Below are 43,633 nucleotides of genomic sequence, written 5' to 3' on the forward strand. Positions count from 1 at the left end.
TCCGTCGGTTCGACGCCCGCCCGCAGCAGGCCGTAGGTGTAGGCGTCCTCCAGGGCCTGCCAGGACGCGGCGATGATGTTGTCCGCGACGCCGACGGTGGACCACTCGCCGGCGCCGTCGCCGGTCGTGATCAGCACACGGGTGGTCGAGCCGGTGCCGTGGCGGCCCTCGAGGATACGGACCTTGTAGTCGATCAGCTCCAGCTTCGCGAGCTGCGGGTAGATCTTCTCCAGCCCTACCCGCATCGCGCGGTCAAGGGCGTTGACCGGGCCGTTGCCCTCCGCGGTCGCGACGATCCGCTCGCCCTTCGCCCACAGCTTCACCGTGGCCTCGTTGGCGTGCGTGCCGTCGGGGCGGTCCTCGACGATCGCCCGCCAGGACTCGGTGCGGTAGTAGTGGCGGGCCCTGCCCTCCGCCTCCTCGCGCAGCAGCAACTCGAAGGAGGCGTCGGCGGCCTCGTACGTGTAGCCCTGGAGCTCGCGCTCCTTGACCCGCTCGACGACCCGGCCCACCAGCTCGCGGTCGCCGCCGAGGTCGATACCGAGCTCCTTGCCCTTCAACTCGATCGAGGCGCGGCCGGCCATGTCGGACACGAGCATCCGCATCGTGTTGCCGACGAGTTCGGGGTCGATGTGCTGGTACAGGTCCGGGTCGACCTTGATCGCGGAGGCGTGAAGCCCGGCCTTGTGCGCGAAGGCCGAGACTCCCACATAGGGCTGGTGGGTCGAGGGCGTCAGGTTGACGACCTCGGCGATCGCGTGCGAGACGCGGGTCATGTCCGCGAGCGCGCCGTCGGGCAGGACCTTCTTGCCGTACTTCAGCTCCAGCGCGGCGACGACCGGGAACAGGTTGGCGTTGCCGACGCGCTCGCCGTAGCCGTTCGCCGTGCACTGGACGTGCGTGGCGCCGGCGTCGACTGCGGCCAGCGTGTTGGCGACCGCGCAGCCGGTGTCGTCCTGGGCGTGGATGCCGAGGCGGGCGCCGGTGTCGGCGAGAACGGTCGAGACCACGGCCTGGACCTGGGCGGGGAGCATGCCGCCGTTGGTGTCGCACAGGATGACGACGTCGGCACCGGCCTCGTGCGCCGTCCGTACGACGGCCTTGGCGTACTCGGGATCGGCACGGTAGCCGTCGAAGAAGTGCTCGCAGTCGACGAACACCCGGCGGCCCTGCTCACGCAGGTACGAGACGGTGTCGCGGACCATCTCCAGGTTCTCGTCGAGCGTGGTACGCAGGGCGAGCTCGACATGGCGGTCGTGCGACTTGGCGACCAGCGTGATCACCGGGGCACCGGAGTCGAGAAGCGCCTTGACCTGCGGGTCCTCACTCGCCCTGGCGCCCGCGCGGCGGGTCGCGCCGAAGGCGACCAGCTGGGCGTTCCGGAAGGTGATCTCCTGCTGGGCGCGGGCGAAGAACTCGGTGTCCCTCGGGTTCGCGCCCGGCCAGCCGCCCTCGATGAAGCCCACGCCGAAGTCGTCGAGGTGCCGGGCGATGGTCAGCTTGTCCGCGACCGTGAGGTTGATGCCCTCACGCTGGGCGCCGTCGCGCAGGGTCGTGTCGAAGACATGGAAACTGTCGTCGACCTGCTGATCGTGGTCGCCTGCGGTGGTGGTCATGCTGTCCTGACTCCTGTCGGATGAGTGGCTCCGGAATGTCTGGCTCCACTTGCCCCCATCATCGCGCGCCGCTCGCCTTCGGCCGAGGGTGAGGCCGTAAAACGAAAAAACCCCTCGCGGGTGCGAGAGGTCTGCGCGCGGGTCTGGGGCACGGTGCCGCCTGCCGCGGGATTACTGTCCACGGGTCAGCGGTCACTGCGGACCGGCGCGCTGCTGCCGATAATCATGGCGAACGAGAGCACGGGGGCAGTCTGCCACAGCTTTATGGGGAGCTGGACGGGGATCTCACTATGTGGGCGATTGCGCCCGGGGGTTGGGGTTTGGCCTGCGGCGGGCCTGTTCCCCACCCCGCCCTCCCCCTGGCCCGGCGGCGTGGGAGGCCACCCACCAGCGGGCGCCGGGCCGCAGGGCGAGTTCGAGCACTGCCCGACGGGTCCCGGGCTTGCCCCCAGCAACGACCGAAGCACGGTACAGGCCCCGGACTTGCCCGGAGCACCGCTCTAAGGGCGCTCCGGGGCCCGGGGTTTGCCCCGGTTCGGGGAGGGCGGGGTGGGAACGGCCCGCCGCAGGCGCCGCTACCGCAGCAGCCCCTCCCGAAGGAATTCGCCCACGTGCATCAGCACCTGCTCGCGCCCCACCCCCGGTATGCCCACGGCGACATGCACGCTGAAGCCGTCCAGCAACGCTCGCAGCCTCGCCGCGAAGCGGTCGGGGTCCACCGCACGGAACTCGCCGCGGGAGACACCCTCGGCGAGGAGGGCGACCAGGTCGCGGTGCCAGGCGCCCTCGATCGCGGCCTGACGGCCGCGCATGTCGGCGTCGGCGTCCTGTGAGCGGTTCCAGACCTCGAGCCAGAGCGTCCAGTGGGGGTCACGCGGGCCGTCGGGGAGGTACAGGGCGACATACGCGTCGAGCCGTTCGCGGGCCGGCGCCTGCCGGGAGAGCAGCCCACCGCGCTCCAGGCCGAGGCGCCCCTCGCTCCACTCCAGGGTCTGCAGCAGCAGCTCGTCCTTGCTGCCGAAGTAGTAGAGGAGGTGCCCGCTGCTCATCCCGACCTGCCGGCCGAGACCGGCCATGGTCAGCCCGTCGAGCCCGCGCTCGGCGATGGTGGCCATGGCGGCGGCGAGCAGGGCCTCTCTCGGCGGTGCGGGCTGGTTGCGGCGTCGGGGGCCGGCGGGGCTGGTGCTGGTCACGTGTACGTTCTACCCGATCCCCCGTCGCCGGCGGCCCGTAGTTGTGAGGGTCGGACCCGCGGCTGCTGCTGCGTGATGCAGTGGATGCCGCCGCCGCCCGCGAAGATCGCCCGCGCGTCGACCAGTGTCACGGTCCGCTCGGGGAAGAGCCGTCGGAAGATGCCGGCCGCGATCTCGTCCCGGGGGTCGTCGAAGCCGCACAGCACCACGCCGCCGTTGCAGATGTAGTGGTTGATGTACGAGTAGTCGACCCATTCGCCCTCGTCGTCGACGAGGACCGTGGGGGCGGGGACCTCGACGACCTCCAGACGGCGGCCCTTGGCGTCCGTCTGGGCCGAGAGCAGGGCCACGTTGGCCTTGCACAGTTCGTGATCCGGGTGGGACGGGTCGGGCTGGGTGTGGACGACGACCACGCCCGGCCGGGCGAAGGCGGCGACGATGTCGACATGGCCGCGGGTCCCGTACGTCCCGTAGTCGCCGCTCAGGCCCCGCGGCAGCCAGATCGCCCTTCTCGTGCCGAGCCGTGCGTGGATCTCCGCCTCGACCTCGGCGCGGGTCCATTCGGGGTTGCGCTCGGGGCCGAGCTGGACCGTGTCGGTGAGCAGGACGGTGCCCTCGCCGTCGACGTGGACGGCACCGCCCTCGTTGACCAGCGGGGACGGGTGCACGGGGACGCCCGCGAGGTCCGCGACATGGCGGGCGATCTTGGAGTCGTGCTCCCAGCGAGCCCAGTCCGCGGCGCCCCAGCCGTTGAACACCCAGTCGACCGCGGCCAGTCGGGAGCCGTCGGTGACGAAGGTGGGGCCGATGTCGCGCATCCAGGCGTCGTCCAGGTCCCGTTCGACGATGTCGATGTCCGGGCCGAGGAGTTCGCGGGCGGAGCGTGACTGGCCCGGTCCGGCGATGACGGTCACCGGCTCGAAGCGCCGTACGGCGCGCGCCACCGAGGCCCAGGCGGCGCGGGCCTCGGTGAGTTCGGCGTCGTTGGTGAAGGTCGGGTTGGGGCCCGGCCAGGCCATCCAGGTGCGCTCGTGCGGGGCCCATTCGGGGGGCATCCGGAAGGTCATCGCAGGCATCCTCAGAGGAAGTAGAGGCGGTTCAGGGAGATCGACTCGGCGGGCTCGGAGCGGATCGGGTCACCGTCGAGCGTGACCAGACCCGTACGGCCGTCCACAAGGACGTCCCCGAGGCGGGAGTTGAGGAGCAGGTCGCGTGGGCCGATGCCGCGCGTGTCGCGTACGCCGACCCGGCGGCGCCGTGTCGGCATCAGGTCGGAGCCGAGGTCCACCGCGGCCTGTGCCACGAAGGCGACGGAGATGTCGGCCGGGGTCGCCCCGTACGCGCCGAACTGGGGGCCGAGGACGAGTGGTTCGCAGGTGTCCGTCGCCGCGTTCGGGTCGCCGACGACTCCGTACGCGGGGAAGCCGGACTTCAGCACCAGCTGCGGCTTGGCGCCGAAGAACTCCGGCCGCCACAGCACGATGTCGGCCATCTTGCCGACCTCGATCGAGCCGATCTCATGCGCGAGGCCATGGGCGAGGGCCGGGTTGATGGTCAGCTTCGCCATGTAGCGCAGGACACGTGCGTTGTCGTCGTGGGTGCCGTCGCCGTCCATCGGGCCGAGCTCTGCCTTCATCTTCCCGGCCATGGCGAAGGTGCGCCGTACCGTCTCACCCGCGCGTCCCATGCCCTGCGCGTCGGAGGAGGTGATGCCGATCGCGCCGAGGTCGTGCAGCACGTCCTCCGCGCCCATCGTCCCGGACCGGATCCGGTCACGGGCCATGGCGGCGTCACCGGGGAGGTCGGTCTTCAGGTCGTGGACGGAGACGATCATGCCGTAGTGCTCGGCGACGGCGTCCCGGCCGAAGGGCAGGGTGGGGTTGGTGGAGGAACCGATGACGTTCGGCACGCCCGCCATCTTGAGGACGTTCGGTACGTGCCCGCCGCCGCAGCCCTCGATGTGGAAGGCGTGGATCGTCCGGCCGTCGAGGACGCGCAGGGTGTCCTCGACCGACAGGCATTCGTTGAGGCCGTCGCTGTGCAGGGCGACCTGGACGTCGTGCTCCTCGGCGACCCTCAGCGCGGTGTCGAGGGCACGGGTGTGCGCGCCCATGTCCTCGTGCACCTTGAAGCCGGACGCGCCGCCCTCCGCGAGCGCCTCGACGAGCGGTGCGGGATCGGAGGACGAACCGCGGGCGAGGAAGCCGATGTTGACGGGCCAGGCGTCGAAGGCGTTGAAGGCGTGCTTCAGCGCCCAGGGAGAGTTGACGCCGACGCCCCACACGGGGCCGAACTCCTGGCCGATGACGGTGGTGACGCCGGAAGCGAGCGAGGCCTCCATGATCCGCGGGGAGAGCAGATGCACATGGGTGTCGACGGCGCCCGCGGTGGCGATCAGCCCCTCGCCGGAGACGATCGAGGTGCCGGTGCCGACGACGACGTCCACACCGTCGAGGGTGTCCGGGTTCCCGGCCCGACCGATGGCGTGGATGCGGCCCTCGCGGATCCCTACGGAGACCTTGCGGATGCCCTGGACGGCATCGATCACCAGCACGTTGCTGATGACGACGTCGCAGGTCTCGCGGACGGCGGCGGCCTTGAGGTGGAGGCCGTCGCGGGCGGTCTTGCCGAAGCCGGCCAGGAACTCGTCGCCGGGCTTCTGCGCGTCGGACTCGACCCTGACGACGAGGCCGGAGTCGCCGAGGACGACCCGGTCCCCGGCCCGGGGTCCGTGCACGGATGCGTACTCGTACGGGTCCATCAGTTCTCCTCCGCTCCGAGATAGCCGCAGGCCGCGGCCCTGCGCAGGGCTTCTTCCTTGGCTCCGGGTGCGTCCAGCGGGCCGTCCACCAGGCCGGCGAAGCCGATGGCGATCCGGTCGCCGCCGATGGGCAGCAGCCCGACCTCAACGTCACCGCCCGGGTCGAAGCGGACCGAGGCGCCGGCCGGGACGGCGAGCCGCATGCCGTACGCCACGGCGCGGTCGAACCGCAGCCGCGGGTTGGCCTCGAAGAAGTGGAAGTGCGAGGCGACGCTGACCGGCACGGTCGCGGTATTGCGCACGGTCAGCCGCGGCGCGGGCTCGGTGTCGGCGTAGCCGGGGCCGGGCAGCAGGGCTCCGGGGGCCGCACCGGGGGCGGCGGCGACGCCGCGGATGGGGTCGCAGACCACGGCAAGACGTGAGCCGTCGTCGAAGACCGCCTCCACATGGACCTCCGTCACCACCTCCGCGACGCCCGGGAGGACGTCGTCCGGTCCGAGGACCGAGCGGGCGGCCTCGATGGCCTCGGCGAGTCTGCGGCCGTCGCGGGCGGCCTCGCAGACGGTGTCCGCTATGAGTGCTGTCGCCTCGGGGACATTGAGCCGCAGGCCCCTGGTTCTGCGCGCCCGCGCCAGCTCGGCGGCGCCGAAGAGCAGCAGCCGGTCGCGCTCGGTCGGGGTCAGTCGCACGTCACACACCTCCACATTTGAGTGCCACTCTAACAATGGCCGACCTGGAACGAAACCATTGACTTCGCCGGGGGTATGACGCGCATTGAGCAGCGTTCAATTAGATCGCCACTCAAACTGCGAAGGCAGGGGCAGCCCATGCCGGTGGAACAGCGCGGAGTCGACACCGTCCCCGAAGCGGAGCGCACCAGCACTCCGCGCGATCTCATCGCCATCCTGCTGGGATCGAACCCCCCAGCTCTTCGGTACGTACACGGCGCTGGCGGCCCGCGCCGGACTCGACTACGCCGGGCCCCTGGTCGCCGCGTCCCCCGCCTGGTACCTCGTCCCGTTTGCTGGTCGCCGCCGCGGCCGGCTCGGTGGGCAACGCGGGGCTGATGCTCTACTCGATGGGCCTCGACCTCGACGCCATCCTGCCGCGCGCCACCCGCACCCGCGCCACCCTGGTGGTGGCCGTGGTGGCGACCGCTTTCGTCTTCGTCGGGCACTTCGCATGGGACGCACAGTCGGCCATGACCTCGTTCGTACTGCTGCTCACCGCGGTCGGCACGCCCTGGGCGGTGATCACGCTCATGGCGCACGTCCGCTGTGGCGGCACGTACGACGCGGAGGCACTGCAGGTCTACAACCGCCGTGCGCGGGGCGGCGCCTACTGGTTCCGGGCCGGCCGGCACCCGATGGCCACGCTCTCGTGGGCGCTCGGCGCCGCAGTGGGACTGGCGTCCGTCGCCACCCCGCTCCACGAGGGGCCGCTGCTCGCCCTGGCCGGCGGGGTGGACTGCAGCTTCGTACTGTCGGGCCTGGTGGGCGGTGTCGCGTACGCGGCGCTCCGCGAGCGGGCGGCACGGACGACCGCGCCGGAGGGTCCGGTGACCGAGCCCGCGGTGCCGTGACCACGGTCGCGTGGCCGCTGGGCCGGGCCTGTACCGCCGGCGATCGAGGCGCCGGGCTCGGGCGGAGCCCGTGCACGGGTCCTGTGGCCCCTGCCGCCGGCGCGTTGGGAAGGGAGCCCGGTTCGGGAAGGCGGGAGACAGCTCCGCGCAGCGGCCCGGCCGTCAAGGCGTGCGCGGCGCGGCCGGACACGGCGCGGCCCGCCCGGGACGGGCCGCGCAACCGTTCGCCGAGGCCGTCAGGCCAGTTCGTGCATCCAGCCGTGGATGTCCTCGCCGGTGCCCGTCTGGATGTCGAGGAGCGCCTTGCGCAGCCTCATGGTGACCTCACCCGGCTGCCCGCCGGACTGCGTCCACTCGCCGCGCGCCGACTTCACCAGGCCGACCGGGGTGATCACCGCGGCCGTGCCACAGGCGAAGACCTCCTTGAGCGTGCCGTTCTCGGTGTCGGCCTGCCACTGGTCGATGGAGACGCGGCCCTCCTCCGACCCGTAGCCGAGGTCCTTGGCCAGGGTGAGGAGCGAGTCACGGGTGATGCCCGCGAGCAGCGAGCCGGTGAGCTCGGGAGTGACGATCTTGAGGTCTCCGCCGGGGCCGGTCTCGTAGACGAAGTACAGGTTCATGCCGCCCAGTTCCTCGACCCACTTGTGCTCGACGGCGTCGAGGTAGGCGACCTGGTCGCAGCCCTTCTGCGCGGCCTCGGCCTGGGCGAGGAGGGACGCGGCGTAGTTGCCACCGGTCTTGGCGTCGCCCATGCCGCCGGGGACGGCGCGGACGCGGTCCTCGGAGAGCCAGATCGAGACGGGCTTGACGCCGCCCGGGAAGTAGGCGCCGGCCGGGGAGGCGATGACGAGGAAGAGGTACTCGTTGGCCGGCTTCACACCGAGGCCGACCTCGGTCGCGATCATGAACGGACGGAGGTAGAGGGACGCTTCGCCGCCGTGGGCCGGAACCCACGCCTTGTCCTGCTGGACCAGCGCGTCACAGGCGGCGATGAAGGTGTCGACCGGCAGCTCGGGCATCGCGAGACGGCGGGCGGACCGCTGGAAGCGCTCGGCGTTGGCCTCGGGACGGAAGGTTGCGACGGAACCGTCGGGGCGGCGGTACGCCTTGAGGCCCTCGAAGATCTCCTGCGCGTAGTGCAGGGTCATGTTGGCCGGGTCGATGGACAGCGGCCCGTACGGAACGAGCTGGCCGTCGTGCCAGCCACGCCCCTCCGTCCACTTGATCGTCACCATGTGGTCGGTGAAGTGGCGGCCGAATCCCGGATTGGCCAGGATCGCCTCGCGCTCCGCGTCGGACAGCGGGTGCGAGGAGGGCTTGAGCTCGATCGTGGGCGTCGTCATGAGTGCAGTGTCCTTCACCGGTTGTTGTGACGGACCGCGCTCACGCCGACTGCTTGGACGTCCGAGCATCGCCGTGTGCCACGGCCCACGCACGATTATCGCCCGTGGGTGACCGTGCAGAAAACGGCGTGAATTGCGGCCCAGGATTCGATGGTGGCACCCGGGGGCCGCACAGGAAAAGCCGCCGGGCGCGGTGGGAGATGCGACCCGGCGGCTTCTGGGGGTGTCCGGGGACGCCCCCGGAATGGTTCTTCCGGCGGGTCAGCTCGCTACTCGTACCGCGAGCGCGTCGCCGATCTCGTCCGTCGTGCGGACTGCCTCGGGAGTGCGGCCCGCCAGGTCGGCGGCGACCACGTCCTCGATCCGGACGGCCTCGCTCTCGTACCCCAGGTGCCGCAGCAGGAGGGCGACGGAGAGGATGGTCGCGGTGGGGTCGGCCTTGCCGGTGCCCGCGATGTCGGGCGCGGAGCCGTGCACAGGCTCGAACATCGACGGGAACTCGCCCGTCGGGTTGATGTTGCCGGACGCCGCGAGGCCGATGCCGCCGGTCACGGCAGCGGCGAGGTCGGTGAGGATGTCGCCGAAGAGGTTGTCGGTGACGATGACGTCGAAGCGCTCCGGCTGGGTGACGAAGAAGATCGTCGCGGCGTCGACGTGCAGGTAGTCGGTGGTGACCTCGGGGTACTCCTGGCCGACCTTGTCGAAGATGTTCTTCCACATGTGGCCCGCGTACACGAGGACATTGTTCTTGTGGACGAGCGTCAGCTTCTTACGGGGGCGGGAGTTGGCCCGCTCGTACGCGTCGCGGACGACGCGCTCCACACCGTAGGCCGTGTTGAGGCTGACCTCGGTGGCGACCTCGGCGGGCGTGCCGGTGCGCAGGGAGCCGCCGTTGCCCGTGTACGGGCCCTCGGTGCCCTCACGGACGACGACGAAGTCGATGTCCGGGCGGCCGGCCAGCGGGGTGGCCGTGTTCGGGAACAGCTTCGACGGACGCAGGTTGACGTAGTGGTCGAAGGCGAACCGCAGTTTCAGCAGCAGACCGCGCTCCAGCACACCGGACGGCACCGACGGGTCGCCGATGGCGCCGAGGAGGATCGCGTCGTGCTTCTTGAGGGAGTCGAGCTCCGCGTCGGGGAGAGTCTCTCCGGTGCGGTGCCAGCGCTGGGCGCCGAGGTCGTACTCCTTGGTCTCCAGCTTCACATCCTGAGGCAGGACCGCGGCAAGGACCTTCAGGCCCTGCGCCACGACCTCCTGGCCGATGCCGTCACCGGGGACAACTGCGAGATTGATGCTGCGAGACATGTCGGCACCCTACTCCCCGTCCCAGCCATTGACATGACACGTCCACCATGTGGACCACTCGACGGGGCGGCGTCCGGGGCCCAGCGGACTCAGTGCCCGGTGGAACCGCCGTTGTCACGGCGGTCGAGGGCACGCTGCAGGGCCGCGGCGGCGTTCCTGCGGTCGGACTCGCTGGTGCGGGAGGCGTGGCGGACCCGGCGGACGGTCACAGCGGTCATGATGATCGACTCCTTGAGATCAGAAGAGATTTCGAGGCGCCGGAAGGGGCGGGGAGCAGTGCCGCAGGGGTTGCCTGCCAAGCGCACGGGCTCACGACCGCCATTCGCTGGATCGAGCGAGACGTTCGGCTCCTACAAAGTTAGGACAGCTCGGTCTGTCTGTCTCCACAATTACTCGGACTTCCTACTATCTGAGACGCGATCACCGCGGCCCGGTGAGGGCTGGGTAGTTCAGCCAACTAGATTGCATTCCTACCTAGCTGGTGGTGCAATACAGCCATGGCCGCAGACCGCAGATCCAGCTGGCTCAAGGGTGTACTCGACCTGCTCGTCCTGTCCTGTCTCACCGCCGGTGAGAGCTACGGCTACGAGATCTCCAGGGCACTCGCCGAAGCGGGACTGGGGCAGATCAAGGGCGGGACTCTGTACCCGGTGCTCAACCGGCTCGAGCAAGCCGGGCTCGTGGTGGGCGAGTTCAGGGCCGCCGAGCGCGGGCCCGGGCGCCGCTACTACCGCCTCACCGACAAGGGGCGGGAGCATCTGGGCGCCGAGAGCGGGGCCTGGCTCGACTTCCACACGGCCGTCAGGAACAAGCTGTCCGCAGGGGGAACACCATGACCACCGACGACACCGGCTACTTCGAGGAACTCGCCTCCGCGCTGCGCGCGGCCCAGGTCCCCGAGGAGCAGACCGCCGCGACCGTCGCGGACCTGACCGCCTATCTGGCGGAGACGGGCACCGCGCCCGAGGAGGAGTTCGGTCCGGCAGCCGCCTTCGCCGCACAACTGGGCGCCGCCGCCCCCGCGGTGACCGGGCCACCCGGCGAGGCGGAGACCTGGACGTGGACGGCCGACATCTACAACGACCGCCGACTGCTCGCGGTCCACGGCGACCACGGCTGGGAGGTGGAACGCCTGGACGCACTCGGCCGGTTCGTGTGCCGGCGCACCCCCCGCACCGCGCTCCGCTGGGAGTACCGCCGTGAGATCGTCGGCGGCCGGCGCGAGGAGGTACTCGGCCGACTCGTCCCCGAGGGCTGGGAGCCGTGCGGCGAGTGGTTCTTCTACGCGTATTTCAAACGCCCCAAGGCGGCGAGCGCGGGCCCGGCCGCACTCGACACACTGCCGGCGCGGCCGGTGCGGTCGTGGTACATCGGCGTCAAGGGGTGGACCGTCAGTGCGGGGTGGCTGGTGGCCGTGGTGCTGATCCTGGTCGCGTACTACAGCCGCCACGTGGACTTCGCGATCGCGTTCCCGGTGTTGCTGGCGGGGACGTTCGGCATGACGTACTGGGTCAGGCGCACGGTGGCCAGGAGCAGCGACCCGGCGACCTGACGGGCGTTTTCCCTTCCCCGCCGCTTTCCGGACCGGGCTGGAGGACACCGCGCGAAGCTCGGTACGGGTCCTGGTGCCACCCCCACGCCGCCAGGCGCAGGAGTCCGAGGTTCGGGAAGGGGGCGGGAAAGGGGCGGGCTCCGCGCAGCGGCCCCGCCGCCCCCCTCCACGGCGCGGACGCTCAGAACCTGCCGCCGGTGAGGCGGGAGAGAGGGCCGCGCCGGCGCAGGCCGGCCCTGCGGCCCAGCGCGTACGAGCCGGCCACCGCGGTGGCGACACCCGTACCCGCCCCGGCCACCATGGCCTTGCGCGCCTTGACGAGGGTCCACACCGTCCCGGCCTTGCCGACGGTCGCGCCCGCCACGGCGGAGGCTGCGTGCTGGACGGTCCGGGCCGCCGATGCGGCCTTCTCGGTGGCCGCCCCGCCGATGCCCTGGGCGACTTCCCCGGTACGGCGAGCGGCGTCCTGCGCCTTGGCGGACGTCTTGGCCGGCGCGTCGGCAGCGGCCCGGGCCCCTGTCTGCGCGGCGGCGGTCGCCTTCTTCGTCGTACGTGCCTGTGTCGTCTTCTTCTCGGTCTCAGCCATGCCGTTCGGGTATCCGCCCTCGCCGTCCGCAAACTGAGTCCCTGTCACGGCGCGTCGACGGCCCACTCCCGTTTTCACCGTGACCCCCCGGGCATCCGCGTACCGGAGGTGGCCCATGAACGCACGTACGATGACGCTCCGCGGCCGGGCGGGTGCCCGGCGGGTGGCGAATGGCTCCGTCGTCGAATCGGCCGCGCGCTGGGGGTTCGCGGCGCGGGGAGTGATCTACCTGCTCGTCGGGGTGCTCGCCCTGCACATCGCCTTCGGCGACGGCGGCCGGCAGGCCGACCGGGGCGGTGCTCTCGCCGAACTGTCCGAGCAGCCGTTCGGCTCCCTGCTGCTGTGGACGCTGGGGGCCGGACTGGTCGGCATGGCGCTGTGGCGACTGTCGGAGGCGCTGTTCGAACCGGGCGGAGCCGATGACCACAAGATGGGCAAGCGCCTGCTGTCGGTGGGGCGTTGCCTCTTCTACGCGTTCGTCGCCTACTCGGTCCTGGCGTTCGCCGCGGGCGAGAGCGGGAGCGGCTCGAGCGACAAGCAGTCCCAGGACGTGACGGCCCGGGCGCTGGAACTGCCGGCCGGGCAGTGGATCGTCGGCGTGGCCGGTGCCGGCGTGGTCGTCGCCGGTGGCTGGGTGGCCGTGCGCGCGGCGCTGCGCAAGTACGGCAAGCATCTCAAGCGGGGCGCCATGTCCCGCCGGGCACGGCGGTTCGTCGACGTGACCGGTGTCGGCGGCGGCGTGGCGCGTGGCTTGCTGTTCGCGGCTGTCGGCGTGTTCGTGGTGCGTGCCGCGATCTCCTACGAGCCGGACCGGGTGAAGGGCTTCGACGACACGCTGCGCTCGTTCGCCGGGACCCCGGCCGGTCCGTGGCTGCTGGTGCTGGTCGCCGCCGGTCTGGTGCTGTTCGGCTTCTTCTCGTTCTGCATGGCCCGCTGGCGCCGGGTTTGAACGAGGCAGCGCGCCGGCGCCGGGGCCGAGCGGGGCAGGAGGAGTGCGCGAGGCGCCGCAGTGCGGCGGTCACACGGAAGCCGCCCCCGTTCCGGCGTGGGGGCCGGGACGGGGGCGGAGCCTTGGGGCGACTGGTCGGTCAGCCCATGTGCGGGTACGTGTAGTCCGTCGGCGGGACCAGCGTCTCCTTGATGGCGCGGGTCAGCGTCCAGCGCATCAGGTTCTGCGGGGCGCCCGCCTTGTCGTTGGTGCCGGAGGCACGGCCGCCGCCGAAGGGCTGCTGGCCGACGACGGCGCCGGTCGACTTGTCGTTGATGTAGAAGTTGCCCGCCGCGTAGCGGAGCTTGTCCATCGCGTCGGACGCGGCGGCCCGGTCGCCGGCGATGATCGAGCCGGTCAGGGCGTACGCCGACACCGACTCCATCTGCTCCAGCATCTCCTCGTACTTGTCGTCCTCGTAGACGTGGACGGCGAGGATCGGGCCGAAGTACTCGGTGGTGAACACCTCGTTGTCGGCGTCGGAGCACTCGATGACGGTCGGGCGGACGAAGTAGCCCGTCGAGTCGTCGTAGCTGCCGCCCGCGACGATCGTGCAGGTGGGGTCGTCCTTCGCCCGGTCGATGGCGGCCTTGTTCTTGGCGAAGGCGCGCTCGTCGATCACGGCGCCGATGAAGTTCGTCAGGTCGGTGACGTCACCCATCCTGATGGCGTCGACCTCGGCGGCGAACTCCTCCTTGAAGCCGGAGTTCCAGATCGAGGCGGGGACGTACGCGCGCGAGGACGCGGAGCACTTCTGGCCCTGGAACTCGAACGAGCCACGGGTCAGCGCGGTCTTGAGCACACCGCGCTCGGCGCTCGGGTGGGCGACGACGAAGTCCTTGCCGCCCGTCTCGCCGACGATCCGCGGGTAGGAGCGGTACTTCTCGATGTTGTTGCCGACCGTCTTCCACAGGTGCTGGAAGGTCTTGGTGGAGCCGGTGAAGTGGATGCCGGCGAGCATCGGGTGCTCGAGGGCGACCTCGGAGACGGCGATGCCGTCACCGGTCACCAGGTTGATGACGCCCTTGGGGAGACCGGCCTCCTCCAGGAGCTGCATCAGCAGCACGGCGGCGTGGGTCTGCGTCGGGGACGGCTTCCAGACGACGACGTTGCCCATGAGCGCGGGCGCCGTCGGCAGGTTGCCGGCGATGGCGGTGAAGTTGAACGGGGTGATCGCGTAGACGAAGCCCTCGAGCGGGCGGTGGTCGAGGCGGTTCCACACGCCCGGCGAGTTGGCCGGGGGCTGCTCGGCGAGCAGGTCGCGGGCGTACTTGACGTTGAAGCGCCAGAAGTCGACGAGCTCGCACGGGGTGTCGATCTCGGCCTGCTGGACGGTTTTCGACTGGCCGAGCATGGTGGAGGCGGCCAACGTCTCGCGCCACGGGCCGGCCAGCAGTTCGGCGGCGCGCAGGATGATCGCGGCCCGGTCGTCGAAGGACATCGCGCGCCAGGCCGGCGCGGCGGCGAGGGCGGCGTCGATCGCGTCCTGGGCGTCCTGCTGGGTGGCGGCGGCGAAGGTGCCGATCACGGCCTTGTGGTTGTGCGGCTGTACGACGTCGAAGCGCTCGCCGCCACCCATCCGCTTCACTCCGCCGATCGTCATCGGCAGCTCGATCGGGTTCTCGGCCAGCTCCTTGAGCTTGGCCTCGAGGCGGGCGCGCTCGGGCGAACCGGGGGCGTAGCCGTGCACCGGCTCGTTGAGCGGGGCGGGGACCTGGGTCACGGCGTCCATGAGATACCTCTTCCGAGTGAATCGCTGACTTCAGTCGGGAGGAACTGAAGTACTGGCATATGTGGGGTCGCGGTCAGGGCTTCACCGTCACGAGCGCGCTTCGGCGGGTGAGTGAGAAGCCTCAAGGGGCAAAGTCACGGATTCCGTTCCTCCTTCGGGGGGACAGAGCGAACGGTCCGGCACAGCCGGTCGGAGAGCGGTGGTCTCGCCACCAGGATGCGCCTGGGTGGCGACAGCCACCGTTCACCCCCTCGTCAGGATCGACCGGGCGAAGAAGCGCAGGTTGGCCGGCTTCTCTGCGAGGCGGCGCATGAAGTAGCCGTACCAGTCGGTGCCGTAGGCGGTGTAGACGCGCATCCGGTGACCCTCGGCCGCGAGCCGGAGCTGCTCGTCGCTCCGGATGCCGTACAGCATCTGGAACTCGTACTCGTCGAGCTTCCGGCCGGCCCGGTGGGCCAGGTCCTGGGTGATGGCGATCAGACGCGGGTCGTGCGACCCGATCATCGGGTAGCCGTCGCCCTCCATCAGGATCTTGAGGATGCGGACGAACGCCTTGTCGATCTCGGCCTTGTCCTGGTACGCGACGGAGGCGGGCTCCTTGTACGCGCCCTTCACGATACGGACGCGGCTGCCGGCCTCGGACAGGCGTCGGGCGTCGTCCTCGGTGCGGAAGAGGTAGGCCTGGATCACGCAGCCGGTTCGCGGGAAGTCCTTGCGGAGCTCCTCGTGGATGGCAAACATCGAATCGAGGGTGGTGTGGTCCTCGGCATCCAGCGTAACCGTCGTACCGATGGCCGCAGCGGCCTCGACGACCGGGCGGACGTTGGCGAGGGCCAGTTCGTGGCCCCCCTCGAGCGCCTGGCCGAACATGGAGAGCTTGACCGACATCTCGGCCTTCGTGCCGAGGCGGAGGTCCGCCAGGTGCTGGATCAGCTCGAGGTAGGCGTCGCGGGCGGCGGTGGCCTGCTCGGGGGTGGTGATGTCCTCGCCGACGACGTCGAGGGTGACCTCGAGGCCCTTGGCCGCGGCGTCCTTGACGATGGGGACGACCTGCTCGACCGTCTCACCGGCGATGAACCGGGCGACGACCTGCTTGGTCCCCGGGGCCGCCGACACGAAACGGCGCATCTTGTCGCTGCGCGAAGCGGCGAGGATCACGGGACCCAGCACGGGCACCTCCACGGGACAGATGTTGGAGTGGCCGAACCGAAAGCTGACGGAAACGGCACGGAGAACCACCCTGAACCTAAGGATCGCGCCGGGCCGCTGCTATCGACAGCTGTCACGCATCAGTGGCCCGGATCTCAGACATATGTCTGAAGGGTGCGAGAATGGGGGCGTGAAGGGCGACTACCAGGATCTGGTCGACGAGATCTCCGCGCTGCTGGCCACGCCGGCGACGCTGGAGAACCGCGACTTCGGTCTGATCGCGTTCGGCGCGCACGACAGCGACGACGACGCCGCGATGGACCCCGTCCGCACCCGTTCGATCCTGACCCGGAAGTCCACTCCGGCGGTGCGCGCCTGGTTCGAGGGCTTCGGCATCACCCGTGCGACCGGCCCGGTCCGCATCCCCGCGGCCCCGGAGGCGGGCGTCTTCCGCGACCGGATCTGTCTGCCCGTGCGGCACCGGGGCGTCGCCCTCGGGTACGTATGGCTGCTCGACGCGGACCCGGGACCGTCCGCCGCCCAGCTGGCGGCCGCGATGGAGGTCGCCGACCGGATCGGCATCCTGCTCGCGGACGAGGAACGGGCCGGCGCCGATCTCTCGCGGGAGCTGCGGGCGGTGCTGACGGCCGAGCGGGGCTGGCAGTACGACATGGCGGTGACGGAGCTGGGCACCGAACTGGGTGCGGACGCGGAGGGCGTACACCTCCTGGTGTGTGTGACCCCCTGGACCGCCGAGGACGCTCCCTCGATGCGCGCACTGCCGGGGACCGCGGCGCTGTGCACGGTGCCGCTGCCGTCACCGGGGCCCGAGGGTGCGGGCACACCGCCCGGCTCCGTCGGCGCCGTGCCCGCGGAGGCCGCCGCGCCGCCGACCGGGCCGATCGCCGTGGCCGCGCTGGTCCGGCTGCGTTCCGCCGGCAACCCGGCTCCCGCGGAGACGGTCGCCGCCCGACTGCGGTTTGCCGCCGCGGGCGGAATGTCCGACGTGCCGGACCCGGGGGCGGCCGGGCCGTGGGCCGGTGCCGCCGCGGGTCTGGCCACGCCCCGGCGCGGCCTCGGTGCGCTCGGCAGCGCCTGGCGGGAAGCGGTGTCGGCCGCGCGGGCAGCGCGGGCGGAGGCGCGGCTCGGGCCGGTCGCCCACTGGGCGGACCTCGGGCCGTACCGCCTGCTGACTGCTCTGCCCGCACAGGCCGCCGACGACCCCGCGGTGCGGGAGCTGCTGGCCCCCTCCCACACGGAACTGGCCCGTACCGCCGAGGTGTTCCTCGACTGCGCGGGCCAGGCGGGCCGCACGGCCGCGACGCTGGGCATCCACCGCCAGACGCTGTACTACCGGCTCTCGCGCGTCGAACAGCTCACCGGCCTGGACCTCGGCGACGGCGAGCACCGGCTGCTGCTGCACATGGCCCTCAAGAGCATCCGGTTGTGACGACCGCCCGGCTATGACCCCTCGCCGGCCGCCTTCAAGACCCGCCGCAGCCCCTCGGCGAGCTCGTCCCCGCGCGTCGCGGTCGCCGGGTCGAAGGTCCACTGCGCGATGAGGCCCATCATCAGCGTCATGTAGAACTTGCCGAGCGTGTTGACGTCCTCGTCGGGTACGTCGGCCTCCTCGCCCCCCATGAGCATGGGGATGATGCCGCGCGCGCCTTCTCGCTGGGCCTTGGCCAGGTGATCGCGCACGGCGGGAAGCTGGTCGCCCATGGCCACGATCTCCATGCTCAGGCGCCACAGGGAATCCGGCCCGGACATGGTGCCGATGATGTTCGTCCACACCTCCTGGAAGCGCTCCAGCGAACCGGGCCGCGTGCCCGTCGTCGCCCGTTCCGTGGCATCGAACTCGTCGGAGACGCCTTCGACCATTGCGACGTAGGCCTCGGCGAGCAGGGCGTCCTTCGAGCCGTAGTGGTAGCCGATCGACGCCAGGTTCGTCCCCGACTCATTGACGATGTCCCGTGCCGTGGTGCGCACGAAGCCCTTGTCCAGCAGGCAGCGCTTCGCACCCTCGAGCAGATCCTCGCGATGTCCCATGTCAGCAGCGTACCGGCCGGCCATACGACCGTCCCATACTGTCGTTTAATACAGTTGTCATAGACAGACGTCCTATACGGCCGTACATTGCTCTGCATGACACATCCCACCTCCGTGCCGCTCGCCGGACGCCGTGAATGGACCGCCTTCGTCGTCCTGCTGCTGCCGCTCCTGCTGGTCTCCATGGACGTCTCCGTCCTCTACTTCGCGATCCCCTCGATCAGCCGGGAGCTGGACCCGAGCAGTACCCAGCAACTGTGGATCTTCGACATCTACGCCTTCGCCCTCGCGGGCCTGCTCATCACCATGGGCTCGCTCGGCGACCGCATCGGCCGCCGCAGGCTGCTGCTCCTCGGGGCCGCCGCGTTCGGGACGGCCTCCGCCTGCGCCGCATACGCGCAGAGCGCCGAAATGCTCATCGCGGCGCGGGCGTTGCTCGGTATCGGCGGGGCCACCCTGATGCCCTCGACGATGGCCCTCGTCCGCAACATGTTCCGCAACGACGCCCAGCGCACCAAGGCGATCGGTATCTGGTCCGGAGCCATGGCGGGTGGCATCGCGCTCGGGTCGGTGCTCGGCGGCGTGCTGCTGGAGCACTTCTGGTGGGGCTCGGTCTTCCTGATCAACGTGCCCGCGATGGTGCTTCTGCTGGCGTTGGCGCCCGTGCTCGTGCCGGAGTTCAAGGACCCCGCACCGGGCCGGTTCGACCTGCTGAGCGTGCCGCTGTCGATGGGCGCGGTGCTCCCCGTCGTCTACGGCCTCAAGGAGATCGCCGCCGAGGGTTATGGCACGCTCCCTGCCCTGTGCGTGACGGGCGGCCTGGCCGTCGGCCACGTCTTCGTACGACGGCAGCGGACGCGAGACGACGCGATGATCAGCCGTGAGCTGTTCCGCGGGCGCGGCTTCGGGGCGGGTGTCGCGCTCAACAGCGTCGCGATGTTCGCGATGATGGGCTCCGCGTACTTCACGACGCAGTATCTGCAGTCGGTCCTCGGCCTGGGGGCCATGGAGGCCGCGCTGTGGAGCGTCGTCCCCTCGGTGGCCGTGGGCGCCGCCGCGCCCGCCGCCGGTGCGGCCGCGCTGCGGCTGGGCCGGGCGCCGGTGATCACGGCCGGGTTCCTCGTGGGAGCGGGCGGGTACGGGGTGCTGGCCATGACCGGCACCGACTCGATGGCCGTCCTGCTGACCGGTGCCGCCGTCATCGGCTGCGGCATCGTGGCAGTGGCGGCCACGGTCTCCGACATGGCGCTCGCCGCCGCGCCCCCGGAGAAGGCGGGCTCTGCGGCGTCGGTGCTGGAGACGGGGCAGGAGTTCGGCGGCGCGCTGGGGATGGCCTTCCTCGGCAGCCTCGGCACGGCGGTCTACCGCCGGGAGGTCACCGACGGCGCCCCCTCCGGCCTGCCGGACCTCGCCCTGGACACGGCGCGCGAGACGCTCGGCGGCGCGGGCGTGGTCGCCGGCCGCCTGCCGGACGCGGCAGGCGAATCACTGCTGGCGGCTGCGCGCGACGCCTTCGTGAGCGGCATGCACGCGGCCGCGGTGGGGGGCGCGGCGGTCCTCGTCGTTGCAGCGGTGGTGGCAGTGGTCGGGCTGCGTGGGCCGTCGGGGCGGCGGGCGGCGGGCGCTCCGGCGGGGTGCAAGCGGGAGCGGGAGTCGGTGGGGGCACGGTAGGTGGGGCGGGGCGGGAACAGGCCCGCCGCAGGCGTACCGCCCCCGCACACGGCGAAGGGCCCGGGGGAACCGGGCCCTTCGCGGTGCGTTGGAGGTGGGACGTCAGTCAGTCAGGTTCACGGAGCGGGCCGACGTCGCGCCGATCTCCTCCGCGATCTCGTTCAGCACCGCCGGCGGCACGGTGTCGTCCACCGTCAGGACGACGAGCGCCTCGCCGCCCTCCTCCGCGCGCGACACCTGCATGCCCGCGATGTTGAGACCGGCCTCGCCGAGGATGCGGCCGACGGTGCCGACGACACCCGGACGGTCCTCGTAGCGGAGCACGACCATGTGGTCGGCGAGCGCCAGGTCGACGTCGTGCTCGCCGATGCCAACGATCTTCTGGAGGTGCTTGGGTCCGGCCAGCGTGCCGGAGACCGCGACCTCCTCCCCGTCGGAGAGCGTGCCGCGCACGGTGACGACGTTCCGGTGGTCCGGGGACTCGGAGCTGGTGGTGAGGCGGACCTCGACGCCGCGCTCCTGTGCGAACAGCGGCGCGTTGACGTACGAGACCGTCTCGTCGACGACGTCCTCGAAAACGCCCTTGAGCGCGGACAGTTCGAGCACCTTGACATCGTGCTGGGTGATCTCGCCGTAGACCTCGACGTCGAGGCGGACGGCGACCTCGCCCGTGAGCGCGGTGAAGATGCGGCCGAGCTTCTCGGCGAGCGGCAGACCGGGCCGCACGTCCTCGGCGATGACACCGCCCTGGACGTTGACCGCGTCGGGGACCAGCTCGCCGGCGAGGGCGAGGCGGACCGAGCGGGCGACGGCGATACCGGCCTTCTCCTGGGCCTCGTCCGTGGACGCGCCGAGGTGCGGGGTGCAGACGACCTGGTCGAGCTCGAAGAGCGGGGAGTCGGTGCAGGGCTCCTTCGCGTACACGTCGAGGCCCGCGCCGGCGACCCGGCCCTCCTTGAGCGCCGAGTACAGGGCCTCCTCGTCGACGATCCCGCCGCGGGCGGCGTTGACGATGCGCACGGCCGGCTTGACCTTGTGCAGCGCCTCGTCGCCGATCAGGCCCAGCGTCTCCGGCGTCTTCGGCAGGTGGACGGTGATGAAGTCGGAGACCTCGAGCAGTTCGTCGAGCGAGAGCAGCTTGACGCCCATCTGCGCGGCGCGCGCGGGCTGCACATAGGGGTCGTACGCGACGATCTTCATGCCGAAGGCGGACATGCGCTGCGCGACCAGGACGCCGATGCGCCCGAGGCCGACGACACCGAGGGTCTTCTCGCTGAGCTCGACGCCCGTGTACTTGGAGCGCTTCCACTCGCCGTTCTTGAGGGCGGTGTTGGCCTGGGGGATGTTGCGCGCGGTGGCGACGAGCAGGCCGCAGGCGAGCTCGGCGGCGGTGACGATGTTGGACGTCGGGGCGTTGACGACCATCACGCCGGCCTTGGTGGCGGCGGACACGTCCACGTTGTCCAGGCCCACACCGGCGCGCGCGACGACGCGCAGCTTCTTGGCGGCGGCGACGGCCTCGGCGTCGACCTTGGTGGCCGAGCGGACCAGGATCGCGTCGACGTCGGCGATCGCAGGAATGAGCTCCGCACGGTCGGCGCCGTTGCAGTGCCGGATCTCGAAGTCCGGGCCCAGCGCGTCGACGGTGGCGGGCGACAGCTCTTCAGCGATGAGTACGACAGGTTTCGAGCTCACGTGAGTCCTCACATGTCCGGTGCAGACGGCCGTCCCGACGGCCGCAGCGGTGGAGGGGGCTAGCCGCGTGGAAGACGCACGACACTGTGGGCCTGACGCGTGTATTGATGAGTGTAGTGGTGTCGCACGGTGCGTCTTGCGCCTCCGTGGCAGGATCACTCGTCCGTGGCTGGACGAAGTGGAGAAGCGGTCCGGCATACGGGTGAGGGGGCCGCGGACCGGCCCCCTCACCCCGAGGATCACGCCTCGTCGTTGTCGACCCAGCTCATGAGCTTGCGCAGCTCCTTGCCGGTGGTCTCGAGCAGGTGCTCGGAGTCCTGGGTCTTGTACTCGTTGTACTTCTTCAGACCGCCGTGGTACTCGTCCATCCAGTTCTTGGCGAAGGTGCCGTCCTGGATCTCGGCGAGGACCTTCTTCATCTCGGCCTTGGTGGCGTCGGTGATGATCCGCGGGCCGGTGACGTAGTCGCCCCACTCGGCGGTCTCGGAGACCGACCAGCGCATCTTCTCCAGGCCGCCCTCGTACATGAGGTCCACGATCAGCTTCAGCTCGTGGAGGCACTCGAAGTAGGCGATCTCCGGCTGGTAGCCGGCCTCGGTCAGGGTCTCGAAGCCCGCCTTGACCAGCGCCGCGGTGCCGCCGCAGAGCACGGCCTGCTCGCCGAACAGGTCGGTCTCGGTCTCTTCCTTGAACGTCGTCTTGATGACGCCCGCGCGGGTGCCGCCGATGCCCTTGGCGTACGACAGCGCCAGGTCGAAGGCCTTGCCGGTGGCGTCCTGCTCGACGGCCGCGATGCACGGGACGCCGCGGCCCTCCTCGTACTGGCGGCGGACCAGGTGGCCCGGGCCCTTCGGGGCGACCATGGCGACGTCGACACCGGCCGGCGGCTTGATGAAGCCGTAGCGGACGTTGAGGCCGTGGCCGAAGAACAGGGCGTCGCCGTCCTTCAGGTTGTCCTTGACGGACTCCTCGTAGACCTGGGCCTGGATCGGGTCCGGGACCAGGATCATGATGACGTCGGCCTCGGCGGCGGCCTCGGCGGGCGTCACCACGCGCAGGCCCTGCTCCTCGGCCTTTGCCTTGGACTTGGAGCCCTCGTGCAGACCGACGCGGACGTCGACACCCGAGTCACGCAGCGACAGCGCATGGGCGTGGCCCTGGCTGCCGTAGCCGATGACCGCGACCTTGCGGTTCTGGATGATGGACAGGTCGGCGTCGTCGTCGTAGAACAGCTCGGCCACTGGGATTCTCCTTGGAATGCTGATGTTGCGTCCCACCGTACGGCGGGAATGGGCGGTGAAGTCTCGGGGTCTCGCCAGGCGAGAAGGCCCGCTATGCGGAACGGTCCAGGGCGCGCAGCGACCGGTCCGTGATGGAGCGGGCGCCACGCCCTATGGCGATCGTGCCGGACTGGACGAGCTCCTTGATGCCGAACTGCTCGAGCATCTTCAGCATCGCCTCGAGCTTGTCACTCGATCCGGTGGCCTCGATGGTGACGGCCTCGGGCGAGACGTCGACGGTCTTGGCGCGGAACAGCTGGACGATCTCGACGATCTGGGAGCGTGTCTCGTTGTCGGCGCGGACCTTCACCAGCACGAGCTCGCGCTGGATCGCGGCACCGGGCTCGAGCTCGACGATCTTCAGAACGTTGACCAGCTTGTTGAGTTGCTTGGTCACCTGCTCGAGCGGCAGGTCCTCGACACCCACCACGATGGTGATGCGCGAGATGTCGGGGTGCTCGGTGACACCGACCGCGAGCGAGTCGATGTTGAAGCCGCGGCGGGAGAACAGCGCGGCGATCCGGGCCAGGATGCCGGGGGTGTTCTCGACCAGGACCGAGAGCGTGTGCTTGGACATGTTTCTTATCGCTCTCTCTCAGTCGTCTTCGTTGTCGCCGAAGTCGGGGCGGACGCCGCGGGCGGCCATGACCTCGTCGTTGGAGGTGCCGGCGGCGACCATGGGCCAGACCATGGCGTCCTCGTGGACGATGAAGTCGATGACTACCGGCCGGTCGTTGATCGCGTTGGCCTCGGCGATGACCTTGTCGAGGTCGTCCGGGGACTCGCAGCGGATCGCGTGGCAGCCCATGGCCTCCGACAGCTTGACGAAGTCGGGGACCCGGGTGCCGGCGCTCTTTTCCATGCCGGTGGCCTCCGGGCCGGAGTGCAGCACGGTGTTGGAGTAGCGCTGGTTGTAGAAGAGGGTCTGCCACTGGCGGACCATGCCGAGGGCGCCGTTGTTGATGATGGCGACCTTGATCGGGATGTTGTTCAGGGCGCAGGTGACCAGTTCCTGGTTGGTCATCTGGAAGCAGCCGTCGCCGTCGATCGCCCAGACCGTGCGGTCCGGCGCACCGGCCTTCGCGCCCATCGCGGCGGGGACCGCGTAACCCATCGTTCCGGCGCCGCCGGAGTTCAGCCAGGTGGCCGGCTTCTCGTAGTCGATGAAGTGGGCGGCCCACATCTGGTGCTGGCCGACGCCCGCCGCGAAGATCGTGCCCTCCGGAGCGAGTTGTCCGATGCGCTGGATGACCTGCTGCGGGGCGAGGCTGCCGTCGTCGGGCTGCTCGTAGCCGAGCGGGTAGGTCTCGCGCCAGCGGTTGAGGTCCTTCCACCAGGCGCTGTAGTCGCCGGTGTTGCCGTCGTTGTGCTCGGCCTGGACGGCCTGGACCAGGTCGGCGATGACCTCGCGGGCGTCACCGACGATCGGGACGTCGGCGGTGCGGTTCTTGCCGATCTCCGCCGGGTCGATGTCGGCGTGGACGACCTTGGCGTACGGCGCGAAGCTGTCCAGCCTGCCGGTGACGCGGTCGTCGAAGCGGGCTCCGAGGGCGACGATCAGGTCGGCCTTCTGCAGCGCGGTGACGGCGGTGACCGCACCGTGCATGCCCGGCATTCCCACGTGCAGCGGGTGGCTGTCGGGGAACGCGCCCAGCGCCATCAGGGTGGTGGTGACGGGGGCTCCGGTGAGCTCGGCGAGCACCTTCAGCTCGGCGGTGGCGCCGGCCTTGAGAACGCCGCCCCCGACGTACAGGACCGGGCGCTTGGCGCCGGTGATCAGCTTGGCTGCCTCGCGGATCTGCTTGGCGTGCGGCTTGGTGACCGGCCGGTAGCCGGGCAGGTCGGTCTGCGGCGGCCAGCTGAAGGTGGTCTTCGCCTGGAGGGCGTCCTTGGCGATGTCGACCAGGACAGGGCCCGGGCGGCCGGTCGAGGCGATGTGGAACGCCTCGGCGATGGTGCGCGGGATGTCCTCGGCCTTGGTCACCAGGAAGTTGTGCTTGGTGATCGGCATCGTGATGCCGCAGATGTCCGCCTCCTGGAAGGCGTCCGTACCGATCGCCTTGGAGGCGACCTGGCCGGTGATCGCGACGAGCGGCACGGAGTCCATGTGCGCGTCGGCGATGGGGGTGACCAGGTTGGTGGCGCCGGGACCGGAGGTGGCCATGCAGACGCCGACCTTCCCGGTGGCCTGCGCGTAACCGGTGGCGGCGTGACCGGCGCCCTGCTCGTGGCGGACGAGGACGTGGCGGACCTTCGAGGAGTCCATCATCGGGTCGTACGCCGGGAGGATCGCGCCGCCCGGAATGCCGAACACCGTGTCGGCCCCTACTTCCTCGAGAGAGCGAATCAGGGACTGCGCACCCGTGACATGTTCGACGGTGGCGGACGGCTGTCCGCCGCTACGGGCCCGCGGATGCGGATGGTGGGCCCCGGAGGCCTGCTCGGTCATCGGCGTTCTCTTCTCGAAGCTGAGGGTTTCGCGAGGGTTTGGTACGGATTCGACTCGTGCCGGTGCAACAAAAAACCCCTCGTGCCGTGAGGCAAGCGAGGGGAGCGCGTCGGGGGTGTTCGCAGAGCTGACGGTGCGGCTCTGCTAGCCGACGCGCTTTCCAAGTACGAGAATTCGGGTGCGCATGGGATTGACCCTCTCCCCGGCACGCCGTCACTGTCAAGTGGGTGGGACGCGAGTCTCACTATTTGAGCCATTGCGAGCAGGGGGAATCCCTGACGCGAGCACCGGCAGGGTGAGGGCCGCAGGCACCGGGTACTCGCCCCTGAGCAGGGCCCGGCGCAGCCGGTACTCGTCCAGCGGTCCCGAGAAGGCCATGCCCTGGCCGTGCGTGCACCCCATGGCGCGCAGTGCCAGCACCTGCTCCGGCGCGTCCACACCGTCCGCGACCGACTGCAGGCCGAGGTCGCCGGCGATGCGGAGCAGCCCGCTGGTGATCTTGTGGAGCCTGGCCGACTCGACGACGCCCTCGACGAGGCCTCTGTCGAGTTTCAGCACGTCCACCGGGAGCCTCCGTAGCGCGTTGATCGCCGCGTAACCGCTGCCGAAGCCGTCCAGCGCGATCCGTACGCCCATCCTGCGCAGGGTGGTCAGCCGCTGCTCCAGTTCGTCGAAGGAGATCCGCGGATCGCTGTCCGCGAGCTCGATGACGAGGGCGCCGGACGCCAGGCCGTGCCGGGTGAGCAGGGCCTCGATGGAGCCGAGCGGCAGGGACCTGTCCAGGAGCAGCCGGGCCGACAGCCGTACCGACACCGTTGTCCGGTGGCCCAGGCGGCCCCGCTCGGCGGCCTGGCCGACGGCCTCCTCGAGCAGCCGACGGCCGGGCTCGGCGCTGCGGTCGCCCTCTTCCGAGACGCGCAGGAACTCGGACGGCGTGAAGAGGATGCCCTGGGCGGAGCGCCAGCGGGCCTGTGCGGAAACCGCCTCGATCCGGCCGGTGGCCAGGCTCACCACCGGCTGGTGCAGCAGCGCGAACTCGCCCTCGTGCAGAGCACTGCGGAGCCGGGCGGCCAGCTCGGTGCGGCGGACCACCTCTGCCTGCATCTGGGGCGCGTACATCTCGACACGGTCCTTGCCCGCGGCCTTGGCCCGGTACATGGCGAGGTCGGCGTTGCGCATGAGGTCGGTGGGACTCATGGCCGGCTCGGCGAATGCGACGCCGATCGAGGCGGCCACCCGCACTTCGCCGCCGTCGATGCGGTACGGCTGGGAGAGCATGAGCCGCAGCCGGTCGGCGATCTCCTGGACCTGGGACTCGCGGGCCGCCCTGTCCCCCGAGCCGTCACCGACGATCAGGGCCGCGAACTCGTCGCCGCCGAGCCTGGCGGCCGTGTCCCCTGCCCGTACGGACTCGGCCAGCCGCCGTGCCGCCTGGATCAGCAGCTCGTCGCCCGCCTGGTGGCCGAGCCGGTCGTTGACGCCCTTGAAGCCGTCGAGGTCGATGAAGAGCACGGCGGTGCCCTCGTCGCCCGCCCTGCGGCCGGTGAGGGCGCCTCTGACCCGCTCGGTGAACAGGGCGCGGTTGGGCAGGTCGGTGAGCGGGTCGTGCTCCGCGTTGTGCTGCAGCTGGGCCTGGAGCCGCACCCGTTCCGTGACGTCGCGGCTGTTGAGGATCAGACCCCCCTGGTGGCGACTGACGGTCGACTCCACGTTGAGCCAGTCACCGGAGCCGGACCGGAAGCGGCACTCCATGCGGGTGGTCGGCTCCTGTGCCGGGTCGGCGGCCAGGAACCGGCGCAGCTCGTGGACCACACGCCCGAGGTCGTCCGGGTGGATGAGCGCGGCCAGCTCCGAGCCGACCAGCTCCTCCGCGTCGCGCCCGTAGACACCGGCGGCGGCGGGTGAGACGTACCGCAGCACTCCGGAGGGCGCGGCGATCATGATGACGTCGCTGGAGCCCTGCACGAGGGAGCGGAAGTGGTTCTCCTTCTGGGCCAGCTCGTTGGTGAGGGCGATGTTGTCGAGGAGCATGATGCCCTGCCGTACGACGAGGGCGAGGACGACGGTGCAGCCGGTGAGCACGACGACCCGGTCGACCCGACGGCCCTCGATGACGTTGTAGAGGATGCCGAGGGTGCACACGGCGGCGGCGAGGTACGGGGTGAGCGCGGAGAGCGAGGTGGTGATCGGCCGGCCCGGATGCCTCATGCCCCGTGGTGGCCGTGCGGGGTCCGACATCCTGCGCTCTCCCCAGGGGGCGTATGCGAGCAGCAGCGAGCCCGCGAACCAGCCGGCGTCGAGCAGCTGGCCGGAGCGGTAGCTCTCGCGCAGCAGCGGTGAGATGAACAGGGCGTCGCACAGCACGGTGAGCGCGAGGCCGGCGATCGCCGTGTTGACCGCCGTCCGGTTGACGGAGGACCGGCGGAAGTGCAGCGCGAGGACCATGCTGACCAGCACGATGTCCAGCAGCGGGTAGGCCAGGGCGAGGGCGGCCGGCGCCACGCTCTCGCCCTGCGCGTGGGCGGTGTGGGCGAGTGCGAGGCTCCAGGAGAGGGTAAGCAGCGAGCCGCCGATCAGCCAGGCGTCCAGCCCGAGGCAGACCCAGCCGGCCTTGGACACGGGCCGTTTGGCGAGCACCAGCAGCCCGACGATGGCGGGCGGCGCGAAGCAGAGGAAGAACAGGTCGGCCACGGAGGGGTTCGGCACCTCGCGGCCGAGCACCACCTCGTACCAGCCCCAGACGGCGTTCCCCGCCGACGCCATCGCGGAGGAGAGCGCGAACAGCAGCCACGCGGGCCGGAAACGGCACGCCGTCGTACGCGCGTAGAGCAGACAGGAGACGGCGGCGATCAGGGCGGCCAGGCTGAGACCGAAGTCGCCCATGATCAGGGCCAGTCGGGGCGATCCCCAGCCAAGGGCGGCCCCCACCCCGTAACCGGCGCAGATCAGCGCAAGGGCGAGCTGGCGGGCCGGCCCCGTGCCGGCGCGCGGCAGCATGTCGCGGATCGCCACGGCTCCGGGCGCGGTCATCGCGCGGTCCATGGAGGGGCCGCCGGTCGCGGAGGCAGGGGCGGTCGTGTCGCCGTGCGCAGCACAGTGCACTGGATTCGTCGGCGGCTGCCCTGCCGCGTCGGTTCGTTCCATCGGACCTGCATCGCCCGTCGCCCCCCTCACGTCTGATCGGCAATCAGTTCGCGCCACAGCACCACCCCTCGCACGGTGCAGCCCCCAGGTCGGGACGATACACCAATATCGTCACTCAGCGACATAGGCTCTCTACTCTGCGTGACCGGCTGCGGCAGTTAAGGCACGCAGTGCATTCGAGTGACTCCGAAGCGTGTTCGGAGGGGTTTAACGGAGGGGCGTTATCCGGTCGTAAGGACGACGTTCCGCAGGGGCTCGCCCGCCGCGAAGCGGGTGATCTGAGCGACCAGCAGCCGCTTGGCGCGGGGCATGAACGCCGAGGTGGAGCCACCGACATGGGGACTGATCAGCACACCGGGCGCATGCCAGAGCGGGTGCCCGGCGGGCAGCGGCTCCGGGTCGGTGACGTCGAGCGCGGCCGTGATCCGTCCGCTCTCCACCTCCGCGAGCAGCGCCTTTGTGTCGACGACCGGGCCGCGTGCGACGTTGACCAGCAAAGCGCCGTCCTTCATCCGGCTCAGGAAATCGGCCCCCACCAGACCTTTGGTCTCCTCGGTGAGCGGAGTGGACAGAATCACGACATCGGCGTCGGGTAGCAGCGCGGGAAGGTCGGTGAGTGCGCGCACTTCGCCGCGCTCCGTTGTCCGGGCGGAGCGCGCGACGCGCGCCACCCGCGCGCATTCGAACGGCGCGAGCCGGTCCTCGATGGCGGCGCCGATGGACCCGTACCCCACGATGAGCACCGACTTGTCGGCGAGCGCCGGGTAGAAGCCCGCTCGCCACTCCTCCGACTCCTGACCGCGCACGAAGCCGGGGATGCCGCGCAGCGAGGCGAGGACCAGGGCCAGGGTGAGTTCCGCGGTCGATGCCTCATGGACCCCCTTGGCGTTGCACAGCCGCACGCCCGCGGGCAGCAGGGCGAGCCCCGGCTCCACGTGGTCGATGCCGGCGGAGAGCGTCTGGACGACCCGGACCGACGTCATGGCGGCGAGCGGCCGTATGGCCACCTCCATGCCCTTCATGTACGGGACGGCATAGAAGACGCAGTCCGCGGGGTCGGCGGGACAGTTCGGGCCGCCGTCCCAGAAGCGGTAGTTCAGGCCTGTCACGGAGGGGTCGGGGAGCCCGTCGATCTCGCCGGCCGGGATGGGGAGCCACACATCAGCGGTCATGCCCAGGAGGCTATGCGAAGGCCGCTGTCGATCATTGGTTAGTTTTGGGGGCGGCCGAGGGAGAGGTACGGGGAGTTGGAGCGCAGGGCGATCGGTGCGGCGGGCCTCGATGTGGGCGCCGTGGGGCTCGGCTGCATGCCGATGAGCTGGGCGTACGCCAGCTCCGAGCAGCGCGGTGACCGCTCGCTCCGTACCGTCCACAGCGCTCTGGACGCCGGTTCGAGTCTTCTCGACACGGCGGACATGTACGGGCCGTTCACCAACGAGTTGCTGCTCGGCAGAGTGCTCAAGGAGCGGCGCGCGGACGCCTTCGTGTCGACGAAGGCGGGCCTGCTCGTCGGCGACCAGCACGTCGTCGCCAACGGACGGCCCGGCTATGTGAAAAGAGCCTGCGACGCCTCGCTTCGCCGCCTGCAGACCGACGTGATCGACCTGTACCAGCTCCACCGCGCCGACCCCGAGGTCCCCGTCGAGGAGACCTGGGGCGCGATGGCGGAGCTGGTGCGCGCCGGCAAGGTGCGGGCACTGGGGATGTGCGCGGTGGGTGTGCGGGCGTCACGTCGCTCGGGCTCTCGTCTGTACGACGGAACGATCCGCCAACTGGAGCGCGTTCAGCAGGTGTTCCCGGTGAGCGCGGTGCAGGCGGAGCTGTCGGTGTGGTCGCCGGAGGCGCTGGAGGGGCTGCTGCCCTGGTGCGAGGCGCGCGGGGTGGGATTCCTGGCGGCGATGCCGCTGGGGAACGGGTTCCTGACCGGGACGCTCACTCCCGGGCAGGGGTTCGAGCCGGACGACGTACGCGCGCGCCACCCGCGGTTCACGGCGGAGATGATGGCGGCCAACCAGCCGGTGGTGGCGGGGCTCCGCCGGATCGCCGAGCGGCACGGGGCGGGGACCACGCCCGCGCGGGTGGCCCTTGCGTGGGTGCTGGGGCAGGGACGGCACGTGGTGCCCGTGCCGGGGACGAAGCGGCCCGAGTGGGCGGTGGAGAACGCCGGCGCCGCCGAGCTCGAGCTCACGGCGTACGACCTGGCGGAGATCGCGGCGCTGCCTGCGGCACGGGGCTCGTGGGACTGAGCGCGGCGGAGTTCTCCGGCCGGGGTTCTCGGCAAGATCGGGAACCTGGACAGCAGCTGCGGTGTATGAAGAAGGAAGGCAGGTCCAGCCGCCGTCGAAGGGATCAGTACCGTGCACCGTCCTGCAGTGACGGCCGTGATGGCCGCCCTTGTGCTCCTCTTCGCGGCCGGGTGCTCGTCGGGCGGCGACAAGAGCCCCGCCGGCGGGTCTCCCGGCTCCGCCGAGGGGACCGGAACCCCCTCGGGCACGGCGTCGAGCGCTGCGCCGAGCCCTTCCGGCCCGCCCTCGAAGGGGTCGGTGAAGGTCGTCTCCACCCTGACCGAGGAGTTGCAATCGCCCTGGGGCCTGGCCGCCCTGCCGAACGGTGACCTGCTGGTCGCCTCACGCGACGAGGGCACGATCACCCGGGTCGACGTGGAGAGCGGCAAGAAGACCGAGATCGGTTCCGTGCCGGGTGTCGCCCCCGGTGGGGAGGGCGGGCTGATGGGGCTGGCCATCTCCCCGTCCTTCGCCTCGGACCGCCAGGTCTACGCCTACTTCACCACCGCCTCCGACAACCGCATCGCCCGGCTGCTCTACGACGAGGAGAAACCGGCCGGCCAGCAACTCGGCGCCCCGGACACGGTGCTCCGCGGCATCCCCAAGGGCGTTGTCCACAACGGCGGAAGGATCGCGTTCGGCCCGGACAAGATGCTGTACGCGGGCACGGGCGAGACGGGTGACACGGGCCTGGCCCAGGACAAGGAGTCCCTCGGCGGCAAGATCCTCCGCATGACCCCGGACGGGCAGCCGGTCCACGGCAATCCGGCCCCCGACTCCGTCGTCTACTCGTACGGCCACCGCAATGTGCAGGGGCTCGCCTGGGACTCGGAGAAGCGCCTGTGGGCCGCCGAGTTCGGGCAGAACACCTGGGACGAGCTGAATCTGATCGAGCCCGGCAAGAACTACGGCTGGCCGGAGGTCGAGGGCAAGGGCGACGAACCCGGCTTCGTTTCCCCGGTCGCCCAGTGGAAGACCGCGGACGCCTCGCCGAGCGGCATCGCCTACGCCCAGGGATCGATCTGGATGGCAGGTCTGCGCGGCGAGCGGCTGTGGCGCATCCCGCTGTCCGGGGCGGAACCTTCCGCGGACTCCCAGCCGTTCCTCGAGGAGGAGTACGGCCGGCTGCGCACGGTGGTCTCCGCGGGCGGGGACAAGCTCTGGCTCGTCACCAGCGAGACGGACGGCCGGGGCACGCCAGGGTCGGGCGACGACATGATCCTCCAGCTGGAGGTGGGATAAGGGGTGGTGGCTCTGTGTTCAACGCCTTCGAGGAGATCTTCGCGCCGGGCCGCAAGCACACCGACGACGAACGCAACCGCCTGGCGCTGACCCGTGTCGACGTCGGCGACGGCGATCCCGGCCGCGGCCCGGTGGACCTCGCCTCGGGCAAGGTCACGGTTCGCCCGCCGGCGGCGCAGAGCGCCGTGGACGCGGATGACGCCGCACGCGACGAGGCAGCGGGCGACAGGCCGCTCGCGCGGGGGGCGGGCGCACCGCCCCACGACGTGATGGACACGTCCGCGCCGGCCGAGACCGACGGCGGGTGAGCGGGCGCCGCATCGGCCGGGGCCGGGACGGACCGGCGCCTGCCGACGCCGACCGGGCAGGGACAGGCTGCGGCGCACCAGTGGTGCTGCCCGGCGCAGGGTGACCGGGCGGCGCGCGCGGGCGCTCGCCGTACACGCCCCCGGCCGGCCGACACCGCCGATGCGGCGAGCACGGTCCCGGGGCCGCGGCAGGCACGCCTGGCGTTGCCCGACCGTGCGGCGGATCCGGCCGGCCGACGCCGTGCGGGCCCCGTCCGCGGCCTCGCGGGCCCGACGAGCCGCCATGCGCGGGGCGCGGGCCAAAACCGCCGATCCCGCCGAATCCCGAGGACGGCGCCTCACCCCAGGGCTGTCGGCAGCGAGCGGCCCGCGGGCCGCGGTGTCAGGCCGGGGCGTTCGTCAGGTCCGGGAAGAGCCGGAGGCGGTGGGCGAGCGCGGCGGCTTCACCGCGGCCCGAGACGCCCAGCTTGGCAAGAATGTTGGAGACGTGGACGCTCACCGTCTTCGGCGAGATGTAGAGCTCCTCGGCTATCCGGCGGTTGGTGTGGCCGGCCGCGACCAGACGCAGTACGTCCTGCTCGCGGCGGGTGAGCCCGAGGTCCGGGCCGGCAGGAGGGGCGTCCGCCGTGTCGGCGGCCTCCGCGAGGGTGACGCGGGCACGCCTGGCCAGCAGCCCGATGTCTTCGGCAAGGGGTCGTGCGCCCAACTGCAGGGCCACCGCCCGGGCCTGGCACAGCAGTTCCGTGGCGAGTCCGCGGTCCGGGTCGCCCGCTCCCGCGGCGGCGGACCGCAGCAGGCACTCGGCCCACCGCAGGCGTACGCCCGCGAGTTCGTAGGGGCGGTCCAGCGCCTCCCACGCCGCTGCCGCCTGCGCCCAGTCGGTGGCGGTGTCCGCCCCCTCCGCACGCCGCAGCTCCGCGCGCACCCAGAGCTCATGGGCCCGCCACACCGGCACCCCGGTCACCTGGGCCTTCGCGGCCTTCAGGATGCGCTGAACACTCTCCGCACGGCCCGGTTCCGCCGCCGGCAACCCGAGGGCGTCGGCCTCCAGGGCGGCGGCGGACCGCAGCAGCGGCCAGGCGTAGCGCCGGGTGCCGGGCGGGAAGCCGGACGCCACGGCGCGTTCGAGTTCGAGGCGGGCGTCGATGACCCGGCCCTGCGCCGCGGCGATCCGCAGCGCGATGGTGATCGAAGGCAGGGTCAACTGCGGTGACAGGTCGTTCGTGCCGAAGTGCCGCTGCGCGGCCGACAGATGCTCGGCGGCACGCGCGACGTCCCCGCGCTCAAGGGCGATTCTGGCGAGCAGTAGGGCGGCACGTCCGCTCGGTTTGGGGCTCAGGGCGACCCTGAGGGCATGCGTCGCCGTTTCCTCGGCCTCGTCCCACCGTCCGAGGGAGAGAAGGGACTCGGCGAAGTTGTTCCGGATCCAGGCGCGGCTGTCCAGCAGCCCGTATCTGCCGATCACGGCGACGCCCTCGTCGAGCACCTCCATCGCTTCGTGCGAGCGGCCGACGCTCTCCAGCACGGACGGCAGGTTCGTGTAGATGCGGCCGATGTGTGCGGTCAGCCCGAGGCAGACCGCGCGGTCCTTGACCTCGTACATGACGGCGATGCCGCCGTCGACGTCCCCGGCGTCGGCCATGAGGCTGCCGAGGGTGAGGCGGGCACGGAGTTCGATGTCCTCCGCGCCGACCATGCGGGCGTACTCCACGGCCCGCTCCGCCGTCGCCAGACTTTCCGCACCGGGGTCGTGCTCCTTGCTCCAGGCCGCGGCCTCCGCCAGCACCTCGGCGTGCACGGCGGACGGCGCCAGGCCGCGCACCAGGTCCTGGGCGGCGCTGAGTTCCGCCCACCCGTTGCCGCGGCCCAGCGCGGAGACGAGCCGGGAGTGCTGGACGGAGAACCAGGCGGCCCGCAGCGGATCGTTCTCCGCCTCGGCCAGCCGCCGGCCGCGCTTGGCGGTCTTCAGCGCCCGCTCGCGTTCGCCGCAGAGCCGGCCGGCGACGGCCGCTTCCGCCATCAGGTCGAGATAGCGCAGCGGCGTGGTGGCCGGGTCGCAGCCTCTGGGGTTCCCCCTGCCGAAGGCAAGGGGTGGGTATACCTCGGTGTGGTCCACGGGTCGCAGCTCGGCCCGCACGGCGTCGGGCGCGCTGTCCCAGAGCTCCATGGCCCTTTCCAGCAACCGCAGTTGTTCGGCGTAGGCGTGGCGCCGCCGTGCTCCGACCGAGGCCTTGAGCACGGCGGGAAGCGCCTTGGCGGCGTCGCCTGCGCGGTACCAGTACGTGGCGAGCCGGGTGGCCCGCTCCTCCTCCCGTACCAGGCCGGGGTGGGCCTCCAGCGCCTGTGCGTAACGGCGGTTGAGGCGGGAGCGCTCGCCGGGCAGCAGATCGTCGCTCACGGCTTCGCGGGCGAGGGAGTGCCGGAAGCGGTAGCCGTCGCCGTCCGGCACGGCGAGCAGGATGTTCGCGCCGACGGCGGCGCGCAACGCGCCGATGAGTTCGTCCTCGGGCAGGCCGGCGACCGCGTGCAGCAGACCGTGCTCGACGGTTGAGCCGCCCTCGGCGACGATCCGCACCACGCCCTGCGCGTCCTCCGGCAGTGCTTCCACGCGCACGAGCAGGATGTCGCGCAGCGAGTCCGGCAGGGCGGGGCAGTTGTCGTCGCTGAGGCCCGCAGCGAGTTCCTCGACGAAGAAGGCGTTGCCGTCGGAACGGTCGAAGACGTGGTCGACCAGGGCCGGAGCGGGTTCCGCCGCGAGGATCCCGGCCATCTGACGCCCTACCTCCGCCCGGGTGAAGCGGGGCAGCTCGATGCGCTGCACCGTACGCATGCGGTCGAGTTCGGCGAGGAAGGGGCGCAGCGGGTGGCGCCGGTGGACGTCGTCGGAACGGTAGGTGGCGATCAGGACCAGCCGGCCGCGGTGCAGGGTGCGGAACAGATAAGCGAGCAGGTGGCGGGTGGAGGCGTCGGCCCAGTGCAGGTCCTCCAGCACCAGGACCACGATGTGGTCGGTGGCGACCCGTTCCAGCAGACGGGCGGTGAGTTCGAAAAGGCGGGCCGTGCCCTCCTCGTCGTGCCGGCCGTGGTCGGCGCCCGCCGGGGCGAGTTCCGGCAGGAGCCGGGCGAGTTCGTGCTCCTGGCCGGCGGCGGCCGCCGCCAGTTCCTCGGGCAGCCGCCGCTGCAGGGCGCGCAGCGCGGTCGAGAACGCGGCGAACGGCAGCCCGTCCGCGCCGATCTCGACGCATCCGCCGACGGCGACGACGGCGTCGCGGCGGCACGCCTCGCTCAGCAGTTCCTCGACGAGCCGGGTCTTGCCGACGCCCGCCTCACCGGCGACGAGCAGTGCCTGGGGCTCGCCCGGGGACCCGGCCGCCGGCGACGAGTCGCCGCCGACGGCGCGGGTGAGCGCGTCGGTGAGTACCCCCAGCTCACCGGCGCGGCCGACGAACACCGGGCTGACGGACTTTGCTTCCACGCCGCCGAGCATCGCACAACCGTCCCGGACCGCGGCGCACTTGACCGGTCTTTCGGCCATCACGCGGGGTCATGCGGCCGGGGTGAAGTGGCGGCTGTCCGGACGGCTCACCCGCCTCTCCCCTTCGTCCCCGGCGGACGAACGCGCGGCCCGGCGGCTGCGCTTCGTGCGGGGGACACGGCGCGCGGCGTCGGCCTCCCGGATCAGATCGGCACGGCGCAGCTGCTGGATCTCGTAGTCGAACATGTCGTTACTCCTGTGTCGGTGGGGCCTTTCGGCCCCGTGCGGTGCATCCAGACTCGCCGCTGAGGACGGGCGGCCGCATCGGTCGACCGCCGCATCTTCGGGGGTCCCAAGCCTTAGGCCGGGTCCGAAGGCCTCAGGCCGCGTCGGAGGGTCTAAGGCCCGGCACCGCCTTCGGTGCGACGTCCACGGCATCGGGCCCGAGGCGCCTGAGCCGCGGCCGGGGCGGGGGCACCGTGGCGCGGTCGGTGCCGTACCACCGCACCGCCGCCGTTGACGTGCTGGTCCGGGCCCAGGGCTCGTCACGGCCAGGTGCCCTGCCGGCCCAGGGCTCGTCACGGCCAGGCGCCCCGCCGGGCTCAGGGCTCGTAGACGTACGGCGTCGTGGTGCACAGCGCAGTGAAGCCGAGCCGTTCGAGGATCGGGCGGCTGTCGTCCGAGGCGTCGACCTGCAGATGACGGACGCCCTTGGCCACGGCGATCCTGGCCCGGTGGGCGACCAGGGCACGGTAGATGCCGCGGCCGCGCCACTCGGCGAGCGTGCCGCCGCCCCACAGTCCGGCGAAGTCGGTGCCCGCGTACCGCTCCATGCGCGCGGAGCACACCGGCAGGTCGCCGGCCATGGCCAGGGTGATGTCGAGGGTGTCGGGGTCCTTCGCCAGCTGGACGAGCAGTTGCTCGCGCAGCCGGTCACTGTTGGTGCCGAAGGCCTGTTCATGGACCTGCGCCACGAGGTCGACGCCCGCCGCATCGGTCACCGGCTCCAGTCGTACGCCGTCGGGCAGTTCGACGGCACCGGCCATGTGCGCGGCCTCGCCGACCAGCACCGTCTCCTCCGGCTCCGCCACGAACCCGGCGGCGAGCAGCCGTGCACCGAGATCGTCGGGGGTGTCGTGGCTGTACAGCTTCCATTCGAAGGGGCGGCCGAGCGCCGAGAAGTGCCGCACCTGGCGGGCGATGGCGGCGTCGGCCGTCTCCGGTCGCAGCGAGGACCAGAGGACGCCGCTCCAGTCCCCGTCCGCGCCGGACCGCCGTACGACGTCCCCGTCGCGTTCCGCGGGGGTGACGTCGCGCCGCAACTGGCGGTCGAAGTGGGCGAGTACAGCTGTGCGATCCTGTCGGTCCATCGGCGCATTCCAGCACCGGCCGCCTCGGCTCACCAGTGGTTTTATGCGGCCTACCGCTGCTGTGCGCGCAGCTTGCGCCACTCCGGTGCCAGCACGGACCAGATTTCGGTGTCCTGCCGCCGGCCCCGGTAGAGGTAGCTCTCGCGCAGCACTCCCTCACGGCTCATTCCGAGGCGCTCGGCGACGGCGATGCTGGCCGTGTTGGCGGGTGCCACGTGCCACTCCACGCGGTGGAAGCCGCGCACCTCGACCGCCCAGTCGATGATCACGGTCACGGCGCGGGTGACGAGCCCGCGGCCGGCCGCCGAGGGCTCCAGCCAGCAGCCCGCCTCACAGACACCCTGGGCCGCGTCCATGGTGGGGAAGAGCACGCCGCCCACCAGCCTGCCGTCGAGGCGGATGCCGTAGATGCGTCCGGTGTCCGAGGCGGCCTTCTCCGCGTACCGCTGGAGGTGGGCACGGGCCGCCGGCAGGTCGGGCACGATGTCCGGCAGTCCCACGTACCGGCCTATGAAATCCCGTCCCCGCTCGATGTGTGCGAGGAACTCCTCGGCCTGCCAGGGCTCCAGGGGGGTGAGTTGTGCTCCGTCGTCGCCCAGGCTTACCGAGAACACCGTGCTCCCCGTCGTCGAAGGTTGTCGCAGGCCGCGGCGGGGCGACCGTCGGCGCGCGGGCGCGCGCTATGGCACGAGCTCGCCGTCCTCGCTCGTGCGTTCTTGCGGGATCCTCGCATGCGCGCCCTTGCGGGACGCCGGCTTTTCGATGCTGATCCGCGGCAGCAGACGGTCCAGCCCGCGCGGCAGCCACCAGTTCGCGCCGCCGAGCAGATGCATGAGCGCGGGCACGAGCAGCGTGCGCAGGACGAACGCGTCCAGTGCCACCGCGGCCGCCAGCCCGATGCCGAACATGGCGATGACCCGGTCGCCGCTGAGCACGAAGGCGAGGAACACGGAGATCATGATGACGGCGGCGGAGTTGATCACACGGCTGGTCTCCGCGAGGCCGACCCGTACCGCACGCCGGTTGTCGCCGGTATCGAGCCACTCCTCGTACATCCGGCTGACCAGGAACACCTGGTAGTCCATGGAGAGCCCGAAGAGCACGGAGACCATGATCACCGGCAGGAACGGTTCGATGGGGCCGGCCCGGCCGAGACCCAGCAGTTCGCTTCCCCAGCCCCATTGGAAGATCGTCACGACGACGCCGAAGGCGGAGGCGACGGCGAGGACGTTCATCGCCGCGGCCTTCAGCGGGACACCGATGGAGCGGAAGGCGAGGAGCAGCAGCAGAGAGCCGAGGGCGATCACGACGCCGGCGAAAAGGGGCAGTTCGCCGACGATGATCTCCGCGAAGTCGTCGTGGCTCGCCGTGACACCGCCGACGTGGACCTGGAGCGAGGTGCCGTTCTCGGCGACGGGCAGGACGTCGGCGCGCAGGCGGTCGACGAGCTCGCTCGTCGCCTTCGACTGGGGTGCGGTCTCGGGGACGACGGTGAGCACCGCCGTGTCTCCACTGCCGTTGTACGTCACGGGGCCGACGGACGAGACACCGTCGGTGGCCTGGAGTTCGTGGCGGAGCCGGTCCATGGCCACATGGTCGTCCGGGCCCTCCAGCCCGGCGACGAGGGTGAGGGGGCCGTTGACGCCGGGGCCGAAGCCTTCCGAGAGCAGGTCGTAGGCCTGTCGGGTGGTGGCGGTGGCGGGGCCGTTGCCCTGGTCGGAGGTGCCGAGGCGGAGTGAGAACGTCGGCAGGGCGAGCGCCAGCATGACGACGGCGGCGACAGCGCCCAGCACTTTGGGCCGGCGTTCGACGTAGACGGACCAGCGGGCGGCGAAGCCGGTCGGCAGCTCGGGCCGCGGCCCCCTCCTGGCGAGCCGCCGCCGCTCGCGACGGTTCAGTGCCCGCATGCCGATCAGCGAGAGCAGGGCGGGCAGCAGTGTCACGGAGGCGGCCACGGTGAGGACGACGGTGAGGGAGGCGGCGATCGCGACGCCGTTGAGGAATCCGAGCCGCAGGATGAGCATGCCGAGCAGCGCGATGCAGACGGTGGCACCCGCGAAGACGACGGCGCGTCCCGTGGTGGTCACGGCGTCGCGTGCCGCCCGGTCCACCGGCAGCCCGCGTTTGAGTCCCTGGCGGTGTCTGGTCACGATGAAGAGCGCGTAGTCGATGCCGACGCCGAGTCCGACGAGCAGGCCCAGCATGGGTGCGAAGTCGGCGACGGTCATCACATGGCCGAGGAGCACGATGCCTGCGTATGCGGTGCCCACGGAGACGAGCGCGGTGGCGATGGGCAGCACGCTGGCGGCGAGGGAGCCGAAGACGAGGAAGAGGACGACGGCCGCGACCGCCACGCCGACGATTTCGGCGACATGGCCGCCGGGGGCTTCGGTGAGGGCGATCGCGCTGCCGCCGAGCTCCACCGAAACGCCGTTGCCCTGGGCCGCTTGGGCGGTGTCGACGACGGCCTGCGCCTGGGCCTGCGGGATGTCCTCGACCGGGTGGTCGAAGCCGACGTAGGCGAAGGCGGTGCGCGAGTCGGGGCTGATCTGCGGGGCGCCGTCGCTGCCGTAGGGGCTCGCGACGAAGGAGATGCCGTCGAGTGCGGCGACGTCGTCGAGCATCGCGGAGATGCGTTTCTCGACGTCCGGGTCGCGGACGCTGACGGTGTCCGCGTGCCAGACGATCGTGTCGCTGTCACCGCCCCGCCCGTGGAACCCTTCTTGGAGCAGGGCGGTGGCGCGGCCCGATTCGGTGCCGGGGACCTCGTAGTCGTTGGTGTACGAGGTCCCCGCGACGCCCGCCGCGGCCGCGGCGCCGCCCAGGGTGAGGAGCCACAGCAGCACGACGACAAGGCGGTGCCTGACGCACCACCGGGCAATTGCTGCCAACGGACCGGCTCCCTGGGTGGTTCGCGGATCTTTGGTCGAGAACAGCCCGCAAAGAACTCATGACCTGCAAGGAGACACCTTGACAGCCAATCGTGATCATTTGTCCCCTTCGTGGGGTTACTCACACGGGCCGCACGACAGCCGGTGACCGCGACGGCGCCTCAGCCGGAGATGCTCGCGCGGCCGTTCTCGATGTGGCCCATCAGCCGGCGCCTGAAGCCGGACTCCGCCTGGGCCCCTTCGGCGGTCACCTCGATGTCGTACCAGCCGTGTGCGTCGGCCGCCGAGTGGACCACCCTGCGGCTGCGGCCCGCCTTGACCGTGATCCGGCGGGTCCAGCTGTGCAGGTCGGCGTCCTCTGCGTAACCCAGCGGCCGCACCGTGAAGGTGAGCGGCGCGCTGCCGCTGTTGCGCAGGGTCAGGTGCAGGTCGCGGTCGTGGTGGTCGACGGCGGAGACGACCGCTGCCGAGCCGCGCGCTGGGCCGGCGAATTCCCGGCGGAAGCCGTTGGGACCGGTGACCGTGAAGCGGTAGGCCTCCCCGGTAAGGGGCACGGTCCATTGCGCCTTGCCCCTTACATCCCGGTGCTGCGGAAGCTCGAACTCTCCGGCGTACGGGTAGAGCACGAAGTGCGCGCTCGCCCGGCCGCTGTTGCGCAGTTCGACGGTGACCGCGTCCACCGACACCGTGGCGTCGGCGTCGGGCTGGTACGGCAGGGGGCGCGCCGGCCGGGTCCCGGGTTCCTGGACGGGCATGGACTGCACGGCGGGCGGCTGCGGGCGCCAGCGGCCGGTGAACGGCGGGATCTCCCCCGGCCGCTCGACTTCGGGCTGCGGCCTGCCACGACCGAAGTCGAAGGCGGAGGTCAGGTCACCGGTGACGGTTCGCCGCCACGGGGTGATATTGGGCTCCTCGATACCGGTCCACGTCTCCAGCAACCGGATCACCGAGGTGTGGTCGAAGACCTCGGAGCACACATAGCCACCGACGGACCAGGGGGATATGACAAGCATCGGGACGCGGACACCCAGGCCCGTCGGGAGCCCCTGCCAGCGCTCGTCGGTGTCGTCCGCGGGCGGAACGGGCGGCGGGACGTGGTCGAAGAAGCCGTCGTTCTCGTCGTAGTTGATCAGGACGACGGTGTGCCGCCAGACCTCGGGGCGCGAGGCAAGGTCGTCGAGGACCTTGTAGACGAGAGAGGCGGAGGCGATGGGTGAGGACGCCCCGGGGTGCTCGGAGTCGACGGCCGACGGGACCAGGTAGGAGACCTCGGGGAGCCGGCCGGCGGCGATGTCGGCGCGGAAGCTTTCGGCGAGGGTGCCGGTCTCCACCCGGCGCAGTCCGCGCTCGAACAGCGACCGCTCGCTCTTCGTCAGCGTCGCCACACCCTCCTCGAGCGCGGCGAGCAGCGCGGCCCGCTCCCCGGGGTCCTGGGTGTCGCGGACCTTGGCGTAGAAGGCCTCCATGTAGGTGTACCCACCGGCCGGGTCACCGGCCTTGGCCAGGGCCTTACGGGCGATCTGCTTGAAGCTCGTGAAGAACTCGATGCTGTTGTCGGTGAAGTTCTCCCACTCCGTGTACGTCTTCCAGCTGCGGCCGGCCTTCTCCAGTCGCTCGGCGTACGTCGGCCACGGGTAGCCCGGGTGGGTGCCCTCGGCGTAGGCGGCGTTCGTGACGGCGCGGGTGCCGTCGGCCTCGTATCCCGTCCAACCGCTCCACAGGTGGTTGCGGTTCGGGTTCGTCGAGGTGTGGGTGGAGGAGTGGTAGGCGTCGCAGATGGTGAAGGTGTCCGCGAGTTCGTAGTGCAGCGGCAGGTCGCGCCGGTCGTAGTAGGCCATGGTCGCGGCCGTCTTCGCGGAGACCCAGCCGTCCATCCAGCCGCCCCGCCAGGCCTTGGCGCCGCCGCCCCACGAGTGGTCGAGGTCACCGATGTACTGCAGGTCCTTCTTCTGCGTCTCGGCGGCGTCGCGCACCGGGAAGGGCAGGACCGCCCCTCCCCGCGGCGCCGGCTGCTCGAAGACAGGCTTGCCGGTGGGGAGTTCGACGGCGTTGCGGTCGCAGAAGCCGCGGACCCCGCGCAGTGTCCCGAAGTAGTGGTCGAAGGACCGGTTCTCCTGCATGAGGATCACCACGTGCTTGACCGCGCGCAGCCCGCCGCTCGCCGGTTCGGCGGCGAGAGCCGCCTGCAGGGACGGCGGCAGCAGCGAGCCGGCCGCGGCCGCGCCGAGTGCGCCGGTCCCGAGCGCGAGCACCCTCCTGCGCGAAATCTCCGGTGACATGCCCGACCTCCCGTCGACGGCCAATGGTTCGTCCTCGATTCCATTGCTCGGCAGGCCCGCCAACCGGGGCGGATGGCGGCGAGAAGGCATGATGACATCCGCGTGGTGAACGTCCAAGTGGCCGTGAGGGCAGTCCAATCGGGTTCCGGCCAGGACTCAGTGGCCACCCGGCCACCGCGGCTTGTCCCCGGAGCCGGTGGGCGGATCAAGGCCGTGCCGGATGCCGCGACCCTGGCCCTGGTCGGACGGCGGTACCCACAGGCCCGGGACGACGGGAATCGGCCGTGGTCCACAAGACCAGGGGAATTGTCGGCGCCGGCTGGCACGATGGCCGACATGGAATACAGGGGGATCCACCAGACGGCCCTGACGCCCGCGGACGCCGCGGAGTTCGCCCGCATGCTCCATGACGCGCCCGGCCCGCACCTGGGCCGCGCCCCCGTCCCGGTCGTCGTCCACGATCCGGGCACGACCCCGGCCGGGCGCCGCGACGCGCTCCAGGTGGTGTACGACGCGATCGTGGCCCGGATCGGCGAGCCGACGCTCTACGGCGGCTCCGCGGACGGCCCGAGCGTGCGCTGGCGCGACCGCAGCCGGACCCTGCTGCTCGCCGGCGACCGGCAGCAGGTGGGGCTGTCGGTCCACGACACCCGCACCCTGGAGGCCGAGGAGCAGCGCGCCTTCGAGTGGGGCGGCGCGTGGTCCGGCGGCCAGCCGTACGACCAGGCGTTCCTGCCGTACGTCTGGCAGTTGGACCGCAGCGGCCCCGGCGAGCGCCCGACGGCGCGTCCGGGCGGTCGGCTCGCCGCGGACCTGGCGCAGTTCCAGTACGGGCTGGAGCTGCTGCTCCGTGCCTGGTCGGAGCAGCTGCCGGTGCAGGTCGGTACCGACTGGGCGAGCTTCTGCGTGACGAGCGCCGCCGACCGGGGCCGTCAACTGCTCGTGTCCTACAGCCTCGAGGACGGTCTGCACGCCTCGATCGACGACCGCGACGGGGAGAACAACGAGGACCGGGCCCGGATGATGCTTGCGCGCGGATGGCAGAGCCGGGACCGCGGCTGGTGGCAGACCGACTTCCTCGACCCCGGGCACGAATGCGCCGCGGCCCTCGCCGCCCTTGTCGTCACCGAGTTGTACGCCCGCGGCACCCGGGGGCCGGAGGAGCTGCGTGCACGGGACGTGAGCTGCAAGGACCGCGGCGAGCTGTGGCTGCCGGGCCTGGGCATCCGCCACTGAGCGGGGCCGAGCCGGGCGGCCGGCCCCCGGGCGCCGGAGGCTACGCGCCGAGCAGACCCGTCACGGGAGCGGCCTGGCCGGTCAGCGGGTCGAGGTCGTTCGGCACCTCGGCCAGCCGGTTGAGCCCGGCCAGTTGCTGGGAGGCACTCGGCACCTGCTCGCGGTGCTCCGGGGCGACGGAGCTCTCGGTAACCGTGTCGACGGTGTCCATGACCGAAAGCGTCCCGACGGGGAGCTCCGGAGAGGCGGCGTTCGCAGCGGGGGCTGCGAGGGCGGATGCGCCGGTGGCGAGGGCGATGGCGGCGAGTACACGCTTTGCTGGGGTCATGCCCTGACAACGGCCCGATCCGGCGTTCGGTCACGGTGCCACGGGAGTGCCGTCCGCCGGTACGAAGAACCTTGCCCCACCCGGTGCCCGGCTCGGACAACGCCGAGGGGCGGCGCGCACCCTG

General features: G+C 71.3%; 34 protein-coding genes and 1 pseudogene. 10 read left to right on the forward strand and 25 right to left on the reverse strand.

Translation table 11 applies throughout. The features are described from left to right. The 5 genes from cimA to ureA all read right to left on the reverse strand — a co-directional run. The coding region (cimA, locus tag IE198_RS16935) for a citramalate synthase (RefSeq protein WP_189887315.1) at nucleotides 1-1,616 on the reverse strand (1,616 nt) is incomplete at its 3' end. A 575-nt stretch (nucleotides 1,617-2,191) separates the two neighbouring features. After that, a complete protein-coding gene (locus IE198_RS16940; RefSeq protein ID WP_189887610.1) occupies nucleotides 2,192-2,746 on the reverse strand; it encodes a TetR/AcrR family transcriptional regulator in 555 nt (184 codons plus the stop codon). A gap of 59 nt (nucleotides 2,747-2,805) precedes the next feature. Further along, entirely contained in the window at nucleotides 2,806-3,876 is a 1,071-nt protein-coding gene (locus IE198_RS16945; RefSeq protein ID WP_189887317.1) for an agmatine deiminase family protein, read from the reverse strand. An 11-nt stretch (nucleotides 3,877-3,887) separates the two neighbouring features. Next, a complete protein-coding gene (locus tag IE198_RS16950) occupies nucleotides 3,888-5,570 on the reverse strand; it encodes an urease subunit alpha (protein ID WP_189887319.1) in 1,683 nt (560 codons plus the stop codon). Beyond that, nucleotides 5,570-6,259 carry an urease subunit gamma gene (gene ureA, locus IE198_RS16955; RefSeq protein WP_189887321.1) on the reverse strand — a complete coding sequence of 230 codons (690 nt, stop codon included), beginning with the start codon at nucleotides 6,257-6,259 and terminating at the stop codon, nucleotides 5,570-5,572. The genes IE198_RS16950 and ureA overlap by 1 nt, the downstream gene beginning before the upstream one ends. Nucleotides 6,260-6,491: 232 nt before the next feature. On the opposite strand from ureA, the pseudogene IE198_RS16960 reads away from it, so the two are divergent. Then, nucleotides 6,492-7,152: pseudogene (locus IE198_RS16960) on the forward strand (cytosine permease); the annotation flags it as partial. Between the two features lie 236 nt (nucleotides 7,153-7,388). On the opposite strand, the gene IE198_RS16965 reads toward IE198_RS16960, so the two are convergent. From IE198_RS16965 to IE198_RS36135, 3 genes are all read right to left on the reverse strand, one after another. Next, nucleotides 7,389-8,495 (reverse strand): branched-chain amino acid aminotransferase, encoded by a 1,107-nt coding sequence (locus IE198_RS16965; RefSeq protein WP_189887323.1) that lies wholly within the window; start codon nucleotides 8,493-8,495, stop codon nucleotides 7,389-7,391. Nucleotides 8,496-8,756: 261 nt separating this feature from the next. After that, nucleotides 8,757-9,800: a 3-isopropylmalate dehydrogenase gene (locus IE198_RS16970; RefSeq protein WP_189887325.1), complete on the reverse strand. Its 1,044-nt coding sequence runs from the start codon at nucleotides 9,798-9,800 to the stop codon at nucleotides 8,757-8,759. A gap of 89 nt (nucleotides 9,801-9,889) precedes the next feature. Further along, nucleotides 9,890-10,018: a hypothetical protein gene (locus IE198_RS36135; protein WP_100109322.1), complete on the reverse strand. Its 129-nt coding sequence runs from the start codon at nucleotides 10,016-10,018 to the stop codon at nucleotides 9,890-9,892. Between the two features lie 279 nt (nucleotides 10,019-10,297). Between IE198_RS36135 and IE198_RS16975 the strand changes: the two genes are divergently transcribed. Together IE198_RS16975 and IE198_RS16980 are read left to right on the forward strand one after the other, a co-directional pair. After that, entirely contained in the window at nucleotides 10,298-10,636 is a 339-nt protein-coding gene (locus IE198_RS16975) for a PadR family transcriptional regulator (RefSeq protein WP_189887327.1), read from the forward strand. After that, nucleotides 10,633-11,352 carry a hypothetical protein gene (locus IE198_RS16980; RefSeq protein WP_189887329.1) on the forward strand — a complete coding sequence of 240 codons (720 nt, stop codon included), beginning with the start codon at nucleotides 10,633-10,635 and terminating at the stop codon, nucleotides 11,350-11,352. Before IE198_RS16975 ends, IE198_RS16980 begins: the two co-directional genes overlap by 4 nt. 181 nt (nucleotides 11,353-11,533) lie before the next feature. Here IE198_RS16980 and IE198_RS16985 read toward each other — a convergent pair whose 3' ends face one another. Beyond that, nucleotides 11,534-11,938: a hypothetical protein gene (locus IE198_RS16985; RefSeq protein WP_189887331.1), complete on the reverse strand. Its 405-nt coding sequence runs from the start codon at nucleotides 11,936-11,938 to the stop codon at nucleotides 11,534-11,536. A 115-nt stretch (nucleotides 11,939-12,053) separates the two neighbouring features. Between IE198_RS16985 and IE198_RS16990 the strand changes: the two genes are divergently transcribed. After that, a complete protein-coding gene (locus IE198_RS16990; protein ID WP_189887333.1) occupies nucleotides 12,054-12,887 on the forward strand; it encodes a DUF1206 domain-containing protein in 834 nt (277 codons plus the stop codon). A 139-nt stretch (nucleotides 12,888-13,026) separates the two neighbouring features. On the opposite strand, the gene pruA is transcribed toward IE198_RS16990, so the two are convergent. Together pruA and IE198_RS17000 are read right to left on the reverse strand one after the other, a co-directional pair. Further along, a complete protein-coding gene (pruA, locus tag IE198_RS16995; RefSeq protein ID WP_189887335.1) occupies nucleotides 13,027-14,658 on the reverse strand; it encodes an L-glutamate gamma-semialdehyde dehydrogenase in 1,632 nt (543 codons plus the stop codon). A gap of 243 nt (nucleotides 14,659-14,901) precedes the next feature. Further along, on the reverse strand, nucleotides 14,902-15,828 hold the full coding sequence (locus IE198_RS17000; RefSeq protein WP_189887612.1) for a proline dehydrogenase family protein: 927 nt from the start codon (nucleotides 15,826-15,828) through the stop codon (nucleotides 14,902-14,904). A gap of 169 nt (nucleotides 15,829-15,997) precedes the next feature. On the opposite strand from IE198_RS17000, the gene IE198_RS17005 reads away from it, so the two are divergent. Beyond that, nucleotides 15,998-17,257, forward strand: a complete 1,260-nt coding sequence (locus IE198_RS17005; protein ID WP_189887337.1) for a helix-turn-helix domain-containing protein — start codon at nucleotides 15,998-16,000, stop codon at nucleotides 17,255-17,257. A gap of 11 nt (nucleotides 17,258-17,268) precedes the next feature. On the opposite strand, the gene IE198_RS17010 is transcribed toward IE198_RS17005, so the two are convergent. Continuing rightward, nucleotides 17,269-17,856: a TetR/AcrR family transcriptional regulator gene (locus IE198_RS17010; protein WP_189887339.1), complete on the reverse strand. Its 588-nt coding sequence runs from the start codon at nucleotides 17,854-17,856 to the stop codon at nucleotides 17,269-17,271. A 96-nt stretch (nucleotides 17,857-17,952) separates the two neighbouring features. On the opposite strand from IE198_RS17010, the gene IE198_RS17015 reads away from it, so the two are divergent. Further along, a complete protein-coding gene (locus IE198_RS17015; RefSeq protein ID WP_229834027.1) occupies nucleotides 17,953-19,527 on the forward strand; it encodes an MFS transporter in 1,575 nt (524 codons plus the stop codon). A gap of 102 nt (nucleotides 19,528-19,629) precedes the next feature. On the opposite strand, the gene serA is transcribed toward IE198_RS17015, so the two are convergent. The 6 genes from serA to IE198_RS17045 all read right to left on the reverse strand — a co-directional run bounded on the left by serA (nucleotide 19,630) and on the right by IE198_RS17045 (nucleotide 29,267). Further along, nucleotides 19,630-21,222, reverse strand: coding sequence for a phosphoglycerate dehydrogenase (serA, locus tag IE198_RS17020; RefSeq protein WP_189887341.1), 1,593 nt, complete (start codon nucleotides 21,220-21,222; stop codon nucleotides 19,630-19,632). A gap of 239 nt (nucleotides 21,223-21,461) precedes the next feature. Continuing rightward, the gene (gene ilvC, locus IE198_RS17025) at nucleotides 21,462-22,463 is read right to left on the reverse strand and encodes a ketol-acid reductoisomerase (RefSeq protein WP_189887343.1); all 1,002 of its coding nucleotides are present in this window, start codon (nucleotides 22,461-22,463) and stop codon (nucleotides 21,462-21,464) included. Nucleotides 22,464-22,554: 91 nt separating this feature from the next. Continuing rightward, nucleotides 22,555-23,079 carry an acetolactate synthase small subunit gene (gene ilvN, locus IE198_RS17030; RefSeq protein WP_100109313.1) on the reverse strand — a complete coding sequence of 175 codons (525 nt, stop codon included), beginning with the start codon at nucleotides 23,077-23,079 and terminating at the stop codon, nucleotides 22,555-22,557. Nucleotides 23,080-23,097: 18 nt separating this feature from the next. Further along, nucleotides 23,098-24,951 (reverse strand): acetolactate synthase large subunit, encoded by a 1,854-nt coding sequence (locus tag IE198_RS17035; protein ID WP_189887345.1) that lies wholly within the window; start codon nucleotides 24,949-24,951, stop codon nucleotides 23,098-23,100. A 219-nt stretch (nucleotides 24,952-25,170) separates the two neighbouring features. Continuing rightward, a complete protein-coding gene (locus IE198_RS17040; protein ID WP_189887614.1) occupies nucleotides 25,171-27,981 on the reverse strand; it encodes a putative bifunctional diguanylate cyclase/phosphodiesterase in 2,811 nt (936 codons plus the stop codon). Nucleotides 27,982-28,316: 335 nt separating this feature from the next. After that, on the reverse strand, nucleotides 28,317-29,267 hold the full coding sequence (locus tag IE198_RS17045) for a 2-hydroxyacid dehydrogenase (protein WP_189887347.1): 951 nt from the start codon (nucleotides 29,265-29,267) through the stop codon (nucleotides 28,317-28,319). Nucleotides 29,268-29,342: 75 nt separating this feature from the next. Between IE198_RS17045 and IE198_RS17050 the strand changes: the two genes are divergently transcribed. The 3 genes from IE198_RS17050 (at nucleotide 29,343) to IE198_RS17060 (ending at nucleotide 31,930) form a co-directional block, all read left to right on the forward strand. Then, nucleotides 29,343-30,341, forward strand: coding sequence for an aldo/keto reductase (locus IE198_RS17050; RefSeq protein ID WP_189887349.1), 999 nt, complete (start codon nucleotides 29,343-29,345; stop codon nucleotides 30,339-30,341). 138 nt (nucleotides 30,342-30,479) lie between these two features. Beyond that, nucleotides 30,480-31,622 (forward strand): PQQ-dependent sugar dehydrogenase, encoded by a 1,143-nt coding sequence (locus IE198_RS17055; protein ID WP_189887616.1) that lies wholly within the window; start codon nucleotides 30,480-30,482, stop codon nucleotides 31,620-31,622. A gap of 14 nt (nucleotides 31,623-31,636) precedes the next feature. Continuing rightward, nucleotides 31,637-31,930 (forward strand): DUF6191 domain-containing protein, encoded by a 294-nt coding sequence (locus IE198_RS17060; protein ID WP_189887642.1) that lies wholly within the window; start codon nucleotides 31,637-31,639, stop codon nucleotides 31,928-31,930. A 382-nt stretch (nucleotides 31,931-32,312) separates the two neighbouring features. Here the strand turns inward: IE198_RS17060 and IE198_RS17065 are convergent, their stop codons facing one another. The 6 genes from IE198_RS17065 to IE198_RS17090 form a co-directional block, all read right to left on the reverse strand. Continuing rightward, nucleotides 32,313-35,417, reverse strand: a complete 3,105-nt coding sequence (locus IE198_RS17065; protein WP_189887618.1) for a helix-turn-helix transcriptional regulator — start codon at nucleotides 35,415-35,417, stop codon at nucleotides 32,313-32,315. Between the two features lie 57 nt (nucleotides 35,418-35,474). Then, the gene (locus tag IE198_RS17070) at nucleotides 35,475-35,651 is read right to left on the reverse strand and encodes a hypothetical protein (protein WP_189887351.1); all 177 of its coding nucleotides are present in this window, start codon (nucleotides 35,649-35,651) and stop codon (nucleotides 35,475-35,477) included. Nucleotides 35,652-36,007: 356 nt separating this feature from the next. After that, nucleotides 36,008-36,775 carry a GNAT family N-acetyltransferase gene (locus tag IE198_RS17075; protein ID WP_189887353.1) on the reverse strand — a complete coding sequence of 256 codons (768 nt, stop codon included), beginning with the start codon at nucleotides 36,773-36,775 and terminating at the stop codon, nucleotides 36,008-36,010. Nucleotides 36,776-36,825: 50 nt separating this feature from the next. After that, nucleotides 36,826-37,389 (reverse strand): GNAT family N-acetyltransferase, encoded by a 564-nt coding sequence (locus IE198_RS17080; RefSeq protein WP_189887355.1) that lies wholly within the window; start codon nucleotides 37,387-37,389, stop codon nucleotides 36,826-36,828. Nucleotides 37,390-37,455: 66 nt separating this feature from the next. Beyond that, nucleotides 37,456-39,666, reverse strand: a complete 2,211-nt coding sequence (locus IE198_RS17085; RefSeq protein ID WP_189887356.1) for an MMPL family transporter — start codon at nucleotides 39,664-39,666, stop codon at nucleotides 37,456-37,458. 161 nt (nucleotides 39,667-39,827) lie between these two features. Next, nucleotides 39,828-41,945 carry a phosphocholine-specific phospholipase C gene (locus IE198_RS17090; protein ID WP_189887359.1) on the reverse strand — a complete coding sequence of 706 codons (2,118 nt, stop codon included), beginning with the start codon at nucleotides 41,943-41,945 and terminating at the stop codon, nucleotides 39,828-39,830. Nucleotides 41,946-42,272: 327 nt separating this feature from the next. Here IE198_RS17090 and IE198_RS17095 point away from each other — a divergent pair, with 327 nt between their 5' ends. Next, nucleotides 42,273-43,181 carry a hypothetical protein gene (locus tag IE198_RS17095; RefSeq protein ID WP_189887361.1) on the forward strand — a complete coding sequence of 303 codons (909 nt, stop codon included), beginning with the start codon at nucleotides 42,273-42,275 and terminating at the stop codon, nucleotides 43,179-43,181. A gap of 40 nt (nucleotides 43,182-43,221) precedes the next feature. Here the strand turns inward: IE198_RS17095 and IE198_RS17100 are convergent, their stop codons facing one another. After that, the gene (locus IE198_RS17100; RefSeq protein WP_189887363.1) at nucleotides 43,222-43,509 is read right to left on the reverse strand and encodes a hypothetical protein; all 288 of its coding nucleotides are present in this window, start codon (nucleotides 43,507-43,509) and stop codon (nucleotides 43,222-43,224) included. Between the last annotated feature and the right edge of the window lie 124 nt (nucleotides 43,510-43,633).

Source organism: Streptomyces xantholiticus (assembly GCF_014651015.1).
Classification (GTDB): domain Bacteria; phylum Actinomycetota; class Actinomycetes; order Streptomycetales; family Streptomycetaceae; genus Streptomyces; species Streptomyces xantholiticus.

Coding starts and splice junctions, on each gene's coding strand:
- IE198_RS16945 (WP_189887317.1), bottom strand. CDS start 3,876: ATGACCTTCCGGATGCCCCCCGAATGGGCCCCGCACGAGCGCACCTGG.
- IE198_RS16950 (WP_189887319.1), bottom strand. CDS start 5,570: ATGGACCCGTACGAGTACGCATCCGTGCACGGACCCCGGGCCGGGGAC.
- IE198_RS16965 (WP_189887323.1), bottom strand. CDS start 8,495: ATGACGACGCCCACGATCGAGCTCAAGCCCTCCTCGCACCCGCTGTCC.
- IE198_RS16970 (WP_189887325.1), bottom strand. CDS start 9,800: ATGTCTCGCAGCATCAATCTCGCAGTTGTCCCCGGTGACGGCATCGGC.
- IE198_RS36135 (WP_100109322.1), bottom strand. CDS start 10,018: ATGACCGCTGTGACCGTCCGCCGGGTCCGCCACGCCTCCCGCACCAGC.
- IE198_RS16975 (WP_189887327.1), top strand. CDS start 10,298: ATGGCCGCAGACCGCAGATCCAGCTGGCTCAAGGGTGTACTCGACCTG.
- IE198_RS16980 (WP_189887329.1), top strand. CDS start 10,633: ATGACCACCGACGACACCGGCTACTTCGAGGAACTCGCCTCCGCGCTG.
- IE198_RS16985 (WP_189887331.1), bottom strand. CDS start 11,938: ATGGCTGAGACCGAGAAGAAGACGACACAGGCACGTACGACGAAGAAG.
- IE198_RS16990 (WP_189887333.1), top strand. CDS start 12,054: ATGAACGCACGTACGATGACGCTCCGCGGCCGGGCGGGTGCCCGGCGG.
- pruA (WP_189887335.1), bottom strand. CDS start 14,658: ATGGACGCCGTGACCCAGGTCCCCGCCCCGCTCAACGAGCCGGTGCAC.
- IE198_RS17010 (WP_189887339.1), bottom strand. CDS start 17,856: ATGGGACATCGCGAGGATCTGCTCGAGGGTGCGAAGCGCTGCCTGCTG.
- IE198_RS17015 (WP_229834027.1), top strand. CDS start 17,953: ATGACACATCCCACCTCCGTGCCGCTCGCCGGACGCCGTGAATGGACC.
- ilvN (WP_100109313.1), bottom strand. CDS start 23,079: ATGTCCAAGCACACGCTCTCGGTCCTGGTCGAGAACACCCCCGGCATC.
- IE198_RS17035 (WP_189887345.1), bottom strand. CDS start 24,951: ATGACCGAGCAGGCCTCCGGGGCCCACCATCCGCATCCGCGGGCCCGT.
- IE198_RS17040 (WP_189887614.1), bottom strand. CDS start 27,981: ATGACCGCGCCCGGAGCCGTGGCGATCCGCGACATGCTGCCGCGCGCC.
- IE198_RS17045 (WP_189887347.1), bottom strand. CDS start 29,267: ATGACCGCTGATGTGTGGCTCCCCATCCCGGCCGGCGAGATCGACGGG.
- IE198_RS17055 (WP_189887616.1), top strand. CDS start 30,480: ATGGCCGCCCTTGTGCTCCTCTTCGCGGCCGGGTGCTCGTCGGGCGGC.
- IE198_RS17065 (WP_189887618.1), bottom strand. CDS start 35,417: ATGCTCGGCGGCGTGGAAGCAAAGTCCGTCAGCCCGGTGTTCGTCGGC.
- IE198_RS17070 (WP_189887351.1), bottom strand. CDS start 35,651: ATGTTCGACTACGAGATCCAGCAGCTGCGCCGTGCCGATCTGATCCGG.
- IE198_RS17075 (WP_189887353.1), bottom strand. CDS start 36,775: ATGGACCGACAGGATCGCACAGCTGTACTCGCCCACTTCGACCGCCAG.
- IE198_RS17090 (WP_189887359.1), bottom strand. CDS start 41,945: ATGTCACCGGAGATTTCGCGCAGGAGGGTGCTCGCGCTCGGGACCGGC.
- IE198_RS17095 (WP_189887361.1), top strand. CDS start 42,273: ATGGCCGACATGGAATACAGGGGGATCCACCAGACGGCCCTGACGCCC.
- IE198_RS17100 (WP_189887363.1), bottom strand. CDS start 43,509: ATGACCCCAGCAAAGCGTGTACTCGCCGCCATCGCCCTCGCCACCGGC.